The sequence below is a fragment of the Microbacterium sp. NPDC096154 genome (genome assembly GCF_040302945.1).
Taxonomy (GTDB): domain Bacteria; phylum Actinomycetota; class Actinomycetes; order Actinomycetales; family Microbacteriaceae; genus Microbacterium.
In genome coordinates, this window is record NZ_JBEOSM010000005.1 from 227,354 (window position 1) to 272,379 (window position 45,026).

Sequence of the window (45,026 nt, forward strand, 5' to 3'; positions counted from 1 at the left end):
CTCGAGGAAGTACTTGAGGTTCTCGCGCAGCACGCCGGCGTCGACGCCGTCGTACTTGGCGAACAGGGTGCGCAGGTCGGCGAGCCGCTCGGGCTCCCAGCCCGGCAGCGCGAGGCCCGAGGTCTCGTTGGCGTACTGCTCCAGCAGCCCCTCGGGCGTGATGGCCTCCGACACCGAGCGGTCGTACTGCATGGTCTGCGAGCCATCGGGCAGCTCGTACCAGAGCTCGGTGCGCAGCCAGTCGAACACCGGCATGAAGTTGTAGCAGATGACCGAGATGCCGACCGCGCCCAGGCGGCGGATGGTCTCGCGGTAGTTGTCGATGTACCGATCGCGCGAGGGCAGGCCGATCTTGATGTCGTCGTGGATGTTGACCGACTCGATGACCTCGAGCGCGAGTCCCGCGTCCTCGACCTGCTTCTTCAGGGCCCCGATCTTGTCCTCGGGCCAGACCTCGCCGACCGGCACGTCGTACAGCGCGCCGACGACGTCGCGGACACCGGGGATCTGCCGGATGTGCTGCAGCGGGATCGGGTCGTCCTGGGCGCCGAACCAGCGGAAGGACATTCTCATAGTCGGATTCCTTACGAGTGAGCGAGGGCGTAGAGGGCCGCGCGGACGGCGCCGGGCCCGTGGAGAAGCGTGCTGAGGTGCGCGATCACCGTGGGGGCGACCCCGGCGGCCACGAGGTCGACGCCGAAGATCGACGCGTCGGCCAGAAGCTCGCGCGCGGCCGTGGCCGTGCGCGGCTCCCCGAACCGCACTCCCCTGCCGGATGCCGGCGCGAGCCGCTCGTCGAGCTGCTCCAGCAGCGGATCGGGGCTGCGCTCGAAGGGCTCACCCCGGTCGTCGATGGCCAGCAGGTACCGGATCCATGCGGCGATCGCGAACGGGATCCAGGTGAGCGACTGCGCGGATCCGGCCGCGACGTGCCGGCGGATCGTCTCGCCGAACCGGATGCCGACCTTCTGCGAGGTGTCGGCCGCGATGCGCTGCGGCGCGTCGGGCAGGCCCGGATTGGGCAGACGCCTCTCGATGACCTCGCGGAGGAACGCCTTCGGGTCCATGCCCGCCGGGGTGTCGACGACCGGCAGCCCCTCGACCGCGCCCACGCCCACCACGAGGCGACGGATGTCCGCGTCCTGCATCATGTCGGCGATGCGGGTGAAGCCCAGCAGGCATCCGGTCACGGCCATCGCGGTGTGCAGGGGGTTGAGGCACGTGCAGACTTTCATGCGGTCGGCGCGGGCCACGGTCTCGCGGTCGCCCAGCACGACCGACGAGCGCTCGAACGGCGGCCGGCCGTTCGGGAACGCATCCTCCAGCACGAGGTAGCTCACCGCCTCGGTGTTCGAGAAGGCGGCGAGCGGCCCGCCGGACCCGCGCTCGTGGAGCTCGGTGCCCTGGAGACCGAGCGCGGCGAGGGCCTCCCCCACCGCGGCCGACGGCGCCGGCGTGATGCGGTCGACCATGGTCGACGGGTAGGCGACCGACGGGCCCGCGAGGTAGACGCCGAACTCGGGGGGCGCCTGTCCCGCCGCGATCCAGACCTCGGCGACGCCGCGCAGGGCGGAGGCGAGGCGGTCGCCGTTGTCGGAGAAGTTGTCGGTGCTGACCAGCGCCACCGGCGCCGCGCCCGCAGCGAAGCGCGCGAGCAGCAGCGACGCGAGCGCGGGGATCGCGCCCCGCACCTGGCCGGGCCCCTGCACGAGGTCGTCCGGGGCGGTCGCGTAGCCCTTCTCCGTGACGGTGAGGGTCACGAGCTGCAGCGACGGGTTCTCGAACACCGCGGTCAGCCGGGCCCATCCCTCATCCGACTCGGGGGCGAGGTGGTGGCTCTCGGCGACCGACGCGATCACGGTCGGCTCGAGCGACCCGTCCTCGCGCATGACCGCGTTGACGAACAGGTCGTCGGTCGCGCGCGAGTTCTCGACGACCGCCGCATCGCGCAGATTGGCCAGGACGATGCCCGTGTCGTGCCCGGCGTCGAGCAGCTGCTGCGCGACCACCGCGTGCAGGCTGCGGAAGAAGTTGCCGGCGCCGAAGTGCACCCACGCGGGCCGCTCGGCGGTGGCGGCGCGCATCGCCCGCACGTCGTACCGCGGGATGCCGAAGCCCGCCGCCTCGAACGCGTCGAGGCGGTCGACGGCGGTGTCGTCCAGCACGAGGCTCATGCGGCACCGCCGGCTGCGCCCGAACCCACCAGCGGCACACCGAAGCGGAAGTAGCGCACCGCGTTGTCGTGGAAGATGTCGCGCAGGATGGAGGCGAGCGTCGCGTCGTTCGCCGGGAACTCGCCGGATTCCACCCACTGGGCCACGATGTCGACCACGATGCGGCGGAAGTACTCGTGCCGTGGGTACGACAGGAACGACCGGGAGTCGGTGACCATGCCCACCGCGGCGGGCAGGTAGCCGACCTCGGCGAACGTGCGGATCTGCGCCGCCATGCCCGCGATCGTGTCGTTGAACCACCACGCGTTGCCCAGCTGCACCTTGGCCGCGATGCCGCTGCCGGGGAAGCACGTCGCCAGCACCGCGAGCTGCTTGTTCTGCCCCTCGTCGACCGTGAACAGCAGCGTGCGCGGCAGCGCATCGGCGTCTTCCAGCTCGCCCAGGAACTCGCGCAGCGCCTCGATCGGGCGATCCTCGCCGATCGCGTCGAAGCCCGTGTCGTGGCCGATCAGGCGCATGGCGCGCGGGTTGGCGTCGCGCAGCGCGTTGATGTGCAGCTCCATCACCCAGTCGCGCTCGTGGTACAGCTTCGCGAGGCGTCGCAGGAGCGCCCAGCGGAAGTCGGACGCCTCGTCCGCGGTGAGCGTCTCGCCCGCCAGCCGGCGGCGCAGGATGACGTCGGCCTCGGCGTCGCTCGTCGAGCGCTTCGGGAAGATCTCGAGCGACTGGTCCGACACGGTGCACCCGCGCTCGTCGAAGTAGGCGATGCGCTGCGCGAGCGCCGCGACCAGGCCCTCGAAGTCGCCGAGGCCGGATCCGGTCAGCGCGGCCAGGCGCTCGACGTAGGGTCCGAACGCGTCGCGCTCGATGCGCAGCACGCCGTCGGGCCGGAAGCCCGGCACGACGAGGGTGTCGAAGTCGGCGGCCGCGGCGAGCGCCTCGTGATGCTGGAGCGCGTCGAGCGGGTCGTCGGTCGTGCAGATGACCTCGACGCCGCTGGCGCGCACGAGGCCGCGGGCGCTGAACTCGGGCTGACGCAGCTTGGCGTTGGCGCGGTCGTAGATGTCTCGAGCGCTGTCGGCATCCAGAATGTCGTCGATGCCGAAGTAGCGCTGCAGCTCGAGGTGCGACCAGTGGTGGATCGGGTTGCCGATCGCGCGCCCCAGCACGGTGGCGAAGGCCAGGAACTTGTCCCAGTCGTCCGCGTCGCCCGTGATGAGGCGCTCATCGACGCCCGCGCCCCGCATCAGGCGCCACTTGTAGTGATCGGCGCCGAGCCACACCTCGGTGATCGAGGCGAAGCGGCGGTCGTCGGCCAGCTCCTGCGCCGACAGGTGGCAGTGGTAGTCGACGATCGGCACGTCGCCCGTCGCCGCATACAGGCGCCGGGCCGTCTCGGAGCCGAGCAGGAAGTCTGGGCCGAGGAAGGCGCGAGGCGCCGTCGCGCCGCGCGGAGCTGTGTCGAGCGTCATCGTCGATCGCCGCCTCTGGGTTCGGGTCCCGCCGCGAGTTTCATCAGGCGGAACACAGGTCTGTTTTCACCACCACGGTACCGGATGGACCGCGCGTCGCACTTCGCCGGCGCCACTGCGGCGACTTGCACGCCCACCCCGGGCATGCATACCCTGTGTCCGCACCGCGAACCGTAGTTCCATACAGCGGAACAGTGGCATCGACGCCTCTCTGTGCGAGGGCCAAGGAAGGAACCCCCACTCATGCATTCCAGCACCGCGACGGCGCGCAAGCCCGAGCGCGACTACAGCAAGGGCCGCGTCTACACCGCCAAGCCGATCACCATCGTGCGGAGCATGGGCTACGGCGTGGTCGATCTCATGGGCGGCGGATGGAACACCATCGTCGGCGGCCTCATGCTGTTCTTCTTCACGACCTACGGCAACGTCTCGGCGCTCGAGGGCGCGTCCATCCTGTTCATCGCGCGCATCGTCGACGCAATCGTCAGCCTGCTGATCGGCCCGCTCACCGACAACTTCTTCCGCACGCGACTGGGCCGCCGCTTCGGGCGCCGGCACTTCTTCCTCGCCGTGGGCGCCCCGCTCGTGCTGCTCACGTTCCCGCTGCTGTGGATCGCGGGCCAGGGCTACTGGTACTACCTCGTCGTCTACCTTGTGATCGAGGTCGTGATGGCGATCATCCTGATCCCGTGGGAGACGCTCCCCAACGAGATGACGCCCGACTACACCGACCGCACCAAGCTGTCGGCCACGCGCATGTTCTTCTCGGCGACCGGTACGTTCCTGGTGTTCGCACTGCCCGCCGCCATCAAGGCCACGGGCAACCCCGACGCCTACCTGATCGCGGGCATCGCCATGTCGGTGCTCTTCGCGGCCGGCGTGACCATCGCGTACTTCACGACGTGGGAGCGCAAGCTCACGCCCGAGTTCCTCGCCGAACTCGAGGCCCAGCCGCGGCAGAGCGTGTGGAAGAACCTCGCCGACACGGTGATCCAGGCCGGCAGCACGTTCAAGAACCTGTCGTTCGTGAAGCACCTCGTGATCTACCTGTGCTCGTTCACCGCCAAGGACATCTTCTCGAGCGCGCTGACGTTCTTCGTGGTCTACTCCATCGCCAACAGCGAGACGTTCGGCCTCACCCTGCAGTCGCTCGCCATCGTCGGCCTGCCGGTCACGATCGCCGCCGGCTTCCTCATGGTCAAGAAGGGCCCGCGCTTCCTGTACGCAACGTCGTACACGACGATCATCGCGGCTCTGCTGTCGCTCGGCGCGATCTACCTGTTCAAGCCCGAATCGGCGATCGCCCTGCTGATCATCGTGGGCATCGCCTACCAGGCCGGACGCGCCCTGCTCGAGTTCACGCCGTGGAACGTGTACCCCTTCATCCCGGATGTCGACTACCTGATGACCGGTCAGCACCGTGCCGGCGTCTACGCCGCCGTGATGACGTTCGGCCGCAAGTCGACCGGCGCGATCGGGTCGCTGATCGTGGGCGCACTGATCGACGCGTCGGGCTTCCTCAAGCCGGGCACCGAGGGCGGCACACCGGTCGACCCCTCCTGCACCGACGCGTGCGTGCTCGTGCAGCCCGAGGGTGTCGACGCCGCGATCGCCGCGATCACGGTCTTCCTGCCGCTCGCGCTCATCCTGGCCGCGTTCGTGATGTCGCGCCTGTTCCGCCTCGACAAGGCGACGCACGCGGTGCTGCTGACCGAGATCGACCGCCTCGAGAACGGCGGCGCCAAGGCCGACGCCGACCCCGAGGTGCGCACCACCATGGAGAAGCTCGCCGGTCACCGCTACGACAAGCTGTGGCCCGTCGAGGACGCTATCAAGGCCGGCACCTGGCGCAAGCCGTCGGACGACTGAGCCGGGTCCGCCAGACCGGCTGATGAGAAGGGCCCTGCGTCGCGCGAGCGAGCCAGGGCCCCTTTCTTCGCGCGCAACCGCCCCGCCGATCGGATAGGTGCCGGCATGTGCGACGGTCAGCGCCTTTCGGCAGCAGCGCCCGCGAGCACCCGGGCCTGCAGCTGCGCCACCACGCTGAGCTCGGCCGCCTTGAACGCGTGCGCCTGCGTCATCGCGGTCTCGGTGCGCTCGAGGCAGTCGAGGATCAGCTGCCCGAAGAAGGGATAGCCGACCGTGCCGGTGGCATTGATGTGATGCTCGCCCTCGCCATCGACGAGGAACAGATGTCCCGGCCCCTCCCCCGTGGCGAGATTCGCGTACTTTCGCAGCTCGATGAAACCCTCCGTCCCGACGATGAAGGTGCGGCCGTCGCCCCACGTGCTCAGCCCGCCGGGCGTGAACCAGTCCACGCGCACGTATCCCGTCGCCGCGTTGTCGAGCACGACGTGCGCGTCGCCGAAGTCGTCGAGCCCCGGCGTCTCCGGGTGCGCGTAGTTGGCGATGTTCGCGGAGACGATCTCGCCATCCTGCGCGCCGGTGAAGGCCAGCAGCTGCTCGAAATTGTGGCTGCCGATGTCGCACAGGATGCCCCCGTACCGTTCGCGCTCGAAGAACCAGTCGGGCCGCCCGGTGCCGAGGCGGTGGGGACCGAAGCCGTCGACGTGCAGCACGCGCCCGATGGCGCCCTGGTCGATCAGCTGCCCCGCGAGCACCGCGGCTTCGACGTGGATGCGCTCGGCGTAGTACACCGCATACTTTCGCCCGGTGCGCTCGGTGGCCTCGCGAGCGGCTGCGAGCTGATCGAGGGTGGTGAGGGGCGCCTTGTCGGTGAAGTAGTCCTTGCCGGCATCCATGACCCGCAACCCCAGCGCGCAGCGCTCCGAGGCGATGGCCGCGCCGGCGACCAGGCGCACCTCGGGATCGTCGAGCACCTCCGCCTCGGCACGTGCGACACGGACGCCGGGGAACCGCCGATGGAAATCGGCGACCCGCATCGGGTCGGGGTCGTACACCCACTTGAGCGTGGCGCCGGCGCCGATCAGCGCCTCGCACATGCCATAGATGTGGCCATGGTCGAGATGCATCGCGGCGATCACGAACTCGCCGGGCGCCACGACCGGCTCCGGCATCGGCGCGGGCGCGTAGGTGGCTCCGTCTGCTGACAACACGGGAATCCTCTCTGTCACTGCTGCGGCCGAGTGGGAGAGGCGCCGACGATGATGTCGCCTTCCTGCTCCCGCACCGATGCCGTCTTCTCGAAGAAGTGAGGTGCCAGAGCGGGGAGAGCGCCCGAGCGGTAGTAGGGGCTGTCCTCGGAAAGCGGGAGGTCGACGGTGCGACGCTCAATGCCCGCCTGGTACACAGCCGTGACGACCTCGACCGCGTTGCGGCCGTCGACCCCGGTGATGGCCGGCGGCCGCCCGGTGCCGATCGCCTCGATGACGTCACCGATCTGGCCGGCATGGAGGGTGTGCGCCAGTGGCCGGTGCGCGGCAGCGAGCGCATCGAGCCGCGCCACGAGCGCCGTGTTGCCACCGTCGGCGGGGAACCCGTTCGACTGCGCGACATCGGCCACGGCCCGCCACGGCTGGGAGACGCGGGCGTGCTGTGCGTGGATGACGATCGCCTGCTCTTCGCCGTGGTGGACGACCGAACTGGTGAGTTCGGCGAGAGAGCGGTCGTACTCGAAGATCGCGACGGAGAGGTCCTCCACCTCCGCGTTGTCGTGCTGCGCATTGGTGAGCATCGCGGAGACGGCCTTCGGACGTCCCATCAGCCACATCGTGAGATCGATGTGGTGGATCGCGTGATTGAGCGTGCAGCCTCCGCCTTCCGACGCCCACGTGCCGCGCCACCAGAGGTCGTAGTACTCGCGGCCGCGCCACCACGCGGAATCCACTTTGAGGTGGGAGATGGGCCCGATGAGGCCTGAGTCCAGCACCTCTTTGAGGGTCGCCATGTCGTCGCGGTATCGGTTCTGCGCGACGACGGAGAGCAGCTTGCCCGACTCTCGCTGGGCCGCGAGCATGGCGTCGCACTCCTCGAGAGAGGGCGCCATGGGTTTCTCCACGAGCACGTTCACCCCGGCACGGAGGAAAGCGATCGTGAGGGACGCGTGGGTTGAGGGCGGCGTCAGGATGCTGACGAGATCGAGAGGCTCTGCGGCGAGCATCTTCGCGGGGTCGTCGTAGACGCGTGCGTTCACCAGCCCGTAGCGTTCGCGTCGCGCGGTCGCTTTCGCCGCGGAGAGGTCAGCGATCGCCGTGATCTCGACCTCCGCCGGGAAGTCCAGGTAAGCGCGGATATGCGCGTCCGAGATTCCGCCGGCGCCAACGATTCCCACCTTGAGCATGGGGCTCCTCCTCTTGCGGTGCCTCCCGTCTCAGACCGAGCGGGAGCGGTGCGGGTGCGCCCGCCCGTCGGGCCGGACGGGCGCACGCGCGGGGTGTCTTACTGGGCGGCGTCGATCTCGCCCTGCAGTTCGGCGACGAACGCCTCGGCCGCGGCGAGCGGCTCGGTCTGGCCCGAGAACACCTCCTGCGTGTACCGCTGGAGGATCCCCTCGACCCCGCTCGCGCCGTTGGGCGTGACGACGGGCGACGCGCCCGGAGTGACCCGGTCCTGATACTCCACGGCCGCCTGATCGGTCTCGGACAGATCCGACAGCAGGTAGTCGCGGATCGCCGAGTTGGCGGGGATGCCGCGCTCGGTCTTGATGATGTCGGCCGCGGTCTCGCTGTTCAGAAGGAAGTCGACGAGCAGGGCGGCCTCGGCGGGATGCTCACTGGTGCTCGCCACCGACCAGAACATCGACGGCTTGTAGAAGTTCGGGTCGACGCCCTCCGGCTCCGGCAGCTTGAGCAGCCGGATGTCCGCGCCGCTCGCCTCGGTCAACGCCGTGAGCTGCGTGTTGTACCCGATCACGCCCAGGGCGACCTTGCCCGTCGCAAGAGCACCGCCGGCGATTCCGGCCGCCTGGCTCTCCACGATGGCAGCGGCGTCCTGCATGCCCCCGTCGGCGATCATGTCGAGCTGGAACTGCCACATGTCGGCCAGCGACTGGGGGTCCAGCGTGACCTCGCCTCCCTCGCCGAACAGCTCGCTGCCCGCAGAGCGCGCCCAGTACTTGACGCTGCCGGCGTCCCAGCCGCCGATGAGCGTCGAGCCGGTGATCTCGCCCCCGCTCTTGTCGGTCAGCTCCTGAGACACCGCGGCGTAGTCGTCCCAGGTCCAGCTCTCATCGTCGGGCAGCTCGACGCCGTACTTCTCGAACAGGTCGGCGTTCGCGAACACGGTGTAGACGCCGACGCCGATCGGGGCGGCGTACTGCACCCCGTCGATCTGGCCCGTGGCGAGGGCGTCCTCCTCCGTGTTCTGCGCCTCGAACCCCAGCTGGTCGAGGTCCGAGAGCGCGCCGCGGGCACCGTACGACGCGAGGTAGAGCTCGTCCATCTGCACGACGTCCGGCATGTCGCCGGCTGCGGTGGTGGTGGCCAGCTGGTCCCAGTAGCCGGCCCAGTCGGCGTACTGAGGCTCGACCGTGATGTTCGGATGCTCGTCCTGGAACGCCTCGATGGCCGCCTGCGTCTGCTCGGCGCGGGCGTCGCCGCCCCACCAGGTCAGGCCGATGGTCACCGGCTCGTCGCTGAGCTCCGGCTTCTCCTCGGCCGCCGGCGAGGCCGAGCAGCCGGTGAGCGCGAGCGCGGCTGCGGCGACGCTGCCGGCGACGATGCCGACACGACGTGTGTTGTTGCCTCTCATGTTCTCTCCTTGGTTTCCTCTCGTGACGAGAGGGTCTTGGCAGGGCGGATGGGGTGGCTGAGCGACGGGTTCGCTCGGGACGGGCCGCGACGTCGTGGCCGTACCTACTTGCCTCCGGTCGTGGCGATGCCCTTCACGAGGAATCGCTGCCCGAAGAGGAAGACGAGGAAGACGGGAAGCAGGGAGACCACGCTCATGGCGAAGACGGATCCCCAGTCGGTGGCGGCCTGCTGGTCGACGAAGGCACGGAGGGCGATCGGCGTCGTGTACCCCTCGGGCTTGGTGAGATAGATCAGCTGGGAGAAGAAGTCGTTCCAGGTCCAGATGAACGTGAAGATCGCCGTGGTGCCGAGGGCCGGGACCATCAAGGGCAGGATCACCTGCGCGAAGGTGCGGAAGTGGCCCGCGCCGTCGATGAGCGCCGCCTCGTCGAGCTCCCGTGGGATGCCCCGGATGAACTGCACCATCAGGAACACGAAGAACGCGTCGGTGGCCAGGAGCTTCGGCACGATCAGGGGCAGGTACGTGTTCACCCAGTCCAGCTGCGAGAAGATGATGTACTGCGGCACGATGATCACGTGGATCGGCAGCATGATCGTCACGAGCATGATCGCGAACCACAGCCGCTTGCTGCGGAACTCCAGCCGGGCGAACGCGTATGCCGCGAGCGAGCATGAGACCAGGTTGCCGACGATGCACCCCAGCACCACGACCGCCGAGTTGACCAGGTAGTGCCCGAACGGCTGCGCGAAGGCGTTCCAGCCGTTGACGTAGTTGGCGATCTCGAAGTCCCGCAGGATCAGGCTGGGGTCGCGGAAGATGGCGTCGTTCGGTCGCAGCGAGCTGGCGACCATCCACAGCACCGGGTACAGCATGAGCAGCGCGCCGAGCACCAGCAGCACGTGCTTGGAGAGCGCGCCCAGCGCCCGGAAGGAGCGCCGGGTGCCCGCGCGCTGCGATGTCGCGGCGACCGGGGCGGCGAGGAGCGTGGATGTCTCAGTCATCGTAGAAAACCCAGTACTTCGAAGCCCAGAAGTTGATCGCGGTGAAGGCGCCGATGATGACGACGAGGAGCCACGCGAGGGCGGCGGCGTAGCCCATGTCGAAAGCGCCGAAACCGCGCTGATAGAGGTAGAGCGAGAAGAGCAGCGTCGAGTCTGCGGGCCCGCCGGTCCCTGCCGAGACGACGAAAGCCTGCGTGAACGACTGGAACGCGTGGATGATCTGCAGCACGAGGTTGAAGAAGATGATCGGACTCAGCATCGGCATGGTGATGTTCCAGAACTGCCGCCACCGGGTGGCGCCGTCGACGCTCGCGGCCTCGTAGTAGGAAGCCGGGATCTGCCGGAGACCGGCAAGGAAGATCACCATCGGCGAGCCGAAAGTCCACACATTGAGGAGGATGAGGGTCGCGAGCGCCGTGTCAGGCGAGGAGATCCAGCCTTGGCCCGAGACACCGAAGATTCCCAGGAAGTCGTTGAACAGTCCGTCGACGCCGAACACAGTGCGCCAGAGGACGGCGATGGCGACGCTGCCCCCGAGCAACGACGGCAGATAGTAGATCGACCGATAGAAGGAAAGCCCGCGCACGCCCCGGTCGAGCACCACCGCGAGGAACAGCGCCAGCGCGAGCTGCAACGGCACCGACACCAGCACGTAGACGAACGTCACCCCGAGCGACTCGTGGAGACGGGCATCGGACAGCATGCGCACGAAGTTGTCCACGCCGTTGAAGACCGGCGGCTGCAGCAGGTTGTACTTCGTGAAGCTCAGGCCGAGGGAGCTGAGAAGCGGAACCGCTGTGATCAGCAGGAGCCCGAGGAACCAGGGCAGCAGGAACCAGAAGGCCGCCCGGCCATCCCGTCGCGTCGCCCGCGTCGCGCCCCTGAGATTGCGGAGCTCTCCGAGCGCGCTCAACGGTCATGCCCCTCGGCCGAGGCAGGCGTGCGACACGCCGCGAGAGAATCCACCAGCACTGATACCCCATTGGATCGAACGGAAAGTGATCGTTCACTCTGTCTGCGCCGACGTTAGTGAACGATCACTATCTGTGTCAACATGGTGCAGTCGAGAGGGGCGCAGTGGCGAAGACGGAGCACAGACCGGCGACGATGCTGGACGTCGCACGCGCAGCGGGCGTCTCGCACCAGACGGTCTCCCGCTACTACAAGTTCCGCGGCGGGCTGAAGCCGGCCACGATCGAGGCGATCGAAACGGCCGTCCGCGAGCTGAACTACCGACCCAACCTCGCCGCGCGCTCGATGCGAACCCAGCGCACGGGCAGGATCGCGGTGATCACCTCCATCCCCGCGTTCAATCCGGCCCCGATGCTGGGAGGCGCGAGCGCCGTCGCGAACGAGTTCGGGTACGCCATGGAGGTTCACCTGCTTCCCGGCGACTCTGGAGAGCGAGCCGACCGACTGCAGGAGCTCGTCGACGCCGGGCAGTTCGAGGGGATCCTGCTCCTGGCACCGGTTCCGGCATCGCGACTGCGCCGCGCTCAGAAGTCGCTCCCGGTGGTGAGCACGTCCGACTTCGACGAGCAGATGCACGTGACCGGCGAGCTCACAGACGCGGCACCCATCGACGCGTTCATGAGCCGCCTCGTGGAGCTCGGGTTCCGCCGGTTCCTCCACGTCGCCGGATCACCGGAGTTCACCTCGGCACGCGCCCGAGAGACGCGGTTCCTCGCGGCTGTCGAGCGGCTCGGGGTCGAGTCGCTGGGTGTCGTCGGGCGGCAGTGGACCGGCGAGGCGGGGCGGGACGCGATCCTGGCGCTGCCGGATGCGAGCCCGCCATTCGCCGTGATCGCCGCCAACGACCTCGTCGCCGTCGGCGCCATGCGCGGTGCCTACGACCGCGGCTGGTCCGTGCCGGGCGACGTGAGCATCACCGGCTGGGACAATGCCGACGTGGGCGAGTTCCTCACACCGTCACTGACCACCGTCGAGCGCGACTTCGAGGCGCTCGGACGCAGATCGATGAGACGCCTCGTCGCCGAGCTGCGAGGCGACCCCTTCGCTCCCGACACGGAGCCGCTGCACCGCATCGTGTGGCGCGAGTCCGTGGGGCCGGCCAGCGCGCGCTGACACTCGACCGACGGTCGCATGCGGGAGTGGACGCGGCGTCTCCACTCGCTTCCATCGCTCGAGGAGAAGGGCCCTTGCCTCCGCGGCAAGGGCCCTTCTCGTCGCGGTGCGAGACGAGACAGGAATCAGCGGGAGACCGGATCGCCGCCCGCGACCAGCTCGTCGATGTCGCGACGCGTGGGCATCATCTCCCAGTCGCCGTCGCCGCGGCACGCGCACGCGCCCGCCGCGGCGGCCGTGCGCATCCGCTCGGCGAGATCACGTCCCGCGAGCCGCTCGGCGAGGTAGGCCCCCACGAACGCGTCGCCCGCGCCGACCGTGTCGGCGACCGGCACGCGGAAGGCCTCCTGCGCATGCGTGTGGCCGTTCTCGAGCGCCCAGGCTCCGCGCTCGCCCAGCTTGATCACGACCTCGCTCGGTCCCGAGGCGGCGATGCGGTGCGCGAGCTGCGCGGGTGCACCGTCGCCCACCGCGATCGCCGCCTCATCGTCGCCGGCGAACACGATGTCGGCGAGCGCGAACGCCTCGCGGAAAGCCGTGGCCGCCTGGTCGCGCGTCCACAGCTTCGAGCGGTGATTCAGGTCGAACGACACGGTGGCGCCCGCGGCCTTGGCGTCGCGAGCCGCCCCTAGCACGGTCGCACGCGACTGCGGGCTCAGGGCCAGCGCGATGCCGGTGAAGTGGAAGATCTCGGCCTCGTTCAGCACCTCGCGGGGCACGTCCTGGGGCGCGATCCGGCTGCCCGCGTTGCCCGCGCGGTAGTACTCGACGCGCGTGCGGCCGAGCGCCGGACGGTCCTTGATCATCAGGGCGGTGGGCGCCTCCGGATCCCGCGTCACGACCACGTCGACGCCCTCGCCCCGGATGGCCCGCTCGATCCGGCGGCCGAACGCGTCGTCGCCGAGGCGCCCGATCCACGTCGCTCGCGCCCCGAGGCGGGCGGCGGCGATGGCGACGTTGCTCTCGGCGCCGCCGAAGCTGATCGCCGCGTCGGCGAGCGAGTCGAAGCCGCCCGTGCGGGTGGCGTAGACGAGCGCCAGGCTCTCGCCGACCGTGACGAGGCCGCTCACGCGGGCACCGTGGCCGCGAGGTCGACCGACGCGCGCACGGCCTCAGCGACCGCATCCGCGCCGCGGTCGAGCATGGCGGACGAGGTGAGCCAGCTGCCGCTCACCGCCGCGACAGCCGGATGCGCCAGGTGCTCCACGAGGGTCGCCTGCGAGACGCCGCCCGACGGCATGAAGCTCATGTCGCCGAAGGCCGCGCTGAGCGCGTCGATCAGCTTGAGGCCCCCGAGCACGTTCGCGGGGAACAGCTTGACCAGGCGCAACCCCGCCTGGCGCGCCCGCAGCACCTCGGTCGCCGTCGCCGTGCCCGGCACGATCGGCACGCCGCGCCGCTGAGCGACCGCGACGATGTCGTCGGCGTAGCCGGGTGTCACCAGGAACGCGGCTCCCGCGTCGAGGGCAGCCTCGGCCTGCGCACCGTCGAGCACCGTGCCCGCGCCGACGATGAGCTCACCGCCCGCCGCCAGGTCGGCGAGCGCGGTCATCGCGTAGGGGGTGCGGATGCCGATCTCCACGACGCGCAGCCCGCCGGCGAGCAGGCCGCTCCGCAGGGCCTCGGTCTGCGCGGCGTTCGCGGGAGCCGCGAGGGGCACCAGACGCTGCCCATCGAGCACGTTCTTCTGCGAGGGTGAGTTCATGCGGACCTCCATGGTGCCGTGGGGCGAAGCAGCGCGACCGCGGTGTCGCGACCTCTACGCGAACAGTGTTCCATCCAGCGAAACTTAGTTCTATAATCCAGTATATGTGCGCGCCGTCGATGGCGACCAGGCGCAGAGAGGGATGCATGGCCGACACGAAGGACGCGCTCAGCGCGAGCGAGAAGACCCTGCACGTGCTGACGGCCGCGCTCGAGCACTCGCGCTTCACCGACATCGTGGCCGCGTCCGGCCTCGCGAAGGCGACCGTGCACCGCATCCTGGGCACACTGGTCGCCAGCGACTTCATCGCCGGGGACGGCGAGCGAGGCTACCGGGCCGGCCCCGGACTGATGTCGCTCGCCGGGCGCGCCCTGGCTTCGGTCGACATCACGCAGATCGCCCGGCCCATCGTCGACCGCCTCGTCGCCGAGGTGGACTGCACCATCCATGTGGGCATGGCCACCGACAGCGAGATCGTTTACCTCATCCGTCGCGACGCCTCCAAGCCCTACCAGATGAAGTCGCGGGTGGGGCACGGGATGCCCCTGCACTGCACCGGCATGGGCAAGGCCGTCATGGCGTCGTGGCCGGCCTCGCGCGTGGCCGAGCTCGCCTCGCGGGTGGGCCTGCCCGCCCGCACGCCCGACACCATCACCGATCTCGACGCGCTGAACGCCGAGCTCGAGCGCGTGCGCGCACGCGGGTTCGCGACCGACCTGGGCGAGAACGAGATCGGCACGGTGTGCGTCTCGGCCGGCATCCGCGACCACACCGGCGCCGTCACCCACGGCCTGTCGATCTCCTCCATCGCGCTCGAGCACCCCGGCACCTCGATCGAGCAGTACGCGGATGCCGCCATGGACGCCGCCGCCGAGATCTCGCGCCTCCTCGGCGCCCCCTGACCCGCCCGGCCACCCCGGCCGGACTTCCAGCAACGTGCACGCTCTCAACGACGAAACGGGACACGTCCGGTGAACACCTCTCCTTCCCCTCTCTCCCGCGCCGACACGCACCCGGCGTGGCTTCCCGACCAGGCCTTCGCGCCGATCGGCCGTCGCCGCGTCGCGATCGCCGGCGCCGATCCGCTCATCGAGACGCTCGCCGCCGAGATCGCCGCAACGACCGCGGCTCACGGCGGCACGCTCACCCGCTCCGCCGCAACCGCAGCCGAGGACGTCCAGCAGGATCTGGTGTTCGCGGTGTCGCCCTCCGCCCCCGACGACGAGTCGTTCCGCCTGGTGCGGCGCTCGGGCTCGGTCACCGTGACGGCCCGATCGGACCGGGGCCTTCTGCACGGCTTCTTCCACGTCGTGCGTCTCGGAGAGCGCGCTTTCACGGATCCGGATGTCGATCAGACGCACGCCCCCGCGGTGGCGCTGCGGGTGCTCGATCACTGGGACAACATGGATCTGCACCCCGTGATGGGTGCCGTGGAGCGCGGCTATGCGGGCGGCTCGATCTTCTTCGACCCGGGCGACGGCCTGCCCGGCAGCGGAAGGGTGCGCGATGATCTCTCGCGCATCGCGGCGTATGCGCGGCTGCTCGCGTCGATCGGCATCAACCGCGTGGCCCTCAACAACGTCAACGTGCACGCGCGCGAGGCGCGGCTGCTGACCGACGACCTGCCGCACGTGGCGCGCATCGCCGACATCTTCCGCAGGTGGGGCATCCGCGTGCATCTGTCGGTGTCGTGGGCGTCGCCGGTCCTGCTCGGCGGACTCGAGTCCTCCGACCCGTTCGACGACGGCGTGATCCGCTGGTGGGCCGACGCGGCCGATCGCGTATGGGCGGCGATCCCCGACTTCGGCGGATTCGTCATCAAGGCCGACTCCGAGGGCCAGCCCGGCCCGTTCGCGTACGGGCGCGACCACGCCGACGGGGCGAACATGCTCGCCGACGCCGTGGCGCCGCACGGCGGCCTCGTCCACTGGCGCGCGTTCGTCTACAACCACACGCAGGACTGGCGCGACCGGTCGACAGACCGCGCCCGGGCGGCCTACGACCACTTCTCCCCCCTGGATGGCCGGTTCCGCGACAACGTCATCGTGCAGGTCAAGTACGGGCCGATGGACTTCCAGACGCGCGAACCGGTCTCGCCGGTGCTGGCGGCGATGCCGCACACGCGTCTGGCGCTCGAACTGCAGGTGACACAGGAGTACACGGGGCAGCAGCAGCATGCCGTGTACCTGGCGCCCCAGTGGAGTGAGATCCTGCGCTTCGACTTCGGCGAGCGCGGCACCGTGACCGAGCTCGCGACCGGCGGATTCGCGGCCGTGGCGAACGTCGGCACCGACGAGTTCTGGACGGGCCATCCGTTCGCGCAGGCGAACCTCTACGCCTACGGACGGTTGAGCTGGGACCCGAACGCCTCAGCGGAGGCGCTGCTCGACGAGTGGCTCGCGCTGACCTTCCCGGATGAGCCGGCCCCGGTCGCGCAGGCCGTGCACGACATCCTGGATGAGTCGTGGCTCACGTACGAGCAGTACACCGCCCCCCTTGGCGTGGGCTTCATGGTGCGACCCGGGCACCACTACGGCCCGGACGTCGACGGCTACGAGTACACGCCGTGGGGCACGTACCACTTCGCCGACCGCGACGGCGTCGGCGTCGATCGTACCGTTGCGACCGGCACGGGCTACGCGGGGCTGTACCCGCAGCCGTGGCGCGACGTGTACGAGTCGCTCGAGACCTGCCCGGATGAGCTGCTGCTCTTCTTCCACCACGTGCCCTACACGCACGTGCTGCACAGCGGGAAGACGGTGATCCAGCACATCTACGACACCCATTTCGAGGGCGTCGAGCGGGTGGAGCGGTACGTGATCGCATGGGAGCGCGTGCGCGGATCGGTCCCCGACGCCCGCCTGGCCGACCGCGTCGCCGACCGTCTCGCCGAGCAGGTGCGCAGCGCGATCGAGTGGCGCGACCAGATCAACACGTACTTCCTGCGCAAGTCGGGCATGCCCGACGCGCACGGTCGCACCATCTACTGACCTGCACTCCCCGCCGCTACTCCGCGCGGCATATCTGCCCTCCCACTGAGTGGTTGACCTCCGGATCGGAATCCCAATATCTTCTGGGCACCCACAAAGTTAGGGCTCTGACGGTCTCCCCCACGTTCAGGACTCGTGATGTTCCCATCCCGTCCCGGCGCACGCTCGCGGCACACCCCCCGCCTCGAGCGCGGCGATCGCCTCTCGGCCCGGGAAGGAATGAGGGATGCCCTCCGAATCGCTGCTCACACTACGGCGACAGGCGAAGCTGCTGATCGCAAGGTGACACACGGATCAGCAGCTCACGGCCGCCAAAGGGACCCCGCTGCCTTTAGAGATCTGCATCGGCCCCGTGGCGAGAGAGGCACTGATCGCAGGCTGGCTGGCCTTATAGCGGCACGCGGGTGACGCCGATGAACTTCATGCGGTCTTCGCCGTCACACACCCCAGGCCGCGCACCCGGCGGCGCCTGTACTGCAACGCGCTCGGCTTCCTGTCACAGCCTCGCCGACGCCGGCACCGCCGTGGTCGTCTCCACCCACGACGACCAGGTGCTGGAAGCCGGCGACGTCGTGGTGCGCCTCACCCGGAGGTCCTGCACGGCAGGGTCAGCTGCCCTCGGCGGCGCGCTTCGCCGCGCGCATACCGAAGAACCCGATCCCGAAGAGGCAGGCGTAGCCGCAGATCGCGAGCGCCGTGCTCACCATGCGGCTGTCGCCCACGAAAGCCGTGACCACGATCGCGAGGGCGTGAACGACCGACACGACCGCGCAGGCGACCGCGTACGGCTTGAACGTCTCATGCGTCGCCCGCCAGGCGTCGTCGGAACGCATGCTCCACCTCGTCCGGATCCCCACCAGGCCGTTTCGCGCGAGCCCGTCCTCGGCGGCTCCGAACGTGACGAAGAAGACCATCCACCCGCTGACGAGCAGGCCGATGATCTGCGGTACGGCTGCCATCACTCTCCCCCTTTCAGTCGCTCGGGCTGGGCGACGGAGGCGCGATGCGCCAGACATTCACGCTCCACGCCGCCATTCAACCAGGCTGATATACCGGGCGGCGGCTCTACTCGCGACTCTGCGCTACGCCTCCCGGTGCGTGAAGCGTGTCTCGACGTCGGCCACGAGCGGGCGGCTGATCGTCAGCAGGAACGCCGCGAACACCACCGCGATCAGCCACAGCGCACCCTCGGTCGCGAGCCACACCACGCCGACCGCCACGACCAGCAGAGCCAGCTCGCCGATCGCCACCATCCAGCATCGGCCGATGTAGTAGACGGCGAGACGCGCGATGTCACGCCACCGGAACGAGAAGAAGGTCGCGATCACGAGGGCGTTCAGCCCCCAGACCAGCACGATCACCGCGATCGTCGCGAGCACCACGACGTACCACCCGCTCACGGCGGTCCCGGAGGCGGTGAGTCCGCCTAGCACCAGCGCCTGGAAGGCCATCGCCGGCGTCCAGGCCTTCAGCGCGTCTCGCCATCCGATCCGGATGCCCCGCAGGAACGATCGAGCGGGCGCCAGTTCTTCGGCGCGGGTGCGGTCGCGCAGCGCATACAGTCCGGCCGAGAGCACCGGCCCATACGGGATCAGGTACAGCGGCACGAGCGGGAGGTTGCTGGGGTCGCGCCCGAGGAACAGGAAGAGCACGACGACCGGCACCGACGTCGCGCACATCAGCACGCCGACGATCAGGTGCCAGTAGACGAAGGCGGCCACCTGCGACAGCACGCCCGACCCGAAGTCCGGCCCCGCGGGCGGCGACTCGTCATCGGGCGCGGGGCTCACGGACACAGTCAATCACCGCCCCAGGCCTATCGCCCACAGGGCCGACCGATGCGGGCCCGCCTCCACCGTCGATCGTGCGGCCCGGCGCTGCCGTCCTGATCTCATAGCGTGGGCGGCATATCGGGTACCACAATAGGAGGATGCTGACGATGGACACCGCCCAGACCTGGACCGTCATCGGTGTGCTCGCGGCCGGATTCCTCGGAATGATGACCCTCACCTCCACGCTGTTCCTCCGCGTGCTTCGCGCCGAGATCGGCAGCCTCAACGTCAAGATCGACGGCTTGCGCGGCGAGGTCATGGGCGAGATCGGCGGCCTCCGCAGCGAGATGAACGCCCGCTTCGAGGCCGTCGACGCGCGCTTCGAGACCGTCAACACTCGCCTGAACGGCATCGACCGCGACGTCCACTTCCTCATGAGGCGAGAGTCCGACCGCAGCTGACCTCGGGGTCGACAGTCAGCGGAGACTGCGGCCGATGATGCGCCTGTCGTCGATCCACTCGGGCGTCTCGTCGACGACGGGGTCGAGCTCGAGCAGGGCGATGCCGTGGCGCTCGATCCCGATGTCGAGTCGCACGCGACCCTCCGCGACGGGCAGCGCGCAGTGCGACCGGACGGGCTCGGCGGCCTCGCGCAGCGCCTCCTCCTGCCGGCGGGTCGGCGACGCCGGGCGGCCCATCTCGCGCCAGGCGGTGAACGCGTTGCCGCGGTGCTCGTCGACGTCCGACCGGCGCACGTACACCGATCCGGTCTCCCCCGGCACGGGGATCGACAGCGCGAGCCGGTGCTCGAGGGCTTCCTCCGGATCGTCCGTTCCGCCCACCGGCTGCCACGCCAGCACCGCGATCCGGCCATCCGGGTGTCGCGTCACGAGGTGGTCGTCGCCCCGCGACAGGATCGCCGGTCCCATGCGGGCCATGAAGGCGTACACGTGGTAGGTCGGCTTCTTGATCTGACGATGCGTCAGCATGCCGAACCCGCCGTGGAAGATCGACGTCGGGATGCCCTCCTCCTCGAACACGTCGCAGAAGGTCCAGTACGCGAACGAGTCGACGTGATCGCCGCCCCCGGCCAGCACCGGCGCGAGCGAGGCGGCGTTGTAGGCCGTGTCGTGCACCGGGTTGTCCGGACGGTAGCTGGTGTTGAACTCGGTCACGTGGGCCGGCAGGCCCGCCAGCCGCGTGCCCGACAGGATCTCGGCCGGCCGCGCGAACTGGCGCAGCAGGTCGGTCGATCGCCGCAGGCTCTGGTAGACCCCGAACGGCACGTGCTGAGCGTGGCCCGACGTGTAGGCGTGGAAGGAGATGAAGTCGGCGGGCAGGTCCCGGCGCTCCACGAACTCGGCGAAGGGAAGCCACCAGTCGTCGGCCCCCGGGGACACGGCGGGACCGCCGACCTGCAGCGCGGCGTCCACCTCCTTGATCGCCAGCACGCTCGCCTCGTACAGGCGGAAGTAGGCGTCGCGATCCGCGCCCTGCCAGAAGTGCGGCAGGTTCGGCTCGTTCCACACCTCGACGGGCCACGTGCGCACCTCGTCGATGCCGTAGCGCGCGATCAGGTGACGCAGCAGCGCCTGGATGAGCTCCGCCCACTCGGCGTGGTCCGACGGAGGGGTGACGTTGCCCTTCCACCAGAACACGGTCTGGTCGCCCGACGCCAGGCCGGTGGGCATGAACCCGAGCTCGAGGAACGGCTTGATGCCGGCCTCGAGGTACGCATCGACGACCTGGTCGACATACGTGAAGGCGTAGCGCGTGCCCGCGCGACCGGCCACGTCGTACGGCCGGTGCACGCCGACGTCATCCGAGAGCAGGCCGTGACCCCGGATGTGCCGGAAGCCGATCTCGCGCTGCACGAGCGCCAGCGAGTCGCGGTAATCCGACCGCAGCGCCAGATTGAACCGTCCCGTGCCGACGCTCGCGCGCCAGGCGTCCGACAGGACGCCGATCGGTTCGGACGGGACGACGACGGTGGCAGGCACGCATCCTCCTGAAAGGGCAGTGGACAGACGGAGGGGGCGGGATGCGACCCCGCCCCCTCCTGTGGTCGGGGCTCCCCGGCGCGCGGGGAGCCGCCCGATATCACTCGGCCGACTGGGCGGCCTCGTTCATCGTGGCGACGTAGTCATCCATGCCGAGGCCTCGCAGCTCCTCGACGTAGGCGTCCCACTCGTCCAGCGAGCGGTCGCCCTTGATGAACTGGGCGGTCGCGGTCATCACGGCGCCCTGCAGGTTGGCCTGCGAGACCGAGATCTGCGTGCGCTGCGCGTCGGTGAGCGGGATGCCGGGGCCGCCGTCGGCGACCTCCTTCTGCTCGTTCATCGCCTTCTGGAACTCGACCACCTCGGGCGCCAGCGTCGACTGCACGAGGTCGGCCGTCGATCCGTGCGCGAGAGACCACACGCCGTTGTAGTAGCCGAAGTCGGCGTTCAGCAGCTTGGGTGAGTCGCCCGCGTTGGGGTTGATGCCGTTCCAGTCGATGCCGTCCAGCAGCTGGCGCTTGCCGTCGACCACCTCGAACGTCTCGCCCTCGACGCCCCACTTGGCGAACTCGAGACCCTCGTCGCTGAAGTACAGCCAGTCGACGTACTGCAGCAGCGCCTTGAAGTAGGGCTTCTCGGCGACATCCTTCGAGAACGCCACGCCCGACTCGAAGTGGCCGCCCGTCGTCGGGTCCATCATGTCGCCTGCCGGACCGCCGGGCACCACGATGTTGCGCACCTCGGCCTCCGTGTCGCCCGCCTCGGCGAAGCCGTTGCGGTACTCGGTGATCACCTGCGAGTTCGACGAGATCGCCGCGGCCTTGCCGGTCGTGAACTTCGCCTTGGCGGTGTCGTCATCCTGCGTCAGGCCGTCGGGGTCGAGCAGACCGTCCTCCACGAGGCCGTGGAAGTAGGTGATCAGCTCCTTGTAGCCCTCCTGCGCGCCGGTGTACTCGAACTCCGAGCCGTTCCAGGTGACTCCGTCTCCGAAGCCCCAGCCGGCCTCGGTGCCGAAGTTGCCCGCGGCGGCCTGGAGGATGGCGGCGAGCGGCATGTTGTTGTTGGTGGTGTTCCACCGCTCTGTGTACGGGTAGGTCAGCTCCGGGTGCTGCTCCTTGATCACCTCGAGCTGCTCGGCGAACTCGTCCCAGGTCTGGGGATCCTCGAGCCCCGCGTCCTCCCACCAGTCGGCCCGGATGGCGATCGTGTAGTCGGGCTTGGCGTTCTCGAGCAGGCCCGGCAGCACGTAGAAGTCGCCGTCGGCGTCGCGGGTGCGGTCCAGCTCGCCCTCGAGGCCCCACTTCTCGATCTTGTCCTGGAAGTTGGGCAGGTAGTCGAGGTACTGCGAGATCGGCAGCAGGCCCGCGGTCACGTTCTGCACGTCGGCGACGTAGGTCGAGGGGATGATGTCGGCCGCGTCGCCCGTCTGGATGAGCTGCGTGCGCTTCGTTCCCCAGTCGGCCAACGGCACCGACTGGTAGTCGAACGTGACGTTGTGGTCCTCTTCGAGGTGCTTCACGATCGACCAGTTGGCGTCGAACGGGTAGTTCGGGTGGTCGCGGTAGAGCAGGCCGAACTCGAGGGGCTCGGTCGCCTTGAAGGTGGTGCCGACGCCGAAATCCTCCATGGCGCCGACCGACTGGTCCTCGCCGATGGTGGCGTCGCCGGCATCCGAGCCGGTCGTGCCGCCTCCTCCGCCGCTGCAGGCGGCCATGCCGAGGGTCATCGTGGCCACGGCGCCCAGAGCGAGCGCCTTGTATCGGATCTTCATGGTTCCTCCGGTGCTGAGAACGTCGTCGTTCATGAGGGGGTCTTGGATGGGTCGGTGAGAGGTGGACGGCGCGCGGGTCAGCCCTTGACGGAGCCGAGCATCACGCCCGAGACGAAGTGCTTCTGAATGAACGGGTAGAGGCAGACGATGGGCAGCACCGTCAGCAGCGTGGTCACGGCCTTCACGTTGGAGCCGATCTGCACGGCGTCGGCGCCGAGGCCCTCGCCCGTCCCCGTCGCACCCGCGATGATGTTGCGCAGGTACACGGAGACCGGATAGAGGTCGGGGTCGTCCATGTAGAGGAACGCCGGGAACCACGAGTTCCAGAAGGCGACGGCGTAGAAGAGGATCATCGTGGCGATGATCGCCTTGCTGAGGGGCAGGACGATGCGCAGCAGGATGCCGTACGTCGACAGTCCGTCGATCGCCGCGGCCTCCTCGAGCTCGGCCGGGAAGTTCTCGAAGAACGACTTCATGATCAGCAGGTTGAAGACGTTGATCGCCTGCGGCAGCACGATCGCCCAGATGGTGTTCTTGAAGCCCAGCTCGGAGATGAGCAGGTAGTTGGGGATCAGGCCGCCTGCGAAGAACATCGTGAACAGCGCGATGCCGACCAGGAACCCGCGCCCCTTGAGGTGCGGCTTCGAGAGCACATAGGCGAACATCGTCGTCAGCACCATCGAGATGGCCGTGGCGACCACGGTGTAGAGCACCGTGTTGCCGTAGTTGATCCAGAAGCGCTCCTGCGCGATCACGCTCTGGAGGGTGGTGAGGTTGAAGCCGACCGGCCACACGAACACCTCGCCCGCCGCGATCGCCGCCTGCGAGCTGAACGCGCGCGCCGCGAGGTTGACGAACGGGTAGAGCGTGAGCACCGCCACCAGGATGAGGATCACGACGTTGACGAGCGTGAACGCGCGATACGCCGGGGTCGGCTTGATGCCCCGCGTCGACGATCGCACCGCCGCGAGGTCGGGCGTCCGCTCGACGGGATCGAGATCGACGTCCTCGACCTTCTCCACGGCCGGCGCCGGCACGGCTCCCTTGGGAGGGTTGGTCATCACCACAGCGAGCTCCCGGTTGTCTTGCGCGAGATGGCGTTGGCGGAGAACACGAGCACCAGGCCGATCACCGCCTCGAACAGGCCGATCGCGGTCGCGTAGGCGGGGCTGCCCGACGTGATGCCGATCGTGTAGACGTACGTCGCGAGCACCTCTGCGGTGGAGGTGGTCAGCGGGTTGTACAGCAGCAGGATCTTCTCGAAGCCCACCGCCATGAACTGGCCGATGTTCAGGATGAGCAGCACCATCATCGTGGGGCGGATGCCCGGCAGGGTGACGTGCCAGGTCTGCTGCCAGCGGTTGGCGCCGTCGATCCGTGCGGCCTCGTACAGCTGGTCGTCGATCGTGGTCAGCGCTGCGAGATACAGGATGGTGCCCCAGCCCACGGTCTGCCACGCCTCCGAGATCACGTAGATCGCGCGGAACCAGTCGGGGTCCTGCAGGAAATTGACCGCGTCGCCGCCGAACGCCCGCACGATCGCATTGATCGTCCCGTCGAGAGACGTGAGCTCCTTCACGAAGCTGGCGACGATCACGATCGACATGAAGTGGGGCAGATAGCTGACGGTCTGCACGACGCGCTTGAACCAACGCACGCGCACCTCGTTGAGCAGGAGCGCCAGGATGATCGGCAGCGGGAACACGATGACGAGCGTGAGGCCGCCGATGATGACCGTGTTGGCGAAGGCACGCCAGAACATGGCGTCCGAGAAGACCATCTCGAAGTACTGGAAGCCGACCCATTCGTCGCCGAACATGGATCCGCCCGGCGTGTACGTGCGGAAGGCGACCACGTTGCCGAGCATCGGCACGTACTTGAACAGCAGCAGGAAGGCCACCGGCAGCACAGCGAGCGAATAGAGCTGCCAGTCACGGCGCAGGGCCTTCGCCCAGCCTCCGCTGGCCCGACGCCCCCGCCGACCTGGCGCGGCCGCGGTGCGCACGACCTCGGTCTGCGTGACGGTCTTCAGCGACATCGTTCCTCCCGGATGTCCGGAGCCTCATCGCCCCGGGCAGCCGTCGACGCGCGGATCTGGCGAGCGCTCGACGTGCCCTTGCACGATAATTCGGGGCGCAACCTTTCGTCAACTTTTCGGACAACTTTTTCGCCACAGTCGCGTCCGATCCCTCCCGAGGCCCTCGCGAGCGGCGCCTGGGGCCTGGCAGGATCGGGGCCCATGGCCCGCAGCTCCCTCCCCCGCCTCACCGCGCAGGGCACCGCGACCCTCCTCGTGGTCGACGACCAGCCGTTCCTGATCCGCGGGGGCGAGCTGGGCAACTCCGCGGCAGAGCGCGCGTACCTGGCGCCGCTGTGGGACAAGCTCGTCGGAATCGGCCTCAACACCGTGATCGCCCCGGCGTGCTGGGACCTGGTGGAGCCCGAGGAGGGCCGCTTCGACTGGACGACGGTCGACGAGCTGATCGAGGACGCCGCCCGGCACGGGATGCGCGTCGTCCTGCTGTGGTTCGGCAGCTGGAAGAACAGCATGTCGTGCTACGCGCCGGGCTGGGTCAAGACCGACACCGCCCGCTTCCCGCGCAGCCGTGACGCCGCGGGCGGCACCCTCGAGATGCTGACCCCGTTCCATCCGGCCAACAGCGCGGCCGACGCGCGCGCGTTCGCCGCCCTCATGGCGCACCTGCGCGACCATGACACGCAGCGCACCGTCGTCATGGTGCAGGTCGAGAACGAAATCGGGATGATCCCCGACGCGCGCGATCACTCTGAGCATGCGGACCGCGCGTTCCGCGACGCCGTTCCCCAGGCGCTGATCCACCGCCTGCGGACGACTTACGGCCCGGTCGCTCGGCGCTGGCGCGCGGCGGGCGCGCGCGAGAACGGCTCGTGGGAGGACGTGTTCGGCTCGGGCCCTGCCATCGACGAGGTGTTCATGGCCTGGGCGTACGCGCGCTACGTCGAGCGCGTCACCGCGGCGGGCAAAGCCGAGCTGCCGCTGCCCATGTACACCAACGCCGCGCTCATCCGCACGGGATACGAGCCGGGCCAGTACCCCAGCGCCGGTCCGCTGCCGCACCTGGCCGACGTCTGGCACGCCGGCGCTCCCTCGCTGGACTTCCTCGCGCCGGACATCTACTTCCCCGACTTCGCACACTGGACCGGCCGCTATGCCGACGCGGGCGAACCGCTGTTCGTGCCCGAGGCGCTGCGCAGCGCGGATGCCGCGGTCAACGCTCTCTACGCCTTCGGCGCTCACGACGCGATCGGGTTCTCGGTGTTCGGCGTCGAGTCGATCGAGGGGCGCGCCGAGCAGTTGCTCACCGAGTCATACGAGGCCTTGCGCCAGCTCGCGCCGCTCATCGCGCGGCACGCGGGACACGATCGGATGCGCGGCCTCCTGCCTCCCACCGATCACCCGCGGCAGCCGCACCGAGTGCGACTCGGTGACCTGCAGCTGCGCGCGACGTTCGAGCGGACGATCGCGCCCAGCCTCGCGGACGGCGTCCTCAACGAGGCAGGTGACGCTCCGTCCGACCTCACCGCACTGCCGGCCGGGGCGATCGCGATCCGCACGGGCCCGGACGAGCTCGTGGTCGCCGGCACGGGAACCACCCTCACGTTCCATGACACCACCCCGCAGGGCGACACCGTGGGCATCCTGCACTGCGAAGAGGGCGGCCTCGACGACAGCGGCACATGGCGGACCCTGCGCCGGCTCAACGGCGACGAGACGCACCAGGGCCGCCACCTTCGCCTGCCGCCCGGCCGGATCACCCTGCAGCGGATCACGTTGTACCGATATCGCTGAGGGCGCCTGCGGGGCGCACAGCGCAAAGTTGCGCAATTGTTTCGAACATGCCACGATCGGCTCGGCCGCGTTCCGCGAGGCGGACACGCGCGACCGTATCGCCGAGAGGACGTTCCGTGGCAGCGACCCGCCCCCGACTCGCCGACATCGCCGCCGAGGCCGACGTCTCGGTCTCCACTGCCTCCAAGGTGCTGAGCGGGCGGGCCGACATCGCCGAAGCGACGCGTCAGCGCGTGCTCGCGACCGCCCGAGCCCTCGGCTACCGCTCGCGCGGAGCGGCCGCCCCGGGCGATCGCCACGGCCTTGTGGAGCTGCTGATCGGCGGCATCGGGACGCTCTGGGCGCTGGAGGTCGTACGCGGTGCGGAGGCGGCCGTGGCGCGCCACGGCAAGTCGCTCATCGTGACGAACATGATGCACGAGGGCTTCTCCATGGCTGCGTGGGCCGACTCGGTGCTGGCCCACCGGTCCACGGGCGTGATCGTCGCCACGGCCCGCGCCGGCCAGGATGAGCTCGACCGTCTGCGCGCGGCCGGCGTACCGCTCGTGCGCCTCGATGCCGCAGGCAACGTCGCCGCCGACACGGCGCAGGTCGGCGTCACCAACTGGGCGGGGATGCGCGACGCGACCCAGCATCTGATCGATCTCGGCCACCGCCGCATCGGCTTCATCACCGGAGAGCCCGAGGCGGCCCTGTCGCTCGAGCGGCAGGAGGGGTACACCGCCGCCCTGCGACGCAACGACATCCCGGTGGACCCCGAGCTGATCCGTCCGGGCGACTTCATGATCGAGGGCGGCGAGGCCGGCGCGCGCGCCCTCCTCGACCTGCCCGAGCCGCCCACCGCGATCGTGGCATCGAGCGACCTGGAAGCCATGGGCGTCTATCACGCGGCGTTCGAGCGCGGCCTGCGCATCCCCGACGACCTCTCGGTGGTCGGCTTCGACGACACCGTCCTGTGCGGCTACCTGTCGCCCTCTCTCACGACCGTGCGCCAGCCGCTCGCGCAGATGGCCGACCAGGCCGTGCGGCTGCTCGGCGACCTCGCGCACGGCGCGCATCCGCCCTTGACGCGCATCGAGCTCGCCACGACGTTGATCACGCGCGAGAGCACGGCGGCTCCCCGCCGCTGACGGCGCCGCGGAGGGCCGGAGTCCTCAGCCGCCGGCCGGCGCCGTATCGCGCCGCCCCTCGACCCGCCGCCCCTCGGCCTGCCACTGCGTGGATCCGTCGAAGGCGACGTTCTGCCGCATGGTCAGACGCACCGCGCGCTCGTCGAACCGCGCGGCGAGGGTCCACGTGAACGGCGTGCCGATCCCGAGCACCGTCATCACGAGCTGCTGCGGGTCCGACCACGCGTACGAGGCGGCGAGCGGCTCGCCGCCCGGGCCCGTGCTGGCGAGCCACTGGCCATGGGCCGCGCGCAGCTCCAGAGCCGCGCCGTCGTCCGCCCGCAGGCGCAGCACGAGCCGGTCGCCCTGCCTCTCGGTCGAGAGCGCCGCAGCCGCGAACGAGGGGGCGCCGGCGGGCTCGTCCCACGACAGGGCGTACTCGACGCCGCCGAGCTCGGCCTCGACGTCCGAGCGCGCCCGCCCCTGCGGCATGGCCCGCGTACGCCTCACCGCAAGCGCCGCAGCATCGGGCGCGGCCGCGCTCGGGTCGCCTGACCCACCCGGGTCGGCGAAGGCGCCCCGCAACGAGTTCCAGACGCTGTCGAGCACCGCCTGGGTGCGCGACGTGCCGGACGTGATGGCGATCACCGCGTCGTGCTCGGGCCACACGATGATGAACTGCCCGAAGGCGCCGTCGGCGCGCACCGCGTCGACACGACAGCGCCACAGCTGATAGCCGTAGCCCTGGGCCCAGTCCGGGTCCCACCCCTGCGGCGCGCTGTCGACGAGCCGATCGCTCGCGCGGGCGATCCATTCGGCCGGCACCAGCTGCGTGTCGCCCCAGCGCCCGCGCTGCAGCATCAGCTGGCCGAACGCGGCCATGTCCTCCGTCGTGAGCGAAAGCCCGTAGCCGCCGACGTCGATCCCTTCGTGGTCCTGCTCCCACTCCGCCCCGACGATGCCCAGCGGCCGCAGCAGGCGCGGCGTGAGGTAGTCCAGCAGGCGCATGCCGGTGAGCCGGTGCAGGATCGCCGAGAGCAGGTAGGTCGCCCCGGTGTCGTACACGAAGCGGCTGCCCGGCACGAGCGGCACGTCCTCCGCGAGGATGGCGCGCGCCCAGTCGGGCTCCCGTCGGCCGATCGTGCGGCCACGGCCCTCCATCGAGCTGAGCGCATGTCCCGTTGTCATGGTCAGAAGGTGCTCCACGCGCATGGCCGCGAGGTTCTCGCTGACCATCGCGGGCACCGCATCCGGCAGCAGATCGACGACCCGGTCCTCCACCGAGAGCAGCCCTTCCGCCGCCGCGATCCCCACCGCCATGGCGGTGAACGCCTTCGACACCGAGAACATCTGATGCCGCTGGTCGGGGGCGTACGGCGCCCACGCGCCCTCGGCCACCACCGCGCCGTGCCGCACGATCACGAGCGCGTGCACCTCGCCGATCTTGTCCAGCGCCTCCGCCAGGGCGTCGATCGCGGCGGGGTCCACCCCTCCGGCGCGAGGTGAGGTGCGAGGCAGGCGCGGTCGCTGGGCCATGGACCGATTCTGCCCGCTCCACCGAGGGCACACGCGCGCCGCGACCGCACATCCCGGGGGCCTGTGACCTCGCGCTCTTGGTGTGCACTGGCGGATTCCCGCACGGATGCGCGGCCCATTCTCGGCACCGTTCGGTCGGCGATGCCAGACTGAGGGCCATGCGCTTCATCGTCCGCGTCGTCGTGAACGCCTTCGCCATCTGGGTCGTCACCCTGATTCCCGCGCTGCGCGTCACGGTCACGCCGTTCGCCCCGGGCGACGACCTGCAGCTCGCGCTGACGCTGCTCGCCGTGGCGGCGATCTTCGCGGTCGTCAACACGATCGTGGGCACGCTCATCAAGATCGTCGCCTTCCCGCTGTACATCCTGACGCTCGGCCTGATCTCCCTGGTGGTGAACGGCTTCCTGCTCTGGCTCACCGCGGTCATCACGAGCTCGTGGGGCTGGGGTCTGACGGTCGAATCGTTCTGGTGGGGCGTGGTCGCCGCCCTGCTCATCAGCGTCATCAACGGCGTCTTCGGCGTCATCCTGCGCCCTCAGAAGAAGAAGCGCTGACGCGCGTCGCCGCGACCTCGATCACCTCGGTCGAGACGGCGGTGCCGAGCTCGGCGAAATGAGCGCGGATCGCGTCGGCCCGCGGATCCGTCGACGCGTCGAGCTCGGCGGCCAGCCGACTGATCGCGCCGATGTCATGGGCCTCCGCGACGAGCGCCTCCGATGACGGGTCGCCGTCGAAGTCGCCGGTGACGACCAGACTGTCGGCCGCCCCCTGCGTGACGGGCAGCCCGCCCGCGGCGAGCGCGGCCACGGGATCCTCGTCGTAGCTCAGCTGCAGCGCGAGCGCGCCGTCGCCCAGCTGCACGACCTGTGGACCCCCGAAGCCGATGAGCGACGCCACCCGGTACTGATCGCTCGCTGCGACGACATTGCCGGCGAGAACGCCCTGGGAGTGGGCGGCGATGTCGATCACGTCGCCCGGACGCGCGCCCGCCTGCTCGAGCGCGGCGAACACCGCCTGGGAGGACGCCGCCGCCTCGCCGAAGTAGAGCTGCAGGTTCGACCGGCCGTTCCAGGGCTCCGCCGCCGGCCCGACCGACCAGTCGCGCGTGCCCGTGATGTAGACGCCGAAGCGCCTGTGGCCGTCCGCGAACGTATAGCGCTCGACGCGGATGCGCGTCTCCGGCAAGCGGGACGACGCGCCTGACGGTATGCGCGCGGCGACATCGGCTGCCCCCGCGGGTGGCTTCCCCGCCACCGCCGGGGAGGACACCACCCGCACGCGCACGTCTGCCGATGCGCCCATTCCCACCTCGCCGCGGTGCGCGGCGTCGCGCCGTGAGACGGCGAGTGTCACCGCCACGGCCTCGAGCAGGATGCCGAGCGGGGTGGCTCCGGCGAGCCGGACTGCCGGCGCGCCGCCCGCGCCGAGCGCAGCGCCGAGCACTCCCACGAGGATCCCGTCCTCGGGCAGGGCGCCGGCCGCCCACTCGTCGAGCAGCCGTCGCGACTCCTCCCTCGCTCCGGGAGTGCGCTCCTCGATCGCCGCGAGACGCGCCTCGATCATCCGCGCGTCCCGCGCCCGGTCCGCGCCCGCGGGCTGATGCCCCAGCAGGGCGAGGCGCACGCGCCCCTCAACGGCCTCGTAGACGTCCGCGGCGCGACGCAGGGCGCGGGCGGTGTCGCCCACCGCGATGGACGCCTGACCGGCACGGGCGGCGACATCCTGCGCGGGGGCCCGGTCGTAGGGCGGGGAGATCGCGAGCTGCGCGCTCATGGCCGAATGCGACGCCGTGGACAGCAGAGCCGACACCCGATCGAAGCGAGCAGCCGCCTCGCGCAGCTGCTCGGTCGACACCGCGATGGCCCCGCCCGACACGATGTCCAGGCCGCTCACCGCGCGCCCCCGTCCACCGCGAGGTATATCCCCTGCCACCGCAGCAGCGCGAGCGCGTCGGCCGCCCGCAGGGCGATCGACGCCGCCTCGCAGACCTGGGCGCCCGCGGCCTCTCGGAATGCCTCGGCCGCTTCCGCGCGCCACGCGATCCCCGCCGACGCCGCCGCCAGCTCCTCGCGGGCGCGCTCGATCTGGCGCACCGCGGCCTCCAGGTGCGCGCAGGCGCCGGCGGGGAAGCCGCTTCCGTACACCTCCATGCAGTCAGGATGCGCGTGCGCGGCCCGGGGGCGCGGCCCGCTTCCCGCCGCCGCGAACAACCCGCGCTGCCAGACCCGCTGGGGACGAGCGACGGCCCGCTCGGTATGATCGAGGTTCCAGCCGGGCGCTGTCTCTCCAGCTCGAACCGGCGATCCGTCCGCCTCGATCCGGAGGTCCCGCGTGACCGCTCTTCCCACCCAGCCCCTCAGCCCCCTGGACGGCCGCTACAAGGCCGCGGTCTCGCCGCTCGGCGAGTACCTGTCGGAGGCGGGCCTGAACCGGGCTCGCGTCGAGGTGGAGGTCGAGTGGCTCATCACGCTCACGAACCACTCGCTCTTCGGCACGACGCCGCTGTCGCAGGACGAGAAGCACCAGCTGCGAGCCCTGTACATCGCGTTCGGCCAGGCGGAGATCGACTGGCTCGCCGAGCGGGAGGCGGTCACCCGTCACGATGTGAAGGCTGTCGAGTACCTCGTGCGCGACCGGCTGAGCGGGCTCGGCCTCGACCGCATCGCCGAGCTGACCCACTTCGGATGCACGAGCGAGGACATCAACTCGCTGGCGTACGCGCTCACCGTCAAGCGCGCCGTCAACGACGTGTGGCTGCCCGCGTACCGAGGCGTCATCCAGCGTCTGCGCGAGCTCGCGCTGGAGCACGCCGATGCGCCGATGCTGTCGCGCACGCACGGTCAGCCCGCGACCCCCACCACGATGGGCAAGGAGCTCGGCGTCTTCGTGTGGCGCCTCGAGCGCGTGCTCGCGCAGATCGAGGGGTCCGAATACCTCGGCAAGTTCTCGGGCGCCACGGGCACGTGGTCGGCGCACCTCGCTGCCGCCCCGCTGGTCGCCTGGCCGAACCTGGCGCGCGAGTTCGTGGAGGCCCTGGGTCTCACGTTCAACCCGCTCACGACCCAGATCGAGTCGCACGACTGGCAGGTCGAGCTGTACGACCGCGTGCGACACGCGGGCGGCATCCTGCACAACCTCGCGACCGACATCTGGACCTACATCTCGCTCGGCTACTTCGCGCAGATCCCCGTGGCCGGCGCGACCGGCTCGTCGACCATGCCGCACAAGATCAACCCGATCCGGTTCGAGAACGCCGAGGCGAACCTCGAGCTGGCGGGCGCGCTGCTGGCGTCGCTCGGCCAGACGCTCGTGACCTCGCGCCTGCAGCGCGACCTGACCGACTCGACCACGCAGCGCAACATCGGCGTCGCGTTCGGCCACTCGCTGCTGGCGCTCGACAACCTGACGCGCGGTCTCGGCGAGATCTCGCTGTCGCGCGACGTGCTGCTGGCCGACCTCGACCACAACTGGGAGGTGCTGGGCGAGGCGATCCAGACCGTCGTGCGCGCCGAGGTCACCGCCGGGCGCTCGACGATCCAGGACCCGTACGCGCTGCTCAAGGAGCTCACGCGCGGCCGACGGGTCGGCGCCGACGACCTCGCGGAGTTCGTGAAGGGCCTCGAGATCGGCGACGAGGCCAAGCAGCGCCTGCTCGACCTGACCCCCGCCACCTACACCGGCCTGGCCGAGAAGCTCACGCGCGCCAAGCTCAAGCCCTGAGGCCGCGCCTCACACGAAAGCACGTCGTCACGACGCAGGATGGGCGTGGCCGCGGGGTGGCCCAGGAAGGGACATCCCCACGCGGGCGCCCGTGACGATGTCGGCGACGTTCGCGCGGAAGTTCGGGCACATCGAGATGTCGTGGGCCTCGCACTCGAGCGCGTGCCGCGCCATACGCCGTGAGCGCTCGAGCGCGACCATCCGCTCGTCGATGTCGGCAAGGTGTGCCTCGAGGATCCGGTGACGCGCCCGGGCGCTCGAGTCGACGAGCGCGCGGATCTTCTCGAGGCTCATGCCGGCGGCCTTGCTCGCCACGATCACCGCGACGCGATACGCATCCGCCTCACCGTAGCGCCGGCGTCCGGCGCCGTCGCGTTCGGGCGCGAGCAGGCCCATGTCCTCCCAGTGCCGCAGCACGTGGGTTGCGAGCCCGAACCGCTCAGCCAGTTCGCCGACGCTCCACGGGGTTGACTTCATGTCGACATGAAGTCACAGACTCGTCCTCGGCGCAACCCAAGCGCCGGAGAGGAAGGGGACCATGTACGACGTCGCGATCATCGGAGGCGGCCCCGCCGGGCTGCAGGCGGCCCTCACGCTCGGGCGCATGCACCGCCGGGCGGTGCTGCTCGACGGCCAGCGCTATCGCAATGCGACGGTGCGGCACATGCACAATCTGATCGGCTCCGACGGCCGTGATCCCGCCGAACTGCGCGGGGCAGCACGACGCGAGCTCGCCCGCTACGAGACCGTGGACAGCCGCGCGACCGAGGTGATCCGGATCGACGGCACGGTGGGGTCGTTCTCCCTGACGCTGGTCGGCGGCGAGATCGTCGAGGCGACCCGCGTCATCCTCGCCACGGGCGTCGCGGACACGCTCCCTGACGTGCCGGGGCTGGCACCGCTGTTCGGCACCATCGCTGCGCACTGCCCGTTCTGCCACGGACACGAGTTCGCGGCCACGGCGGTCGCACTGATCGGGGCGGGCGCGCACGCGCCGCGGCTCGCCGCGATGCTGCGTCCGATCGCCACCGGGGTCGTGGTCCTCGCGCACGGCGAAGCGATCGACCCGGACGTCGCCCGCGCGCTCGAGCGCCTGGACGCCGTCATCCGGTCCGAGCGGATCGTGTCGGTCGCGCCGGCCCCGCACGGCGCGGAGGTGGCGCTCGAAGGCGGTGGCACAGTGTCGGTCGGCGGCATCCTGACCACCACCCAATGGCGCCAGGCGGCGCCTTTCGCCGAGCAGCTCGGCCTCGCGATGACGCCGGCCGGGGTCATCGCGGTCGATGCCTTCGGCCGCACGAGCGTGCCGGGCATCAGCGCCGCCGGGGACGCCGCGGTGGGTCCGGGGCTCCCGGGTCCGATGCACGCGGTGGCCCTCTCGATCGCGGCAGGCCTCACCGCCGCGGCGTCGATCGTGCAGGACCTGGTCGCCGCCGAACTGGCGAACTCGTCCGATGGAGGATCGCGGTCGCACGCCGCGGGATGAGGCGGCTCAGTCCTCTTCGACCTCGTGCTGGTTGCGCAGGGCCTCGTCGTCGAGCAGCGCGAGATCGGCCCGCGTGACCAGCTGCGACGTCACGGCGTACTCGACGAGGCGCGCGCGCCGGTTGGTGGCGAGCTTGCCGGGGCCCCCGCGGAGGCCCTGGACGCCCATCCGGTCGAGCTTGTCGCACACGTTGTCGAGCTTGCGGTTGAACTTGCTCATCGTCCAGCCGAGCCGCTGCGCGGCGGCACTGGATGAGGGCAGCTCGCTCATGCTGACTCCCTCGCGGCGCAGCATCGGCTCGGCGAGCGCGACGATCAGCAGCTTCTGCAGCGGCGTGAAGCTGACGGGCATGACGGTGGCCTCGCCGCTCATCGACGCCTCGATCTGACTGGAGACGGCGTACTGCGCCTCCTCGGTGTAGAGCGTCAGCTCGTAGGTGGTGGGGCCGGCGGTGAAGACGACCACGCTCTGCGCGAAGACGATCGGCATGCGCGCGCCCGGCGACAGCCAGGACTGCACGGCGCCACCGGCGCTCGAGATCGTCGCGGCGAGGCGAGAGCCGACGTTCGCCAGCCACCAGAGGCCGTCGTGATACTGCAGCTCGAGGAACTGACGGTGCAGGTACTGGTTGTCGTCGATCTCGAGGTCGCCCTCGCGGCCGACCACGTACGGGCGTCCGGTCGGCACCTCGTGCCACTCTCCGGCGAACTCGACGCGCAGTGGCGCGATTCGGCCCGGCATCGTGTTCACCTCGACCTCGTCGAACGTCCCGGTCGACGCGTTCACCTCTGTCAAGACTCGACCCCCTTACGCGACATACTGGCACGCGGATGCACCCGCAGCCCGGGCGACGGGCGGTCGTGACGACATCCGATCACCGCCATAGACCCTACCCGCATGCCGCAAGGGCATTCCTGCCCCCGAGGAGGAGACGGGGTCGCTCAGTCCTGCGATGGTGACCATGCGGCCGCGCCCCAGGTCACCGAGGCCGAGGCGCCCGGTCGCGCAACGACGCCGGTGACGTCCTTGTCGACCAGAGTCACCCGCGGGTTGACCGCCAGGGGCAGCGCCACGGCCGACGTCACGATCGAGGCCTCGATCTGCACGCGCACATCCCGGGCGGCATACGCGTCGGCGGTGTGTGCGTACTGCGCGATCAGGGCGTCGCGCTCGGCGCTCCCGTCGCCGGCCAGCGCCCCGGGGCTGCCGGCGCCCCACTGCGCGCCGATCTCGGCCGCGTCGCGCGGAATCGGCACGCGCAGGATGGCCGCATCCCACCCCGGGGAGGCGGGAGCCGCGTCTTCGGCACCGCAGTCCGCGACCGTCCACCCGGCCTCCGCCGTGCCGTCGCGCAGTGCCGCGAACGCGCGCACGGCGAACTCGCTGAGCTTGTCATACAGCACGCAGACGCGCGCCCCGGCCGGCACGCCCGCCGCGGAGCGCTCGTCCGCGGCGCGACCCGTCGGATGGCCGATGGTGTCGCGGAAGCCAGCGTCCTCCATCGCGATCTCGTAGCCGCGCTCGCTCGGCGCGAACAGCATGGCGTCGGTGGAGGAGTAGTGCTCCTTCCACTCCCCCGCCGCCGCTTCGACCACGTCGGCCTTGGGAATCGCATGCAGGAAGGCCAGCCGTGCCGCAGCGGGCCCGAAGACCCCCCGCGGCTTCAGCAGGAGCACCCACATCGTGCCGTCGTGCGCGGCGGTGACCGGATGGTCGGTGCGCTCGAGGTCGCGCACGGTCCGCCGATTCGCCCCCGTCGGGGCGACCTGAGCGATGTCGAAAGCGGCGCCGATCCCGGCTGCAGGGTCGTCACCGGCGGGTGAGAGGACGACCCGCTCATAGGTGGGCGTCGGCTCGCCTGCGTACGCGCCGTTCGCGACGAACTCGATGCGCTGCCCGCCCTGCTCCCAGGCGAGATCGGCGATCCGGTAGGGCCCGCTCGAGATCAGCTGCGACGAATCCGGATCCTCGCCCGGCGTCAATGTGAGCGCGCCGTTCCAGGCGCGCGCGATCGCCGCGAGCGCCTCCCCGTCGCCGTCGAGCACGGCCTCGCTGACCGCCTGCTTGGCCTCCATCGGGTCGTCCAGGCCCAGAGCGGTGGCGGCGATGACATGGGCGGGCACCGCGACGTCGAGCGCCGTCTGCCAGTCTCGGACGGGCGCCGCGAGCTCCACCTCGATCGACCGCGCGAACTCGTCGACACGGGGCACGTCAGCGCTGCCGGTGAGACCCGACCGCACCGAGTCGAACCAGGCGACGCCCTCGGGCAGGTCGAGCGTGCCGTCCTCGCCCCGCACCGCGAGCGGATCGAAGCCATCGGGGCCGTGGAAGTTGGACGCGGCAGCCCACCCGAGCAGCAGATCCGCGGCGTCCACGGGGATGCCGTCGGACCACGTCGGCGAGGCGAGGTCATAGCGCACCGTCAACCCCTCGTCGTCGAGCAGCGTCACCGTGCCGAAGGAGGGATCGGGCACCACCTCGTCGCCGTCGATGTCGGCGAACTCGCCGCGCGTGAGCTCCGCCACGTCGAGCCCACCCGGCGTCGCACCGGTCACGCTGCCCGGGTTGAGCGATGCGACTCCGGCGTCCCACGCGACCGTCACCTCCGTTCCGGAGACCACGGTCTTGGGCAGCGCCGGCGCGCACCCCGCGAGCACGAGGATCGCCGCGAGCGCGGCGACCGCACCGCATCGAGCGATCGTGCGGTCGACGCGCCGGGGTGCGATCACGAGCCGCGCGTGGCGTCGTATTCGCGCCACGCGCCAGGCGGCATCGCCACGACCTCGCCGTAGGTCGCACCGTCGACGAGTCCCCGCTCGCGCAGGACGTTGAGCACGAGCGTGCGGTCCCGCAGGCGGATGCGATCGGCCTCCGTCGTGCCGGAGAGGAGCGCGACCACGCCCGTGAAGATCGCCCGTCCCGCGACGTTGTCCGCGCGAGGCGCCGGAGGCGACTCCACGGGACGGGCGATCACCTGCCCCTCCACATCGCCGAGCCGGATCTGCTGGGGAAACGTCGTGGTTCGCGCCCACGCGACCGGCGACTGCGCTTCGGCGATGCGCGGCACGGGCTGACCCGTCATCGCTTCGCTCCGGCGCCCGGGGCATCCAGACGCCACCAGTCGCCCAGCGGCGCAGACAGGGCGCGCTCGTAGAGCGCATCGTCGATCTTGCCCCGCTCGCGCAGCACATCCAGGATCCGCACCCGCTCCGCCTCGATGGCCGCGCGCTCCTCGATCGGCAGTGCGCGAAGATCCCGGGCCAGCGCGGCACCCTCCCTCTCCTGGAGGGTTCCCGGCCGCGAGAAGAAGAGCTGCAGAGCGAGCGCGATCAGCCCCATGGCCGCCATCACGGCGGCACCGATCTGGATCTGCACATCCGGGACCGGACGCGTGGCGTCCCACCACACCAGAAGAACGCCGCACAGCAGCGCGCCGAAGGCGGCCATCGACGACCACATCTCGCGGACGCGCCCCCGGCGGTTCCAGTCGAACACCACGGCGACCTGACCGGCGTAGGCCAGCGCAAGGGCGAGAAAGGTGAACGGTCGGCGGAACTCGTCAGGGCCCGGGTCGGCGAGGTACCCGAGGTAGAGGCCGGAGACGGTCGCCCCGTCCCGGAAGTCCACGCCCAGAGCGGCGAGCGGCGCGCACATCAGCACCGCCTTCACGAAGGTCCAGACGTAGCGCAGGCGATAGCGTCCGCGCAGCGTCGGCGTCGCGTTGGCCTGCATCCGCTCGAGCTGACCGAACCGCACGCCGTCCTCGTAGGACTGGATCTGTGCCGCTTTGACCGGGCCGCTCGTCGTCATCGGGCTCCTCGTCTCGCCTCTCGCCACACCGCGGCGCTCACTCTCCTCGCACCGAGCGCGGTCGGCGCCATGTCAGGGTGGAGAGCGTCACGTCGAACAGCGTGTGCACGGCCTCGATCAGCTCGTTGTCCCGGGGCACGTCGACAGGACGGCCGTAAGACGCCACGATCTCCAGCGCGCGCTTCCGCTTGGTACCTGGAACCGGTGTGACGTACGACGTCCCGGACATGACGATGCGCTGCCCGCCCTCGTCGCGCTCGGTCTCGCGTTCGCACCGCATGATCCTCGTGTCGTCGAACAGCGGCCGCGCCCCCTCGCGCCGGATGAGGTGCTCGACATACTCGTCCAGCGGCGCCTCGGGGGTCCCCTGGCGGATGACGGCCATCATCGAGGCCGGAACGGGCAGGTAACCGAGCTCCTCGTCGTTGAGAGGCAGGAACATCGCCACCACGCGGGAGTCGCGCATCTGCCGGAACGAGTCGCGCAGCAGCGTACGGGACGCCGCCATCAGATCGGGGCGATTGATCGGCATCAGGCGACGTCGCAGAAGCCGCTCCATCTCCGCTTCGCTGGCGTCGTCGGGGGTGCGCCGTACCCACCCCGCAGGAAGCCGCAGGTGGAACTCCGGGTCCGGAGCCGCGCCGAGCTGCTCGCGGAGCGACGGCCCGGTGCTGGTCGCTGTTCCGCTGCCCTCAGTCATCCGCGGATTCTCCGTTCGTCAGATGGCGCCAGTCGGCCTCGGGGTCTGCCAGCACCTCGAGCGGCGGAAGCGCCGCGAATGCGGCTCCGTCGGCCATGACCGCGGTCAGCGAGTCGGTGAATCCCTCGAGTCCTCCGAGCATCTGGTTGAACACCAGCACAGGCGTGGCTTCCAGATGCACGGCGATCACCAGCTGGCCGTTGTCGAAGATCGCCCACCATTCCACCGTGTCGAGAGGGCCCGCGGGGGTCTCTTCCTCGCCGACGCCGACGCATCGCAGTCCCGGGCCGAGCGCCGACGACGCGTACAGGCTGACGTCGTACCCGATCTCGCGCCAGTCGGGCATATCGCCGGAGCGCAGAACGTGCAGTCGAACCCGCGTGCGGAACGGCCCCTGGACCGGCCAGACATCGAAGACGAACGGATCGTCGCCGCGCGTATCGAGAGAGGCGCGCAGCATCTCCCTGACCGTCTCGTCCGTCACGGCGTCGCGCGACTCGCCCCACATCCGCCGAACCTCCTCCGCCGCCGCCCGCACCCAGCGGTCACGGTCGGCCTCGCCGAGGTCCTCCGGCAGAAGCACCCAGCCGGGCATGGTGGTCGAGACAGTGAGCTCTCTGATTCCGGTGGGAGTCATCGTCGCAATCCTAGGCCGGTCAGAAGAAGATCTTGAGGACGGGCGCCTTGTCCTTCCACGCTTCGTCGCCCGTCACCTGCGCGTAGTAGCCGTTGAGCTTGAACACGTTCTCGACCGGCGTGACGAGGCTCTCCAACGCCGCCCCGCCCGCGCGGATCGGGTACTCCAGCAGGTTGTCGGCCCAGCTCTTCTCACCACCGAAATATGACGTGCGCGACCGGAACGCGGCCATGTCGAAGTGGCTTCCCTCGCCGACCCAGACCTTCTTCCAATCGCTGCCGTTCTTCCCCGTCAGCAGCTTCAGGCCGGCGTCCTTGAACGATTTGTTCCCGATGAGCTCCTCACCGGCCTTGAACGGCTTCGTGTACGTGGAGGGGCTGAACATGTGGCCGTCGAGGACCTTCCCCGCGTGCCCGAATTCGAGCAAGCGCCCGAGCTTTCCGAACGGGATGACATCGACGAGCGCCCACATCACATCGGAGAAGCTCTTGTCGCCGGCGAGCCACAGGATGCCGGTGGCCAGAAGCGAGGTGACGGCCACGACCGCGGCGAGCGCCGCCAGGATCGGCCCGCCCACGATGAGTGCGAGCACGCCGACGACGAGACCGACCCACTTGAGCACCTCGACCAGGTCGCCGAGGAACTCCTTGAACTTCTCCCACCGGGAGTCCTTGACGTCGTCGTCGAAGGCGTCCTCGATCGCCGAGACCGCCTTGTTCCAGGCGTCCTCCCAGTCGTCGTAGCGGTCGTCGAAGACGTCCGCCGCATCGACGTAGTCGTCATACGCCTGCTTCTTGGCCTCGTCCTGCGCCTTGTGCTCTTCTTCTTCGGCGCTGCCCTCTTCCGGCTTGCCCAGGCCCAGGAAGTACGAGCGGCCGTCCTTGTCCCCGGGCTGGCTGCTGTAGGCGCGCCACTTCTCATCCGCGTCTTCGTACGCCGCGTTGATCTGCGGTGCGATGTCTCTCATCGCCTGCCCGTAGTCGCGGATCGCGGTCGCCGTCGCGGTGTACATCTCCCCCGCTTTGCCGAGGAGAACGTGGGTGTCTCCCACGATGCTGCGCAGCTCGTCGACCGCCTTCCCCTGCTGACCGTCGCTGCTGTCCGACACGTTCTCGAGGATCCGCGCCGAATTCGTCATGGCGATGCCCACGTAGATCATGTCCCAGGCGATCGAGACGACCTCGTCCGAATCGTCGGTGACCCGCATGATCTGGTTCTGATCGCGCGTGTACGGCCAGTAGATGTCAGACATGTGTTCCCCCCGGATGAACGGACGCGCTCAGGCGCGTGCGGGCGCCGACGCGCCGCTTTCGAACTTGGTGGCGGCTTCCTGATCGAACTCCTGGAACGACTCGTAGATGCCCTTCGCCCGCTCGAGGATGCTCTCGAGCTCTCCGACGAGCTTCTCGCGCTTGTAGCTCCAACGAGACTCGGACTCGCCCGCGGCATTCGGCAGCTCGTGACGATGGAACGGCGAGCCGATGGCGTCGCGCACCGCATCCGACTTGTCGCCCGACTTCAACTCGGGGATCATCCGCTCGAGGTGCGTGATGAGTCGCTCCAGCTCCCAGTACTTGATGACGACGTCCGCCATGATGCCTCCGTGGTGAGTGTCGAGTCCGAACCGGTGCGGCACCCTCACCGGATGGGGCCGGGTGCGCCCGGCCCCATCCCGTGTGAGAGCTTGTCGCGGGCTCAGCCGCCGGCGAGCTGGGTGTCCATGTCGCGGATCGCGTCGGCCATATCGCGCAGCGCCTGCGCCATGTCCGCCACACCCTCCGACGCGTCCTTCAGACCGTTCGTCAGATCCTCATACCCATCGCGGTACTTGCCCGACGCCTTCTCCGTCTTGAAGCCGTCCTGCACCAGCTCATCGATCACAGCCTGCAGCTCGCCCAGCAGATCATGGATCGACTGCTTGCCGTCGTCGAGCTTCTGAGCAGCCGACTCCATCTCGTCGTAAGTTGCACCGAAGTCGCTCATCAGAACGCCTTCCCTTCTCTCTCGGAATGGTCAGGCGATCCCCCCGGACCACCCGCGAAACACACTAGAGCCGACCCGCCATCCCCGCCCACGGGCAGGGATACCCCGGGGAGCACTACCCCGGTGAGCGCTGCCCGGAACCGCCGCGCTCGCTCCTGGTCAGCGAGAGGAAGAGGTCACGCAGCGCCTCGTGCACCAGCTCGAGCCGTGCCGCGTCGGCGTCGATCGCCTCGACGATGCACAGGGCTCCGCCCACGCGACCGAGCCAGCGCTCGACGAAGAGCCGCCCGCCCTTCGCCAGGAACGCCACCGAGAGCGTTCCCACGGCCTCGTCGAATCCGGCGTGCTCGATCTCGAAGACGCGCTGCAGCGCCCCCGACTCGAAGCCGACCAGGCACAGCTGCGACAGCTCCGTCTCGCGCAGATCGTCGTCGACGAGGTAGACGTGCGCGAGGTTCAGCGTGGCGCCATCCTGCGGCGCATGCCAGAGGCGCGCGACCGCGCCGTCGAACGGCGTGGCCGTCGTCGCCACGATGTGCGCGGCTTCGGCGATGCCGGGCGCACGATCACCCGTGCCCGCTGCCAGCACCCGGCCCGTCTCATCCGCCCATGCCTCTGCCGAGTCCCACGGCCCCGCAGGGTACTCGAGCGGGACCCACACCCACGTCGCCGGGTCGGCGCCGTTCACGAGCGTCACATCCGCCATCGGAACGTCTCCGCGATCGCATCCGCCAGACCGGTGAAGGCCGTCAGCGCCTCACCGCCCTGCTCCTCTCCGGGGTGCAGGATCGACGCCCGCACCAGCATGCCCCGCCGGGGCTTGGGCGCCGGAAAGGGGAAGACGTACGACACCTGGCGGGTGTGCGCATCGCCAAGGTCGCCCTCGCCGCGCTGCTCGCTCTGCCAGCGGTAGACCGGCCCGACCTCTGTGTCGGACCGCTCGACGGCGCTCTCGGCCCGCTGCCGCACGTCGGACTCGAAGTCGCCGCCGTTCGTGCTCCACGGCGCCACGACGACCGACATCGGCGTGGCCCCCTCGATGGTCGGCGTGACCGGCATGTAGATCGAGAACGCCTTGACCTGCTGCAAGCGGGTCCACTGCCGCCGCAGCATCGAGCGCATCTGCCCGTCGAGATCGGGACGTCCGACGCTCCGGAAGCGCTCGCTCAGGATGCGCTCGAGCTCACGGCGGCCCTCGTCGTTCGCGTGGAACCTGCCCCAGTCGGGCGGGACCAGCAGGGTGAAGCCCCGAGGCTCCGGCGGGGCGGGCTGCCCCAGCAGCTCTTCGCGAAGGCTCACGCGTCCTTCCCTTCTCGCTTCCGCTCGCGGATACGCGCAGCCGGCGCGCGGTCGTTCTCCGGGGTGAGACTCCGCAGCGGCACTGTCGCCAGAGCCTCCGCCATGCGCCACGCCAGCTCCTCCGCCTCCTCCGCTCGGCGACGGACGAAGATCACGACGTACGGCACGGCGACCACGAGCGGCAGCAGCGCGAACCAGCCCGCGGCGTTGTCGTAGACGATCCCCATCGCTGCGATGAGAGCCGCGACCAGGAGCATCAGCCAGACGATGAACGGCTCGCTGAAGTACCGCAGCCGTCCCGCGACCCGCACACCGCCCTGCTCCGGCGCATCGATCGCGCCCCGCAGTTGCGGGCTCATCGGCGACGCGAACCGGCCGCCGCTGTCGCGGTTCGTGGTGGCCCGCACGCGGTCGCCCTTCACCTGCAGCCACAGCCCGCTGAACCGCCGCTGGCGGCCATACCCGATATCGCGCTGACGAGCTCGCTCGCGCGCCTCGTCGAGCGCCACTGTCGGCAGGCGAAGATCGAAGGGCTGCGAGAACGTCAGAAGCGACCAGGCGTCGAGCCGCGGCGTCGGCGCCACCTCGTATCGAGTCGCCGCCTCCACCGCGGCACGCCTCTGATCGCGCGTCACCGAGGATGGTCGCATCTCGCCGCTCACGGATGTCCGAACGACGGAAGCAGACCATCGGCGTTGCCCTCGCCCCAGATGATCTCGCCGATGCCGTCGAAGACGGAATCGCTGCCCGAGCCCACGCCCAGGCCGGTGAAGAAGTTGGCCACCGCGGGCACGTTGACGGAGGCCCCCTTCGCCAGCGCCTGCGTGACGCCGCCCAGCCCGGCGAGGCCGGGCTTGCCGAGCTTGGAACCGAGGTTCGCGAGGTCGTCGCCGAACGACAGCAGCCGTGCGGCGTCGGTGCCTCTCAGCAGCGACGTGAGCCCGTGACGGCTGAAGGCGCCGGGCATGTTCGCGATGCGCGTTCCCAGGCGCGGTCCCACGGTCTGCGCCGCGCCGGCCGCGACGTCGTCGGCCAGGGGAAGGGCTCCGCGTCCGAGCCGCGAGAGCGCCGGACCGAGTCCGCAGGTCGCCAGCCCGATGCCGCTCCAGATGACGTCGGACATCGACGCCTTGCCGTTCGCGTACAGGTAGATGGTGCCGGCGAGATGCACGGCGGAGAGGGCGACGGTGGCGGCGAAGATGATCGTCGCCCACGGCTGTGCCACGACGAAGAGCGCGACGACCGCGAGCACGACCAGCGCTCGCCCCACCCACGTCAACACGTCGGCGACGAAGTCGAACCAGCCGTCGTCGTTGTCGGCAGCATCGATCGCATCCCGGATGCCGTCAGCGGCCTTCTCGTACGCGTCCTCCCAGTCCTCGAAGACCGTCTCGTAGGCGTCCCACCATTCGTTGCGGGGGCCCTCGGCGTTCTCGACCGCGGTCTGGGCGTCTTCGCGGTCGGCCTGAGCCTCCTCCGTCACCGGGATTCCCGGGGCGCTCGCCAGCTCGTTGCGTGCGGACTGGTACTCGGTCTCGGCGTCACGCACCGACTCGGCGTTGGCCGTGTACCAGTTGCGCGCCTTCTCGAGCGCTGCCGCATAGGGCAGCAGCGCCTCGCCGGTTCCCGTGTAGCGGATCGCCGCCTTGGCGAGATCTCCCTTGACGGCGTCGGCGTCCTCCGCGAGAGCGTCGGTGCCCTTGCTCTTGTTCACATCCGAGTCGGCGATCTCGGTGAGAGCCTCCGCCGTGAGCTCCATCCGGCGGCCCAGTCGCTTGATCGCCCGGGCCTGCGTCTCGATGTCTGCGGGGTCCCCGGCGAACTGTGTGAGTTCGTAACCCTTCGGAGAACGCATGCTCATCCCTCGAGGCTCTTGCTCGTGTCGGTCTCCCACTGAGCCCAGTGCTCGACGATGCCGTCCAGGCGCTTGTAGACGCCCTCGAGACGCTCCGCGAGATCCTCGCGGTTCGACTTCCAGTTGTCTTCGAACCAGTCCACGCGGTCGCGCAGCTTGTCCTTGCCGTGCGGCGTGCTCACCGCTTCCTTGAGGTCGTCCCGCGTCTCAGCCGCGTCCTTGAACTCCGCGATGATCTTCTCGAGTCGGTTGCGGGTCGCGCGCAGCCGTGCGCGATCCAGCATGATGTCCACCACCGTCGTCCCTCCCCGGGCGAATCGTCACGATGGGGCCGGGTGCGCCCGGCCCCATCCCGTGTGAGAGCTTGTCGCGGGCTCAGCCGCCGGCGAGCTGGGTGTCCATGTCGCGGATCGCGTCGG

44 protein-coding genes (1 of these 44 cut by a window edge) are annotated in these 45,026 nt (G+C 70.0%); 10 read left to right on the top strand and 34 right to left on the bottom strand.

Annotated features, from left to right (window positions below; genetic code table 11):
- The 3 genes in view from uxuA to uxaC are tightly spaced (at most 11 nt apart) and all read right to left on the bottom strand, a layout consistent with a single transcriptional unit that may run on beyond the window.
- Positions 1-573, bottom strand: the 5' portion of a protein-coding gene (uxuA, locus tag ABTW64_RS09325; RefSeq protein ID WP_350621592.1) for a mannonate dehydratase. 519 nt of this gene lie to the left of the window's left edge; only the first 573 of its 1,092 coding nucleotides appear in the window; the start codon lies at positions 571-573; its stop codon lies off the left edge, out of view.
- Between the two features lie 11 nt (positions 574-584).
- Entirely contained in the window at positions 585-2,174 is a 1,590-nt protein-coding gene (locus ABTW64_RS09330; protein ID WP_350621594.1) for a mannitol dehydrogenase family protein, read from the bottom strand.
- On the bottom strand, positions 2,171-3,646 hold the full coding sequence (gene uxaC, locus ABTW64_RS09335) for a glucuronate isomerase (RefSeq protein WP_350621598.1): 1,476 nt from the start codon (positions 3,644-3,646) through the stop codon (positions 2,171-2,173). Before uxaC ends, ABTW64_RS09330 begins: the two co-directional genes overlap by 4 nt.
- Before the next feature lie 243 nt (positions 3,647-3,889).
- On the opposite strand from uxaC, the gene ABTW64_RS09340 reads away from it, so the two are divergent.
- Positions 3,890-5,515 (top strand): MFS transporter, encoded by a 1,626-nt coding sequence (locus ABTW64_RS09340; RefSeq protein ID WP_350621600.1) that lies wholly within the window; start codon positions 3,890-3,892, stop codon positions 5,513-5,515.
- Positions 5,516-5,631: 116 nt separating this feature from the next.
- Here the strand turns inward: ABTW64_RS09340 and ABTW64_RS09345 are convergent, their stop codons facing one another.
- From ABTW64_RS09345 to ABTW64_RS09365, 5 genes are all read right to left on the bottom strand, one after another.
- Positions 5,632-6,723, bottom strand: coding sequence for a Gfo/Idh/MocA family protein (locus tag ABTW64_RS09345; protein WP_350621602.1), 1,092 nt, complete (start codon positions 6,721-6,723; stop codon positions 5,632-5,634).
- A 14-nt stretch (positions 6,724-6,737) separates the two neighbouring features.
- Positions 6,738-7,907, bottom strand: a complete 1,170-nt coding sequence (locus tag ABTW64_RS09350; protein ID WP_350621605.1) for a Gfo/Idh/MocA family protein — start codon at positions 7,905-7,907, stop codon at positions 6,738-6,740.
- 98 nt (positions 7,908-8,005) lie between these two features.
- Positions 8,006-9,316: an ABC transporter substrate-binding protein gene (locus ABTW64_RS09355; protein WP_350621607.1), complete on the bottom strand. Its 1,311-nt coding sequence runs from the start codon at positions 9,314-9,316 to the stop codon at positions 8,006-8,008.
- A gap of 104 nt (positions 9,317-9,420) precedes the next feature.
- Positions 9,421-10,320 (bottom strand): carbohydrate ABC transporter permease, encoded by a 900-nt coding sequence (locus ABTW64_RS09360; RefSeq protein WP_350621609.1) that lies wholly within the window; start codon positions 10,318-10,320, stop codon positions 9,421-9,423.
- On the bottom strand, positions 10,313-11,233 hold the full coding sequence (locus tag ABTW64_RS09365; protein ID WP_350621611.1) for a carbohydrate ABC transporter permease: 921 nt from the start codon (positions 11,231-11,233) through the stop codon (positions 10,313-10,315). Before ABTW64_RS09365 ends, ABTW64_RS09360 begins: the two co-directional genes overlap by 8 nt.
- 194 nt (positions 11,234-11,427) lie before the next feature.
- Between ABTW64_RS09365 and ABTW64_RS09370 the strand changes: the two genes are divergently transcribed.
- The gene (locus ABTW64_RS09370) at positions 11,428-12,405 is read left to right on the top strand and encodes a LacI family DNA-binding transcriptional regulator (protein ID WP_350621613.1); all 978 of its coding nucleotides are present in this window, start codon (positions 11,428-11,430) and stop codon (positions 12,403-12,405) included.
- Between the two features lie 125 nt (positions 12,406-12,530).
- Here ABTW64_RS09370 and ABTW64_RS09375 read toward each other — a convergent pair whose 3' ends face one another.
- Positions 12,531-13,475, bottom strand: coding sequence for a sugar kinase (locus tag ABTW64_RS09375; protein WP_350621615.1), 945 nt, complete (start codon positions 13,473-13,475; stop codon positions 12,531-12,533).
- The gene (locus ABTW64_RS09380) at positions 13,472-14,110 is read right to left on the bottom strand and encodes a bifunctional 4-hydroxy-2-oxoglutarate aldolase/2-dehydro-3-deoxy-phosphogluconate aldolase (RefSeq protein WP_350621617.1); all 639 of its coding nucleotides are present in this window, start codon (positions 14,108-14,110) and stop codon (positions 13,472-13,474) included. The genes ABTW64_RS09375 and ABTW64_RS09380 overlap by 4 nt, the downstream gene beginning before the upstream one ends.
- Before the next feature lie 146 nt (positions 14,111-14,256).
- Here ABTW64_RS09380 and ABTW64_RS09385 point away from each other — a divergent pair, with 146 nt between their 5' ends.
- The gene (locus ABTW64_RS09385) at positions 14,257-15,012 is read left to right on the top strand and encodes an IclR family transcriptional regulator (RefSeq protein ID WP_350621619.1); all 756 of its coding nucleotides are present in this window, start codon (positions 14,257-14,259) and stop codon (positions 15,010-15,012) included.
- A gap of 69 nt (positions 15,013-15,081) precedes the next feature.
- Positions 15,082-17,100 (top strand): alpha-glucuronidase, encoded by a 2,019-nt coding sequence (locus ABTW64_RS09390; protein ID WP_350621622.1) that lies wholly within the window; start codon positions 15,082-15,084, stop codon positions 17,098-17,100.
- 608 nt (positions 17,101-17,708) lie between these two features.
- Here the strand turns inward: ABTW64_RS09390 and ABTW64_RS09395 are convergent.
- Both ABTW64_RS09395 and ABTW64_RS09400 read right to left on the bottom strand, forming a co-directional pair.
- Entirely contained in the window at positions 17,709-18,059 is a 351-nt protein-coding gene (locus tag ABTW64_RS09395) for an SdpI family protein (protein WP_350621625.1), read from the bottom strand.
- A 123-nt stretch (positions 18,060-18,182) separates the two neighbouring features.
- A complete protein-coding gene (locus ABTW64_RS09400) occupies positions 18,183-18,890 on the bottom strand; it encodes a glycosyltransferase (RefSeq protein ID WP_350621627.1) in 708 nt (235 codons plus the stop codon).
- 140 nt (positions 18,891-19,030) lie between these two features.
- Here ABTW64_RS09400 and ABTW64_RS09405 point away from each other — a divergent pair, with 140 nt between their 5' ends.
- Positions 19,031-19,333, top strand: a complete 303-nt coding sequence (locus ABTW64_RS09405; protein WP_350621629.1) for a hypothetical protein — start codon at positions 19,031-19,033, stop codon at positions 19,331-19,333.
- Positions 19,334-19,348: 15 nt separating this feature from the next.
- On the opposite strand, the gene ABTW64_RS09410 is transcribed toward ABTW64_RS09405, so the two are convergent.
- From ABTW64_RS09410 to ABTW64_RS09425, 4 genes are all read right to left on the bottom strand, one after another.
- A complete protein-coding gene (locus ABTW64_RS09410) occupies positions 19,349-20,872 on the bottom strand; it encodes a GH39 family glycosyl hydrolase (RefSeq protein WP_350621631.1) in 1,524 nt (507 codons plus the stop codon).
- Positions 20,873-20,972: 100 nt separating this feature from the next.
- The gene (locus tag ABTW64_RS09415; RefSeq protein ID WP_350621635.1) at positions 20,973-22,643 is read right to left on the bottom strand and encodes an extracellular solute-binding protein; all 1,671 of its coding nucleotides are present in this window, start codon (positions 22,641-22,643) and stop codon (positions 20,973-20,975) included.
- A 77-nt stretch (positions 22,644-22,720) separates the two neighbouring features.
- Positions 22,721-23,704 (bottom strand): carbohydrate ABC transporter permease, encoded by a 984-nt coding sequence (locus tag ABTW64_RS09420; RefSeq protein ID WP_350621637.1) that lies wholly within the window; start codon positions 23,702-23,704, stop codon positions 22,721-22,723.
- Complete coding sequence (locus ABTW64_RS09425) at positions 23,704-24,681, bottom strand: ABC transporter permease (RefSeq protein ID WP_350621639.1); 978 nt, start codon at positions 24,679-24,681, stop codon at positions 23,704-23,706. The genes ABTW64_RS09420 and ABTW64_RS09425 overlap by 1 nt, the downstream gene beginning before the upstream one ends.
- A 201-nt stretch (positions 24,682-24,882) precedes the next feature.
- On the opposite strand from ABTW64_RS09425, the gene ABTW64_RS09430 reads away from it, so the two are divergent.
- Positions 24,883-26,472 carry a GH35 family beta-galactosidase gene (locus ABTW64_RS09430; RefSeq protein ID WP_350621642.1) on the top strand — a complete coding sequence of 530 codons (1,590 nt, stop codon included), beginning with the start codon at positions 24,883-24,885 and terminating at the stop codon, positions 26,470-26,472.
- Between the two features lie 116 nt (positions 26,473-26,588).
- Entirely contained in the window at positions 26,589-27,602 is a 1,014-nt protein-coding gene (locus tag ABTW64_RS09435) for a LacI family DNA-binding transcriptional regulator (RefSeq protein WP_350621644.1), read from the top strand.
- Positions 27,603-27,626: 24 nt separating this feature from the next.
- Here ABTW64_RS09435 and ABTW64_RS09440 read toward each other — a convergent pair whose 3' ends face one another.
- On the bottom strand, positions 27,627-29,117 hold the full coding sequence (locus ABTW64_RS09440; RefSeq protein WP_350621646.1) for a serine hydrolase domain-containing protein: 1,491 nt from the start codon (positions 29,115-29,117) through the stop codon (positions 27,627-27,629).
- Between the two features lie 158 nt (positions 29,118-29,275).
- Here ABTW64_RS09440 and ABTW64_RS09445 point away from each other — a divergent pair, with 158 nt between their 5' ends.
- Positions 29,276-29,671 carry a phage holin family protein gene (locus ABTW64_RS09445; RefSeq protein ID WP_350621648.1) on the top strand — a complete coding sequence of 132 codons (396 nt, stop codon included), beginning with the start codon at positions 29,276-29,278 and terminating at the stop codon, positions 29,669-29,671.
- Here the strand turns inward: ABTW64_RS09445 and ABTW64_RS09450 are convergent.
- Complete coding sequence (locus tag ABTW64_RS09450) at positions 29,640-31,010, bottom strand: hypothetical protein (RefSeq protein WP_350621650.1); 1,371 nt, start codon at positions 31,008-31,010, stop codon at positions 29,640-29,642. The two genes, ABTW64_RS09445 and ABTW64_RS09450, sit on opposite strands and share 32 nt — an antisense overlap.
- Positions 31,007-31,267 (bottom strand): hypothetical protein, encoded by a 261-nt coding sequence (locus ABTW64_RS09455; protein ID WP_350621652.1) that lies wholly within the window; start codon positions 31,265-31,267, stop codon positions 31,007-31,009. Before ABTW64_RS09455 ends, ABTW64_RS09450 begins: the two co-directional genes overlap by 4 nt.
- A 181-nt stretch (positions 31,268-31,448) precedes the next feature.
- On the opposite strand from ABTW64_RS09455, the gene purB reads away from it, so the two are divergent.
- Positions 31,449-32,837: an adenylosuccinate lyase gene (purB, locus tag ABTW64_RS09460; RefSeq protein ID WP_350621654.1), complete on the top strand. Its 1,389-nt coding sequence runs from the start codon at positions 31,449-31,451 to the stop codon at positions 32,835-32,837.
- 27 nt (positions 32,838-32,864) lie between these two features.
- Here purB and ABTW64_RS09465 read toward each other — a convergent pair whose 3' ends face one another.
- On the bottom strand, positions 32,865-33,314 hold the full coding sequence (locus ABTW64_RS09465) for a MerR family transcriptional regulator (protein WP_350621656.1): 450 nt from the start codon (positions 33,312-33,314) through the stop codon (positions 32,865-32,867).
- A 61-nt stretch (positions 33,315-33,375) separates the two neighbouring features.
- Here ABTW64_RS09465 and ABTW64_RS09470 point away from each other — a divergent pair, with 61 nt between their 5' ends.
- The gene (locus ABTW64_RS09470) at positions 33,376-34,323 is read left to right on the top strand and encodes an NAD(P)/FAD-dependent oxidoreductase (RefSeq protein WP_350621659.1); all 948 of its coding nucleotides are present in this window, start codon (positions 33,376-33,378) and stop codon (positions 34,321-34,323) included.
- Between the two features lie 6 nt (positions 34,324-34,329).
- On the opposite strand, the gene ABTW64_RS09475 is transcribed toward ABTW64_RS09470, so the two are convergent.
- The 14 genes from ABTW64_RS09475 to ABTW64_RS09540 all read right to left on the bottom strand — a co-directional run bounded on the left by ABTW64_RS09475 (position 34,330) and on the right by ABTW64_RS09540 (position 44,903).
- Positions 34,330-35,052 (bottom strand): FHA domain-containing protein, encoded by a 723-nt coding sequence (locus ABTW64_RS09475; RefSeq protein ID WP_350621707.1) that lies wholly within the window; start codon positions 35,050-35,052, stop codon positions 34,330-34,332.
- Between the two features lie 212 nt (positions 35,053-35,264).
- Positions 35,265-37,052 carry an ABC transporter substrate-binding protein gene (locus ABTW64_RS09480; RefSeq protein ID WP_350621661.1) on the bottom strand — a complete coding sequence of 596 codons (1,788 nt, stop codon included), beginning with the start codon at positions 37,050-37,052 and terminating at the stop codon, positions 35,265-35,267.
- Positions 37,049-37,405 carry a hypothetical protein gene (locus ABTW64_RS09485; protein ID WP_350621663.1) on the bottom strand — a complete coding sequence of 119 codons (357 nt, stop codon included), beginning with the start codon at positions 37,403-37,405 and terminating at the stop codon, positions 37,049-37,051. The genes ABTW64_RS09480 and ABTW64_RS09485 overlap by 4 nt, the downstream gene beginning before the upstream one ends.
- Complete coding sequence (locus ABTW64_RS09490) at positions 37,402-38,133, bottom strand: hypothetical protein (protein WP_350621665.1); 732 nt, start codon at positions 38,131-38,133, stop codon at positions 37,402-37,404. The genes ABTW64_RS09485 and ABTW64_RS09490 overlap by 4 nt, the downstream gene beginning before the upstream one ends.
- A 37-nt stretch (positions 38,134-38,170) precedes the next feature.
- A complete protein-coding gene (locus ABTW64_RS09495; RefSeq protein ID WP_350621667.1) occupies positions 38,171-38,833 on the bottom strand; it encodes a hypothetical protein in 663 nt (220 codons plus the stop codon).
- Positions 38,826-39,470 carry a hypothetical protein gene (locus tag ABTW64_RS09500; protein ID WP_350621670.1) on the bottom strand — a complete coding sequence of 215 codons (645 nt, stop codon included), beginning with the start codon at positions 39,468-39,470 and terminating at the stop codon, positions 38,826-38,828. Before ABTW64_RS09500 ends, ABTW64_RS09495 begins: the two co-directional genes overlap by 8 nt.
- 19 nt (positions 39,471-39,489) lie before the next feature.
- Positions 39,490-40,722 carry a hypothetical protein gene (locus ABTW64_RS09505; protein WP_350621673.1) on the bottom strand — a complete coding sequence of 411 codons (1,233 nt, stop codon included), beginning with the start codon at positions 40,720-40,722 and terminating at the stop codon, positions 39,490-39,492.
- Between the two features lie 27 nt (positions 40,723-40,749).
- Positions 40,750-41,064, bottom strand: coding sequence for a hypothetical protein (locus tag ABTW64_RS09510; protein ID WP_350621675.1), 315 nt, complete (start codon positions 41,062-41,064; stop codon positions 40,750-40,752).
- Positions 41,065-41,165: 101 nt separating this feature from the next.
- Positions 41,166-41,453, bottom strand: coding sequence for a WXG100 family type VII secretion target (locus ABTW64_RS09515; RefSeq protein WP_350621677.1), 288 nt, complete (start codon positions 41,451-41,453; stop codon positions 41,166-41,168).
- A gap of 115 nt (positions 41,454-41,568) precedes the next feature.
- Positions 41,569-42,159, bottom strand: a complete 591-nt coding sequence (locus ABTW64_RS09520) for a hypothetical protein (protein ID WP_350621680.1) — start codon at positions 42,157-42,159, stop codon at positions 41,569-41,571.
- Positions 42,147-42,752 carry a hypothetical protein gene (locus tag ABTW64_RS09525; RefSeq protein WP_350621682.1) on the bottom strand — a complete coding sequence of 202 codons (606 nt, stop codon included), beginning with the start codon at positions 42,750-42,752 and terminating at the stop codon, positions 42,147-42,149. The genes ABTW64_RS09520 and ABTW64_RS09525 overlap by 13 nt, the downstream gene beginning before the upstream one ends.
- Positions 42,749-43,387 (bottom strand): hypothetical protein, encoded by a 639-nt coding sequence (locus tag ABTW64_RS09530; protein WP_350621684.1) that lies wholly within the window; start codon positions 43,385-43,387, stop codon positions 42,749-42,751. The genes ABTW64_RS09525 and ABTW64_RS09530 overlap by 4 nt, the downstream gene beginning before the upstream one ends.
- 23 nt (positions 43,388-43,410) lie before the next feature.
- Entirely contained in the window at positions 43,411-44,613 is a 1,203-nt protein-coding gene (locus ABTW64_RS09535; protein ID WP_350621686.1) for a hypothetical protein, read from the bottom strand.
- Entirely contained in the window at positions 44,610-44,903 is a 294-nt protein-coding gene (locus ABTW64_RS09540; protein ID WP_350621689.1) for a hypothetical protein, read from the bottom strand. The genes ABTW64_RS09535 and ABTW64_RS09540 overlap by 4 nt, the downstream gene beginning before the upstream one ends.
- Positions 44,904-45,026: the final 123 nt, after the last annotated feature.

Excerpts from the sequence above, each read along its gene's own strand:
- ABTW64_RS09330 (WP_350621594.1), bottom strand. The coding sequence starts at position 2,174 with ATGAGCCTCGTGCTGGACGACACCGCCGTCGACCGCCTCGACGCGTTC.
- uxaC (WP_350621598.1), bottom strand. The coding sequence starts at position 3,646 with ATGACGCTCGACACAGCTCCGCGCGGCGCGACGGCGCCTCGCGCCTTC.
- ABTW64_RS09340 (WP_350621600.1), top strand. The coding sequence starts at position 3,890 with ATGCATTCCAGCACCGCGACGGCGCGCAAGCCCGAGCGCGACTACAGC.
- ABTW64_RS09350 (WP_350621605.1), bottom strand. The coding sequence starts at position 7,907 with ATGCTCAAGGTGGGAATCGTTGGCGCCGGCGGAATCTCGGACGCGCAT.
- ABTW64_RS09355 (WP_350621607.1), bottom strand. The coding sequence starts at position 9,316 with ATGAGAGGCAACAACACACGTCGTGTCGGCATCGTCGCCGGCAGCGTC.
- ABTW64_RS09360 (WP_350621609.1), bottom strand. The coding sequence starts at position 10,320 with ATGACTGAGACATCCACGCTCCTCGCCGCCCCGGTCGCCGCGACATCG.
- ABTW64_RS09370 (WP_350621613.1), top strand. The coding sequence starts at position 11,428 with ATGCTGGACGTCGCACGCGCAGCGGGCGTCTCGCACCAGACGGTCTCC.
- ABTW64_RS09380 (WP_350621617.1), bottom strand. The coding sequence starts at position 14,110 with ATGAACTCACCCTCGCAGAAGAACGTGCTCGATGGGCAGCGTCTGGTG.
- ABTW64_RS09385 (WP_350621619.1), top strand. The coding sequence starts at position 14,257 with ATGGCCGACACGAAGGACGCGCTCAGCGCGAGCGAGAAGACCCTGCAC.
- ABTW64_RS09395 (WP_350621625.1), bottom strand. The coding sequence starts at position 18,059 with ATGGCAGCCGTACCGCAGATCATCGGCCTGCTCGTCAGCGGGTGGATG.
- ABTW64_RS09405 (WP_350621629.1), top strand. The coding sequence starts at position 19,031 with ATGCTGACGATGGACACCGCCCAGACCTGGACCGTCATCGGTGTGCTC.
- ABTW64_RS09415 (WP_350621635.1), bottom strand. The coding sequence starts at position 22,643 with ATGAAGATCCGATACAAGGCGCTCGCTCTGGGCGCCGTGGCCACGATG.
- ABTW64_RS09420 (WP_350621637.1), bottom strand. The coding sequence starts at position 23,704 with ATGACCAACCCTCCCAAGGGAGCCGTGCCGGCGCCGGCCGTGGAGAAG.
- ABTW64_RS09425 (WP_350621639.1), bottom strand. The coding sequence starts at position 24,681 with ATGTCGCTGAAGACCGTCACGCAGACCGAGGTCGTGCGCACCGCGGCC.
- ABTW64_RS09430 (WP_350621642.1), top strand. The coding sequence starts at position 24,883 with ATGGCCCGCAGCTCCCTCCCCCGCCTCACCGCGCAGGGCACCGCGACC.
- ABTW64_RS09440 (WP_350621646.1), bottom strand. The coding sequence starts at position 29,117 with ATGGCCCAGCGACCGCGCCTGCCTCGCACCTCACCTCGCGCCGGAGGG.
- ABTW64_RS09445 (WP_350621648.1), top strand. The coding sequence starts at position 29,276 with ATGCGCTTCATCGTCCGCGTCGTCGTGAACGCCTTCGCCATCTGGGTC.
- ABTW64_RS09455 (WP_350621652.1), bottom strand. The coding sequence starts at position 31,267 with ATGGAGGTGTACGGAAGCGGCTTCCCCGCCGGCGCCTGCGCGCACCTG.
- ABTW64_RS09465 (WP_350621656.1), bottom strand. The coding sequence starts at position 33,314 with ATGAAGTCAACCCCGTGGAGCGTCGGCGAACTGGCTGAGCGGTTCGGG.
- ABTW64_RS09470 (WP_350621659.1), top strand. The coding sequence starts at position 33,376 with ATGTACGACGTCGCGATCATCGGAGGCGGCCCCGCCGGGCTGCAGGCG.
- ABTW64_RS09485 (WP_350621663.1), bottom strand. The coding sequence starts at position 37,405 with ATGACGGGTCAGCCCGTGCCGCGCATCGCCGAAGCGCAGTCGCCGGTC.
- ABTW64_RS09490 (WP_350621665.1), bottom strand. The coding sequence starts at position 38,133 with ATGACGACGAGCGGCCCGGTCAAAGCGGCACAGATCCAGTCCTACGAG.
- ABTW64_RS09495 (WP_350621667.1), bottom strand. The coding sequence starts at position 38,833 with ATGACTGAGGGCAGCGGAACAGCGACCAGCACCGGGCCGTCGCTCCGC.
- ABTW64_RS09500 (WP_350621670.1), bottom strand. The coding sequence starts at position 39,470 with ATGACTCCCACCGGAATCAGAGAGCTCACTGTCTCGACCACCATGCCC.
- ABTW64_RS09505 (WP_350621673.1), bottom strand. The coding sequence starts at position 40,722 with ATGTCTGACATCTACTGGCCGTACACGCGCGATCAGAACCAGATCATG.
- ABTW64_RS09510 (WP_350621675.1), bottom strand. The coding sequence starts at position 41,064 with ATGGCGGACGTCGTCATCAAGTACTGGGAGCTGGAGCGACTCATCACG.
- ABTW64_RS09515 (WP_350621677.1), bottom strand. The coding sequence starts at position 41,453 with ATGAGCGACTTCGGTGCAACTTACGACGAGATGGAGTCGGCTGCTCAG.
- ABTW64_RS09520 (WP_350621680.1), bottom strand. The coding sequence starts at position 42,159 with ATGGCGGATGTGACGCTCGTGAACGGCGCCGACCCGGCGACGTGGGTG.
- ABTW64_RS09535 (WP_350621686.1), bottom strand. The coding sequence starts at position 44,613 with ATGAGCATGCGTTCTCCGAAGGGTTACGAACTCACACAGTTCGCCGGG.